The following is a 57,346-nucleotide window of genomic DNA, read 5'->3' on the forward strand; positions in this document are numbered from 1 at the left end:
ATTTAAATGGATTTTTTATTTTTTACCTGGATAAAAGGTTAAAAATCGTAAAAATAGCCATTTCCTACCTTTCAGCGTTCTGCGTGCTCGCAACCTCGTGGCCTGTTGGGCGCAGAAGCTGCTCGCCTATATCTGCCTAAGGTCTGAGCCCTCATACGAGGGCGAGCCTCCGCGCCGCAGCACCCCCCGGCTGTCCTCTCATAGGTGCCAGCACAGCCTCTGCTCTCGCTGGTGTCACCTAAAGTTCCTCACCAACCTTACCCAAAGCTATTCACTCATTTTTCTGCTCACCTGCAACCTGGCTTCGCCCAGCAGCTCGTCGAGGCTCCTGTCAGGGTCTCGTCGCATGTAGCACTGAATGACAAGCGTGAGAGGCGAGATGCCCATCACTTTGGCTAAGGAGTCGATTGTCTCAAGCGTGGGGGAGCGAAGGCCCCTTTCGAGCAGACTCACATACTCGCGGCTGACATCAGGGGGGAAATCGTTCTGTGCCAGGTCGGCACGCATCCTCAGCTCTTTCAAAGCTAGCGCAAATGCTTCTTTCAGGTCGCCCACGTGCGCTCTCCGGAAAAAGTGAGCATATAGGCACATTGAGCTTTCCGTTTCAGCGTACTATAGTACGCAAAAGGGTAAGAGGCATATAATATGTTCGAAACCAATGATGTTGGTCGCTTGGATGAGAGCCCGTTTTTCCCTCCTCAACCTGGGGCGCATCGATGGGCGTACGTTGCAATGACAGCCTCCCACGAATGGTTCTTCGTAACGTACGAGGTCGTGCAGGACGACGCGGTGCATGCGCAGCAGCTGCTGATACCAGGAGCTAGCTACTTTTTGTCTTTGGCTTCGAGAAGCAGCTCCGATGAAGTCATAAGAGAAGTTCAATTGGTATCACCTCCCTGGCTAAACCAGAGCGCGAACTGGAAGATGGAGCCGTTGAGGCGCCTTCATATCGTTGGGCGGCGTTTCTGCTATGAACTTCGTAATAATGGCTTCTATCCATCCGAACTGGCCGGTCAGTCATCGAAAGTAATGTGGCAGTACGAGGGTTAACGTCTTGGATCGCATTAATGAAAAAATCCTATTAGACCACCATCGTAAGTTGCTATTCGGACTCAAGGGGGCTGATGATCTGTTTGGCTTCGAATGTAATGATGGTTGGGTTTCGCTAATTGATGGAATGCTCTCTCTAATTGGGCGTTACAGCGCAGAGCATGCCTTGGACGTCCGGGTTGAGCAGGTAAAAGAGAAATTTGGGTTGCTGCGAACATACATTCGAGGGGGCGATGTAGTAACTAACCGAATATTGGATGTGGCTGAGTTGGTATCTGGGTGCGTATGCGAGAAGTGCGGTATGACAGGGAAGTACTTCGAGGCTAACGGTTTTCTCCAAGTTCGCTGTCTTCAACATCAGTTACCGAATCAGTCTGATGTGACAGTGTGCGAGTATAGTGAAGTTTATTCGGTGAGTTTTGCGAAAGCGGTTTCCTTGGTGTTGTGGTTCTTCAGGGATCAATATGCGAATTGGCTAAAAGAGGAGTGTTTGGCTCTAGGGCGGGTGCGCCCAGTAGAAGCCCTAACTACTGTTGAAGGCTGCCATGCAGTTTATGACCTTTTGAAAAGAATCGAATATGGAGTCAATGTATAATTGAGAAGCTTAGCGTCGTTCATAATGTATATGGTTGACCACCCTGGTCTAGAAGCTGTGCTTCGAAAAATTTTGGAAGAGGAGTTCGCCAGTGGAGCGGTTGATCTTGCGGCTCTACGCGATCTCGTTTCCTCACCGCGACTGATGTCGTATGGCGTGAGGGCGTTCAATCATTCTAAGTTGGTTATGGCTGGTGATACGTTTTTAGATGCGCATACCATGCTTGCTGACGGGGTACAGAAAACCTATGCCATTTCGTTTGATGAGTGGGAGATGATTAAAGGGGAAGTTGAATATGTAGATCGCTGTGATTTTCGTGACGATTCCGTAATGCAGATTCAAGTGTGGTCCACTGATCCGCTTATCTTGGATGAGTTTGCAATGATTATTGCTGTGGCGTTGAGTTATAAAAAATCCGAGCTTTTGGCAGAATCAAGGATCTCATCAGCGTTGCATGAGCTGACGTCGCCTTGGGGGTATTACACTGATGGTTTCTAGCTAGATTTTTAAAGGCTTCAATCTGATATTTCAGGGGTGATGGTTTTGGAGGCTAATTAATGATGTCAGATCGGGTCCTTGCTTCAATAAATTCAAGTGTGCTCATTACTTGAAGCAAGAAAGATCATTTGAATAGAGTGAACGAAGTTTTAGGAAGCTTAACTCTAGTTATCAAGAGTTGATTATTGATTTATTTTTCTTTTTGCTTCTTAAGCAATCGGTGCGGCGATCTCGGAGTGTCAAATTTTTGCCGCCCTGATTTATGACGCTTTATATATAAAATGTGGGGCTTATGCTTGACTAGGTCGATTCCGTCATATATTTTGCCTTGATGGTTTAGGGTATCTATGCGACGTTTTGGCAATGCAATCGCAAGCTGAATAGCTAATAAATAGTTTCTAGAAATTTCTATTGCTTATGTCAGTCTATCAAGGATAGAGAATGCTGCGAGAGATCAACGATGTAGAAGCGCTCTACTATTGCTCGGAAGATGAAGGAGACTTCTTCGACCGTAAAGCTTTTGAAATAAAGCCAGCTGGGCTTCAAAAGATTGTTGTGGCATTCGCGAACTCTGACGGAGGCGTGGTGCTTGTCGGGATTTCCGATGAGAAAGAAGAATCGGAGCCACTAAAACGCTGGGTAGGGCGTGATTCCCGTGAAGCTTACAATCAGCATTTGGAAGCCCTAGTCAGCCTAAATCCGACAGTTGATTTTAAGTACGTTTTTTTGAAAAGACAGACTATGTCTTTGACCTATGTACTCAAGATCACAGTCAGCAAGGGGCTGCAAGTACACGAAACGGCAGATAAGTCCGTCTACATCAGAAGAGGCGCTCAGTCATTATCTGTAAAAGGGCCGGCCAAGCTAATGGAGCTTGCTTACGCTAAGGGTGTGATGTCGGCTGAAGATAGAGAGGTCGATATCGCTAAAATTGATAGCATTGAGAAAAGTTCTGCCTTGGCGCACTATCTCGATCAACTCCCTATTACAAATAAAGATCCCGTTGACTTCTTGCTTCAGGAACATCTGGTTAATTCCGATAGTTGGGTTCCGAAAGTATCTTCTATATTGCTTTTTGCAGATAACCCTTCGTCTGTGATGCCTTCGCAGTGCGCGATCCGGATCGTCAGATATGATACGAAGAAGGATGAGTTGGATCGCGATGCTCTGACCTCTGATAACTTCAGCATTGAAGCACCTTTATATCTTCAAGTAACGCAGGCAGCAGAAAAAATAAAAGAAATGCTTGCGAAATGCTTTGCCTGGACACCTGCCGGATATCAGTCAATTTCGTTCCCAGAAGAAACACTCTGGGAGATCTTGGTGAATTCGGTAATTCACCGAGACTACTCCATTTCAGATAACGTGCTTGTCAGTGTTTATAACAATAGAATTGAAGTTAAAAGCCCAGGGCGCTTACCGGGTCTCGTTACAGTCGAGAATATCCTAGATAATCGTGCGTCACGCAACCCTAAACTTGTTCGGCTCCTATCAAAATATAGCTCTATGCCAAACAGGGATCTAGGCGAGGGCATGAATACTGCCTTTCAGCGCATGCGTGATTATGGTCTGATAGATCCTGTTATTAAACAAGCTGATAACTATGTGACGGTCACGCTGCATTATCAATCCAATAAAGATCCCGAGAGCTTAGTTCTGGAATTTATCGATGCGCACGGCTACATAAGCAATGCTCAGCTTAGAGATTTGACCGGCGTGCTTTCCCCTGAGCAAGCGACGTCGGTTTTTGCAGTAATGCGGGACAAGGGTTTGATCAGAAAGCTCGATGATTCAACAGGAACAAAGGTTCGATGGGTCAGGTAGTGCCTTCGTATCTCTGCTGATTTAATCTGTCTGAAAACTATTACCTTTTAATATTTTAAAGCGGGTGTGGCCGAGTTGCAGCTGATGTCTGATTTCGATCTATGTTGCATGTAAGCGCTTTTGTTGTAGGGCTGTACATAAATATCAGGAAGTCTTTAAAATATAATCGTGCTTGATTGGCAGTGACCGATAATTAATGGCGGCCTTGGGGGCGAAGAGATTATTGGTAAAGATTTTAACAAATGGCCCATTCTTCACTCGCCGTGCTGCGTTAATCAAGTCATATGCCATAAAATATGAATGGCTGCGTTCGTGAGAAGTCTTTAATCAATTTCTATAGACTGCGTTAGCGAACTAGATTTTTAGTTGTATGGCAGTTTTCAATTTTCATTGAGTTGGGATGATATACATACCATGGACCTACCACCTCAAAAGCTCTACAAATATATTCCGCCTGCTAGAATTGACATATTGCAAAATTTGAAAATACGATTTACTCAGCCTTCGGCATTAAATGATCCATTCGAGTTTAATTTGCTGTTCAGTGAAATAGTGTCAACTCAGCAGCTTCGAGATCACTACGAAAAGGCCGACAAGCAAGAATTGATACTGGAGGCAATTAAAGAGCTTCCAGACGATCAAAGGGCTTTATTTGCCTTGGTTTCGAAAGAGCAACTGTTTCAAATGTTTGAACAATTTATTTCAAATATGTTCAATGCAGGTAAAGTCAACGATATCCATAGGGATTATATAGCGCCGCTAACGCCAAAGCTAAAGGAAGGAATGTATGAGGGCCTTAACAAAATAATTGGTATTTTAAGTTTGAGCGCGACGCCTATCTCCCCACCTATGTGGGCAAATTACGCGGAAAACTCAACAGGGTTCGTGTTGGAATTTGACACTACACACTCTTTCTTCAATGGTCGCCGATCAGAAAAAGATGAGTTCTATCACTTGCGTCAAGTCATTTACGATGATAGACAGCCAAGTGCAACAATGATGGATATGCCGTTCGACACTTTCGTGCTAAAAAGCAAAAGTTGGGAGTATGAGCAAGAGTGGCGCATGCTGTTGCCATTAGATCTAGCATCAAAAAAATTTATCACTGATTTTGGTGATGAAGTATCCTTGTTCGATGTTCCGGCCAGTTGCATAACGAAAATAATAATTGGATTAAATGCTAGAGAGACAAAGATAAATGAGTTGTTAGAAGTTTTAGTCGCTAGCTCCCATTTTGATCACATCGATTTAGAAAGAATTCATAAAGGTCCCACTGGCTTTAAGTTGGAGCGATTTAAAAAAGAGTAGGTTGTTCTGATCGATGGATTTTCAGCATGATGGATCGAATTGCCTTAGTCAATCCGACCCTTTAGCAAGCATTGAATATTAATGCGCTAAGTCTGGAGGCTGTCCACGAGCACTGCGTGAGCACATGATGTTGGCTTTGGGTCGAGGATAGCGCTAAGTCGGGTGTGAATCACAATACGGTTTGACGCAGTACTTGATGTGGATTTCGGTGCGTCGGTTTTTTTATTAAGTCGTAAGAACTTACAAGGATGATGCGAAATGCGGCCAGTCACGTTTTTTGATATTTGGGAGCCTTGGCGAGAGTCTATTATTGATCAACACGGCTTCTATGTTGATCAAGGAAAAAATAAGCTTCTTTCTCAGTTCAACAATATGGAGCAAGAGTCTGATGAGGCTGCTGAACGCTGGTTAGCCAAGCAGTCTCAGAATTTCGATCCAGACCGGGACGATCCTGGAAGTATCGAGGAAAACGCCTATCATGAAGGCTTAGAATATTATCGCTTACTTAGTGAGCTACGAGACCAAACCAGACTTAGCATCGTCGCTGGAATGTATCATTCTTGGGATAAAGAATTGCGTCGGTGGCTTCTGAAGGAAATTGATCATTGGCACCGAGGGCCTAACGTTACTGATAAAGTGTGGAAGGCAACTTTTGATGAAATTGTCGATTTACTAGATTTGATGGGGCTCGCCAAGCGCACCGCAGGATACATTCAGAAGCTCAGCGCTTGTCGATACGTAGTGAATGTTTACAAGCATGGTGAAGGCCTCTCGCTCGATAAGTTAAAGTCTCTTCACTCTGAGTATTTGAATTCCTCCTGCAATAATGGAAGTATCATGATACCGAGCAGAATTGACCATACCCATCTTTCAGTTACTGACAAGCAGCTTGATGAGTTTTCTGGCGCTGTTGTGGGTTTTTGGCGTGCGATCCCATCTAGAGTATCTAGCGATACACTGAATGTTCCGTCATGGTTCGAGAAGGCTATGCAAGCCGACCATAAAATTACAAAGCCTTAATTGCGCTAAGTCGGTGTCTTGAGCTTGTTAGGCTAATTGATTTACTTGCGACTTTCCACCTCGGAGTAATCGAAAGTAAGTCCACGCTGTTAATCAACGGGAAAAGTAAAATTTATTTTAGCTCAACCAGGACTCTACGGTGTCGGAGCCGTATTTGGATTTCCACTCTTTCAATACCTTGTGATTGCCACCTTTAGTTTCAATAACTTCACCACTATTGGGATTTATGTAGCGCTTCACCTGGCGGGTCTTTCTGCTGCCTTTAGCGTCGACGGGCGCGCGCGAGGGAGTGGCCTTCGGCTCTAGGATTGCGATGATATTTCGCAAGCTATAGCCGTACTCGGCCATCAGCTCATGGAGTTTTTGTTCAAATTGAATCTCGCGCTTCAGAGCATCATCATTTTTGAGCGACTCAAGCTCTGCAAGCTGGGCTGCCAATTGCTGCTCAAGGGCTCGGAATTCTGCAAGACGAGACATCTTATGCTCCTGTTCGGGTGTATGGGCATTATCTGGTCAGGAACCGAGAAATGTCTAGCTTCTGGAGTCTTCCCGGCAACTGAGCGGTTGGAAGCAAAAAGGGGGCCAGCTGGGCTGCTGACCATCGCGTCAGGTATCTATTGGCGTTCCGAATGCTCAATGACATTATCAGCGTGTTCAGCCCGTGGCGCGCAGTGCTTAGCTCGCCTATGCTTTCTCTCGCCAACAGAGATGGCGCAAAGCCACTTAGCACTTAGGAGTCTGGCTGTGATCACGGAATTGAACATAGATGGCGTCGCTAGTTACAAATCAAAATCTACATTCTCACTTACCAATAAAACATCACTTATCTACGGGCTGAACGGTGCAGGAAAGAGCACTATTTCTGATTTTCTCTACAATCAGACTGACCCGCGATTCATAAAATGCAGTCTGAAAATTAGCCAGTCATGTGAGATTTTGGTGTATAACCAAAGTTTCCTTAATGACTATTTTTACGAGGAAGATAAGCTAAAGGGGATTTTTACTTTATCAAAAGAGAATAAAGTTGCGCTCCAGCAAATCGAAGCGGAAACAAAGGAGCTTGAAAAGCACCTAGCTGCTCAACAAGAGAACTCTAAGCGGGCCACGGACAACGCCATCAAGCTTGATCAAGTGAAGACAAAGGCAAGTGGAAAGGTCTGGGAAATCAAGACGAATTTCTCGGGCGGAGATCGCGTTCTGGAGTTTTGCCTAGACGGCCTTAAAAGGACAGAGCTTCTTTTCCAGCATATTGTTGGACTACCTCTGCCAGAAAATGCACCTAGCTACACCGTAGATGGCTTGAAAGCGGAGGCGTCGTCCATTGAGGGCGAGGGTGCTGCGCCATTCACGAAAATTTCAACCCTTTCGGCTGGTTGGCTGACTATTGAAGGGGATTCTCTCTGGTCCAAAATTATTGTCGGCAGCCAAGAAGGTTCAGTTGCAGAGTTCATCGCCAAAACCCGTAATTCCGACTGGGTGAAGCAAGGGCTCCAATACATATCAGACGACAAGGATCCTCAAACCTGCCCTTTCTGTCAGCAGGAAACAATCACTAAAAATATCATCAATTCCATCCGTCAGGTATTCGACGAAGCCTACGAACAGGATGTCAAGAGTTTAGAGTTAGCCAAGACCCGCTACGAGGTTTTAACTGGCAGCTTGAATTTTCAAGATATCTCAACCTCTCCGCTTGCCACTAAAGAGCTTGTGGATGCCTGGAATATTGCTTGCGAGGCGTTGAAAGCATCAATTCGCGAAAATACTTTGCATATTGGCAATAAAATTAAAAGTCCAAGCACGCCGGTTGTTCTCACTGATACCCAGTCTGCCGTCGACATGATTAACGATTTAATCGGCGGTCTGAACGAGCTGATTGAGGCACATAATGCCAAGCTGGCAAACAAGAGGAGAACTCGGGATGACATAAAGTCACGATTCTGGACGCTGATGCGCTGGGATTACGATCAGACGATTTCCGCCTATGCGCAATCAGCTTCAGATCTCAAAGACGAGGCTGGCGAAATAAACGAGGAAACCACCAAGATCGATACTGCTGTCGCAACCTCTAGCGGCAAGCTTGCAGCGCTAAGAAAGCAGACAGTCAACATCGAAGAGTCGATTGAGAATATCAATGCTGGGCTGGTAGAGATTGGCGTCGATGGATTTTCTGTGGTGCCGTATGGTGATAATTTCTACCGGGTCTCCAGGGCGACCGATCAAGCGAATGCATTTCATTCGCTGAGCGAGGGCGAGAAAACTGTTATTAGTTTTCTTTATTTTATGGAACTGTGCAAAGGGCAGAAAACCGCTACTGCGGTGCCTCAGGCCAAAGTGGTTGTGATTGACGATCCAATCTCCAGTCTTTCCCATCTCTACGTTTTCAACATCGGACAGCTGATCAAGAAGTATTTAATTAATGATAAGCTGTATGCGCAAGTGCTTGTTCTCACCCATAGCCTGTATTTTTTCTACGAGCTGACGCACACTAGCAAAGAGAAACGGGCCGAGACACAACACCTGTTCAGGGTTTTCAAAAACACAAGCGGAAGCTCTGTGGTTCAAATGAAATATGAGGAAATTCAGAATGACTACCAGTCCTATTGGTCAATCATAAAGGATCACGCCGCCCCACCTGCGCTGATTGCCAACTGCATGCGAAACATTGTTGAGTATTTCTTCAATTTTGTTCAGAAGAAGGATTTTAATAATGTATTCCAGAAGCCAGTCCTGTCGACTGATAAGTTTGCAACGTTCTACAGGTATATGAATCGAGAGTCACATTCCTTGGGTCAAAATATTTTTGACATAAAGGAGTTCGATCATGATGTGTTCAAAGATGGTTTGAGGCTGATTTTCGAAGAGTGTGGGTATGCAGAGCACTACCAGGCCATGAGCAAGTAAATCTGACATGAGGCGGGCATTCGTGATGTGGCGAATGCTCCGTTTCATAGGCCATTTACGTGAGTTGGTATGCCTTGGAGTCCGTCAGGTATAACCCTCGCAAAGTGAGGGCTAGCGCATGGCATGGAGGTTTGGAGTCGAGGTGTGCGTTGGCACAATCGCCAACGGTTTACGGACGCAGTAGTTGACCCAGGACCAGGCGAGAGGGCTTGGCGATAGCGAATGGCATGGCGACGAAGCGACTCCGTTAACCTCCGGTGAGGGTTCGCTAATTTGCATCGTCACCAAATGCCTCGTACTCACTATAGGCCCGCATCCTTTAGCAGTTCAGGGGGCTTCCAGCCGATCGCCGCTGCAATCCTCAGAATGTTCAGGAACGACACGTTTCTCTCAGTGCAGCGGAAAGTGGCCTAACGAGCGCGCCGTGACTAACCTGCTGATCCGGTGGTAGCGGCCTGTCTTGCATGGTGCGGGCCTCACCACTTGCTGAGATTTCAGTATCAGTTGGTCCAGTATGGCTCACGGCTCTGCTAGGATTTGGCAAACTCCGCTTGGAAGGCTCCACATGTACGATATTCACCAGCATAAGCACAGTTATGCCGTCTGGACTGCTTCCCGTGCCTGGAACCGTAGGCTTAAAGGAGGGACACTCGATCTTGCACGGCGGTTGATCAAGGTTGCTGGATTGGAAGAAGTTCGAGAACCGGATGATATTGGTGCGGATGTCGATGCATGGCTGCTGGAGAAAATGCGAACAATAGTCACGTTTGCTGGCAACAATAAAATCACTGGGATCAACTATGGTCGAGCCCAAAAGCTGGTCAATATTTACTTGAAAACCAAGCTGATTTGCGGTGGGTCAGAAGCCCATCCAAAGGTTTGTCTGTTGCATCCCCCTCTCGACGGTGAACTGTTCAAGGGGTTGCGTCAGGTATTTGCTGAACAAAAACGCTCCGACGCAGCGGTTGCGTTTTATGAGGCGCAAAGGGCTTGTAGATCCTGGACGAACTTTGAACTCTCAGACTATTTGGCGCACATCAATGCGATCAAGCTTTACATGGGCAGTAAGCCTCTTTGGATGGTCGAAGAACACTGGCGCTAGCCCAGAACTGGCCGCTGCACAAGCATCAGCTAATATCGGATGGGTGAGCAGCGACGGATGAAGACCTCTAGTCAATCCAGCTGAGCCTCGTCTAAGAAGTGCTCAACCAGCTCTGAGCCGTCGCCAACCTCGCTACTCCAGGCTACCTTAAAAGCATGTTTCTCGATTTCGCTCGGGGCGTTGGTCCAGTGGACTTGGAGTATACCCTTGTGGTCGTGTACCCGTGATACGCGAGGTGCTAATCGGCCCGCCCCGTTAACGGCCATCATTGCCGCCACATAGCCCAGCACCTGATGGAGCCGTGTAGCGCGCCTTTGGTCGGAGTCGTAGTAAGTGGTTTCGATATCACCCATGTCGCGGTCTATCGGCTGATTTGTCATCAACGGTCCCCTTTGGTCGATTTTGCCTGAGTATACCGTGTGGTCGATAAGCGCAGCATTGCCATAAGTGGAGGCGTCGGACGGTAGCCTTCACCGCTGGTGCAGAGCAGTCAAGCACTTCTACGGTACTACCTGATTAGCCTCGATCAGGCACAGCTCCTCGCGGGTCTGCTTACGCTTGTTGGCGTACTCGGCGTCGGCGAAGGTCGTTTATGTCATCGGGAAATTCGGGCCGTATTACTCCAGAAATGAGAGGCGCTCTTCAGAAGGCATCTAACTCACAAGCGTTTCATCTCAGCCTCGGCAGTTGCAATCTGTAATCCCCCTGTAATGGTTTATGAATCGCTGCGATGCGCCCACGCAAAGTATCATGGCGCCAGCCATGCGCTCGATCATAAATAATGGGGCTCGATAGTTGCCTGCGCCCTCAGCGTTCAATCTAATTTCAAGCTCCTCTCGGGTAAACTCCTTCATTCCTGAATAATTAACAAAGCTCTTTTTTGTCAAAAAAGAAAGCGTTTTATCGTAGTGTCTTGGTTCTAGGATGCAGGACTCATCAACTCTTTTAGTCTGCGTTCCTTGTGAAGAAGGCATGCTAGTGATGCTGGCAGTGATGTATTTACCCTTATGCTCACTGGTTAACACAAACCAGTAGTGAGCTATTCCACTACCCTCATCCCATTTGAAAATCCTGCCTCTTAGAGATTCACGCTGGGGGGCGCTACGATTTAAAGACAACGTCCTTGAAGTATTTGATGCTTGCTGCATGTGAATTAGCTTCTTCCGAACTATACCCAAGTTTGTGGAGGATCGTTTCGAGCGAAATAGTCCTGCGACTGCCGTCTGGCCATTCCCATTCTGGGCAAATGCTAGGGTTGTGGGCGTATTGAACAATTGCGTCATCATCCATGGCCCCAAACTTTGCAAAAATTGCTTCAGCTATTTCACGATCTTGGAGTGAAAATAAGTCAAAATCCACATTGTCAATGTCGCTAATGCAGCTTCCAGTGTTCTTTAGTGAGACGTTTTTTAAATTGAAATTCTGAGGGCTCTTACCTGGAGTGGCTTCATTGAAAATGCTTTGATATTGTGGATTGCTATATTTGTCAATAATATTTTTTGCTCCACTTAGAATGGGGCCGCGATTCATTGAAAAATAATCATCATACGTAAGGGGGTAGCCAGTTTTTTCTAGGGATAGACGGTCAGTGAAATAAAGTAGCTTCATGAGCTTAACGTCGGAGATTGTTCCTCCGTTTTTCTCAGTAAAAAAATGCATCAATTGTATGGTTTTTTCAGTATGCATGCTGTCACCTCTATCTGGATATTAGCAGAAATCTACGCGCTGGTAAATTGGTGAGTATTGAATTTTGATTCTTCACGTAAAAATTTTTATGTGTAGTGCTAATAAATTTTGGCTATTGGCGATGTGTGCGTGGGATGGTTGGTGATTATGCACTTAGAGAGTAACTTCAAAGGGTCTAAGGATTTTCGGTTCGGATTACACGCTTGGTATGATATTGATTCTCCTCACGTGGCACCTGAGAGTTTTAGTTAACTTGGTTCGGCTGTCTGCTGTGTGCTATATGGTTGACTTTGTACCCACCAAGGACGCTACTTTTTCCTGCTTCATCCCTGATTGAAGATGCCTATTGGGCAATGGTTTGGTCATAGCGTTGCGTTCAGACGGTCTCATGTCAATGTTAGCCTCTACGCATGGACTACAATGCACTCTGGAATTGCTTCGAGATGATCATCTTCACTGTCTTCAATTTCTACGTTGATGAGATCGTCCGCTTCGAGATCTTCACCTTCACTAGTCGCTCCGTAGCCGTCGGACCTATACCTTCTGGGCACAGGCGTTTGTTCGTCCTCCATTGGCGAGTAAAATCCTTTGCTAATTTTCCTCATGTAGCCTTTCGCGTAGAGCGTACCCATCGCGTTAGCGAAAATCTTTCTCCAGTCAGTTGAAGAAATTGACGCCAGTCCGTTGAATCGTCCATAGATTTCATCCGCAAGAAAATTTACATCCATGATAGCTCCTGGGCTGGAGGTAGCAATTCTCACCTGTGCAAATATGAAGGCAATTAGATAGAGTCTGCGGCCTGTGGGTAGTTGAACTTTTAGTGCGTTCGAGCGTTTTTTGTTTCGTTCGGCGCGGAATAAAGAGGCGGCTGCGGCTATATTTAATGGTAGACGAGGCTGGAGTTCACGGATACGGTCTTTGTCCAACTCTCCTGAGATCAGGCTATCCATGATGCGGATGGCATCTATGATGGTTATGTCCGGATAAGAAGTCCTGCCTTTCTCTGTTTCACACAGTATACAGTTGGCTTTGATGATGTCAGTGTGTGGCGTTAAGTCTACGCATTTTTGGCAAGGGTAGAAAACTAAGCTCTGAGCTGAGTACGAGTCCGGGGAGTCTACGTCTTCTGTAAATGATGAATTGATTTTGGCATAATGGAATCTGGTAGTTGAGTTTTTCGGCCAGAAAAAAATCGGTTGCGGCAGCTTGTGTGCTAAGTAAGCGATCCACATTTTTGCCAGTGACTGATCATCATCTGCTTCTATGAGCCAAACTTTCCACGATTCCGCCCAAGAAATATTAAGGCTGGCGAGGTTCAGAGTTGTTCGCTCTGTGGATCGAGCTACTATGTTGTCGATGCGGAGCTTGTATTTTTCTTCTTGCAATATCGCTTGGTGATTGGGGAGGCTGATAAGTCTCGATCTAAATGCTTCCTGTCTAGACCAGCTGTAGCTACCAGCATTGTAAATGGCGATGCACTTTGATGTAGCTCTGGAGTAGGCACTGAATAACTCAGCAGTGTCAAGCAGCTCTGCCCCAAGAATCAAGATAATAGGCGCTTCCAGTCCACGGAATTTCGTAATGGTTTCACAGCGTGGCTGTTCTCTTATTAAATATTCAACATACTGCCTGGGAATGAATCTGGCGATCAGGATTACCATATCTTCAGGCAGGACGCCGCTATCAATGAGGTTTTGCCTGATCTGAGATGCCTCCTTGCATGGATCTGCGCTAATCATTTCGACGGCGGTGTCATGCTCCAATGTTCTCGGGGTTGAGTGTTGGAGTTTTGGTGGCACGACCTCTTCAAGGATGCTCGTCACCGCCTTTGGCATCCGCATGATGATAGTGAGTGGAAATGGATCTACGCCAAGTAGTTCGCTAAGGTCCTTTAGGGAGATGTTCCCACGTTCGTATGGGAATACTTGCGTCTCGTCGCAGAAGAACGCCTTGGGCTTGTCATGGAACCAGCTGGAGAGGGTTTCGCACCAGGAAGGGAGGAGCGCTTGAGACTCGTCGACAAGCAAGGCGCTGTAGCCGCTCAGGCGTCCTTGATCAATGGCGTCTTTCAGATCATGCACGCATTGCAACTTGTACCACTCATCTTCTTTGCCGGGCTCACTGGTGCGGCCTAAGACGTTGCGCGCCTGCCCACATAGACCATGCCAAGTAACCACGTCGCAGGTTTTTGAGTCGACAAGCTGGGTGCGAACATACTCTGTGAGTTTGTTGTTGAACGAAACCACCAGCACCTTCTTTTTCTGAGAGGCCAGTCTTCGAGCTGTTTCGATCACAATCAGCGTTTTGCCGGTGCCAGGCCATCCGGTTACGAGTGAGGTCTGGTTCTTCAGAACCCTCATAACTACGATGCTCTGTTCCTCGGTTAGCTGGAGCCATTCCTTGTTGTCGAAGAGGATGCGACTGGCCCAGCCGCGTCTGCCGTCGATTTCTGGGGTCAGAAATTCAATGAGGCGAGCGACACGGGCTTCGCCCAAGTCGAAGTTACCCAGGGTGGTTTTCCAGTAGTCCATGAGTGCCACGACGCGCTCTGTAACGTTCGGCATCTCTCGATGGTCGACGTAGAGCGGCTGTGCGGGAACGGAGGTCGTGTCGTACATGCCAGGGGTTGTTGGCTTGCCTGCAAAATCGGAGTCGGGGAACACAAATCCGTAGCCAATACGGAGTCGGAGCAACGGGTTAGAGCCTAACCACCTGGCTATCCCGTGAACGTTTTTGCGCGTCTGACCAACGGGATCAATGGAGTACAGCTTGTGACGGTGAAAAAACTCGTTATTTTTTACACCGTATTCGCCGCTCTTCACCTCGAGCACGAGTAGCCCTTTTTCCGGATGGATGATCAGAAAGTCGATCTCTCCGGTCGGCTTGGCTTGAGGGTCAACCTTTTTCACGGCGGCGCTGAGCCAGGGAAGGCTATGGATGACGGTATAGTCGTCTGGTAGCTCAGCTTTGAAGATGGTGTAAAGATCTCGCTCACCCTTGCTGTCGGTGCCACGAGGTCCGCTGTCAGGGATCATCCTTGCCATCGGTGAAACGCCTTCTACTAGTTTGTGCTCAAGTGGGGTGATTGCATTCCAGTCGGTGCTCCGTTTTTATCGGCAGTGTAACAGGCACCTGAATGCTTCCTCCGGTATAGATCGAGCGAAACACGCTGGTCGCGTGGGTATCTAACCAAGCGGCGAGCCGTAGTCCGTCCTATAGGTTGGGTGTTGTATTCTCTCGGGCCAGCAAGTGAAGGCGGAAACATTGTGCGCTTTGATTTTTCATTCTCGTCAGGAGTGTTGCATAGCAGCACTATTTTTTTCGTTTTGCCGAAGCCAAAAGCTTCGCTTTGTAGTCAACTTCCATGTTGCAAAGATATATTGTTACGTTTCTGGATTTGTTTAAGAATCCATATGTCTCTCTAGGTTCGATGTATGTGAATGTTAGGTGGTTTTCACTGCATTCGTGTTTTTGACATCTAATGTTTTTTTTCAGTGAGTATTTATCAACGGCGGCTTCGATGTGCTGCGCTATGGCACCGAATTCCCTGTCGAACGAAAAAATCACTAGGTAGAGGTCTATCGGGGAGCCTTCGTTTATAACATCGTTTTCGCTATATCGCTTGAATAGTTGATGTAGGCCTTCATATATTCTTTGGGAAAAATTTTCTGTTGCAAGTTTAGATTCGATTAGCCCTATGGTTTTCCCAAGGTTTGTTATTTTTATGTCTGCGCGTCCTGACCCTATGTAAGCTTCACGTTGAATTGATATTTTGCTGTTTTTAAAGTAGGCTGCTCTTAGCAGGCTGGCAAGAACGGCGGTTAGGTTTTCCTCTTTAAATGTGTTTTGAGAAGAGCTGTCGGAGTTCTTTAGCCTGTACAAGCCGTCATTTCTTTTTATTTCAAGTAGAGAAGCGCGTATGTGTTCACTCAGGTTAAGCTCATTCACCCATGAATCCCACATTCCAGACAATAGGGTGTGGACTGTTCTAAGAGTATTTTCTTGCTTTTTAAAAGGGGCGGCGTGATTATTAAATATTCGGTCATTAGCGACCTCAATATATTTCCTGGTCAGTTTTAGCTCTTCTAGAAAAAGATGTCCTTGGGCTCTGCTGTATTCTTGGAGTCCCTCTCTGAGTTTAATGAGTTTTTCAAGGCATGAACTATATTCGCTAATATCCTTCGCCTCTGTGGAGCAATTGGAATTAAGTTTTTCCGAAGCGGTGCGTATTCGATTGATGCAGTACTGGATAGGGTTGGACAGTATGATTTGATCGAAGTAACCTCTTTCATTTCTGATGGCTAACGAGCTTACGTTGCCTTGAGTTGCTATTTCGAAAGGTATACTGAATTCATTATCTGTGGTGACTATAAGATGGAAGTTGTCTCTTCCAGGCTTTGCAGTATAGTCACTCCATGATCTCACTATGTATAGTATAATGCTGGGGTGATGGAATATTACTGCAAGGTTTTCTCCTTGGCTAGCAAATGCATAACTAAATGTGGAGTACTGCTTTAGAGAAAGCTCTATCGATTCTTTGATTTGATCGTTTGTCAGGTTGTTTAAGAATATTTGTCTTTGAATATGTTGCGCTGTGTTTTTTATAATGTCGAGTGTTGAGCCGTGCGACATATAGAGCTTTCCTCTTATGTCTTGCAGGTAAGTCCAGAAATTAATCAGGTACTCATGCTCTACTTTGCCTAATATGTTTTCTGGGTGACGGTAGTTGTGGATGTCGCCTTTGTATTTTAAGAAGCTTTGAATCCTAAGTAATTTATGTCGTTCTGGGGCCGTGTTGAAGGTGCTTATAAGCTCATCGAGTACGTCAAGAAAAACCCCAATGCTTTTAAGGCTTCCATCATAAAGCGCCATTCTCATATCGATATTTTTCTCGGTGGTTTTGTTTCGGGATAAATGGTCGAGATGAGTGATCATTTGATTTGCCTTTTTGCTTTTAGGGATTGTGCTTGGCTTGACATTGATGGGTTCAGTGGAAGTGGTGGTTTAGGTTGTCTCAAGTTTTGTATCGGTTCTTTCGCTTGAGCTAGGTGCGCTGTTGAAATTATTCGCTCAATTACGATGGGGTATTCGCGCTATTTAACTTATGTATCACAGCTGCCCGAAAACTTGCATAAAGTCGAAAAAGTCTTCGGAGACGAAGCCGACGCTACAGTTGGCGTCAAACCGCTCGTTGATTCTGATGAGGGTCATCCGCTGGGCTTCGTGGGGAGAGGTTGGAAAAAACGCTCCACCAGGCTCGCTGTGCATGAAGAAGTCGCCGAGCTTGGTCCCGCAGTGCTCGCAGTGATTCATCCAGTATCGGGTGCCAGCAGTTTTGCTGTGGGCCAGTTTGAACTTGCTGGTAAAGCGGTGAATCTGCTTCGTGACCAGGGGGGAGAGGCTGTCGACGTTGGAAACGGTCCCCCGATATCCATGGCACTGCCATTCGCCCAGGTTGCTGGTGAGCGTGAAATCCTCGTCTTCATCCTCGTGGTAATCGAATTCTTCGTGTGTCTCCGGCAACTTGAACGAATACACACGAGTCAAGCTGGAGCAGCCCCAGCAGTCGGAGACCGACTCCAGGATGTAGTAGTACGGCGCCCTGACGCAAAATTCTGGTCCGTGCTCCAGGTCGTCGTGCTGTGTCACCGGCAGCCACTGAGCCAAGGGGCCAATCTCGACTCCCTCTGGGGTGTACCAGGTCTTCTGGCTAGGGTCCCATTTGGCACCGAGGGATTTTGCTTCGTCTTTCTCTGCGAAGGGGACTTTCAGATCAATCCTTGCCATTCCTGTTTCCTTACTTTTGCGCACCATAAGGCGCCCGAGCCCATACTAGAGCCTTTCTGTGTTGCCTGAAGGCTCAGTATCCCAGAAAATCGCGGCGTCAGCAGAGGGCGTCGTTGCTCTACAAAAAATGGATGGGCAATCACCTTAGGCAAGCCTGCTGCTCAGATTTTCAACCAGATCTGATCGTGCGCTGTCGTCGAGGTTGAGCATGTGGCCGAGATGCCAATGAGCTAACTAGAGCGCCTGGTTGCAGGCCAGGACGGCGCAAGTCGTCAACACGCTTCCCTGATGTGAACCTAAGTCCCGCTCCAGCGTGGAGCGGATCCCGAACCGTCACCAGACATGCCGGAGTTGTAGCCGTGGCGAGCAGCCAATCCAACGAAGCAACCAAACTGCTGGATTACTACCTTGATGATTCTGTTGATACAGAATACGCCGTCATGCTTTCCGCGCCGTGGGGGGCTGGCAAGACCCACTTCATCAAGAAGTATCTGAACGACCGGTCGACGCGTGTGCCCGAAGACAAAGGGCCTTACTACCTGTACGCGAGCCTTTTTGGCGTCACGGCCATTTCGACAATCAAGGATCAATTCTTCGCACAGATCCACCCTCAGCTCACTTCGAAAGGTTTTCAGCTTTTCGGAAATCTTGCTTCCGGGTTCGTGGAAAAGGTTTCTGGGGCTAAAGGTGCCTCTGGCATGGTGAAGGACCTGCTCGTGAATCTTGATGGCAAGGTCTTGGTCATCGACGACTTGGAGCGTTGCTCGATGAAGATCTCGGATGTTATGGGCTTCATCAACACGCTCGTCGAGCATGAGAAGCTCAAGGTGATCATCCTGGCTAATGAGAGCGAGATCCCGAAGGATCAGCGTGATGACTACGGCAGGCAGAAAGAGAAACTTGTGGGCAAGACCATTGAGGTCAAGGCTGATCCTGCTGAAGTTTTGGACAAGCTGACGGGCGACCTAAAGCCAAGCATAGCCAAAGACATCATTTCAGCTGAGAAGGCCGCGTTGCTGGCCACCTTCAACGCCTCTAAGAGGCCAAACTACCGTAACCTGCGCGCCGTACTCGCGGATTACGAGCGTTTGGTGGGCGTGGTGGACGAGCGCTTGAGCGCTGCACCACATGCCCTTAAACAGCTGTTGTTGTACATGATTGCGACAGGGGGAGAAGCCCGCAGTGCAGAGTTGGGCGAGGCTATGCTTCGGCAGCTTCCAACTACGGCATTCTCAATGGGACGGCTGTTCGCGAAATCAGAAAAGACCCCAACTGAGCAAGCCTTTGAGGCGCTCAAAAACCGCTACCCTGAGGTCTGCTGGACGGATCCTATCGTCAGTCCAAAGCATTTGGCCGACCTGTTCTTCAGCGGAAAAATCGCTGTGGATGCCATCAATGAGGGATTAGCACGTCACCCGGATGTCGTCGGGCACGCTCAAATCCCTGCTTGGCGTCTGCTCTGGGATTGGTCCCACTTGAGTAAATCGGAGTACGAAAAGGCCAGGAAGAAGCTTTTGGCGGAACTGGCTGAAACTAAGCTGACTCATCCTGGTGTGATTCTGCATGTGGCTGGTATAGCCATTACCCTTCGTGGTTATGGTGACCAACTGATTGAGGGGGAGCAGGGCTTACTGGCGTATTTCACTGAGTACGTGTCACGGTTGGTAGATGCTGGTACGTTGACGCCGAGCAAGGGTGTTTATGGTTTCGACAGCATGAGTGCTGTTGGGCTCGGATATTCGTCATACACCACCCCAGAATTCAGCTCGATCTACACGATGGTGAAGGGCGCCAGTGCGGAGGCGCTACGCAGGCAGTTGAAGGTAAAAGCACAGAGCTATGTGGCGCGTCTGGCGACTGGGCCAGACAGCTATGCGTCACTGTATGAATACGGTCTTGATGACGAAAACTATGGCGGTGTAGCATTTTTACACCATGCAGATATTGGAGAACTAGCAGGTCTTCTGATTGTCGGCTCTCGCTCGAACGACCAGCTTTTCGCTTCGCTCACAAAGCGATACGAGCATAATTTCCAAACCGGCCAATCCCTAAGGGATGAGTACGAGTGGGTTGAGAGATTGAAGACACACTTGCTCGCAGTGGCTGATGGTGACACGGCACCATTTGCACAAGCGCTACGTGAACGAGTGACTTATTACTTCGACAAGATTGGAGAGGGAATCAGTCTGCCAGCGCCCTCCGTATAAGCACCCTGACCCAGTTCGGGCGGATGTCCTATCCGTCCGATTTCTCCAGGTTAACATAGCTGAGCTTCTCGTAGCCATCGTGCACTGATCTTCCAACAAGATACCCTGCGCCTAAGTTGTAAGAGGATCAAAGTCCTCTGTATTGTGCCATTGTATGTAAGTGCATGTTTTGCCGGGGTTGTAATCGTCTATGAATGTTAGCTGGAGTTATTTTTTTGTTCTGTTTGGAGTTGGTAGTGCTTTCATCAGCTCATCTTTCGATATTTTGTGTTGGGCAGAGTTGTAAATCATTCGGTGGAGCATGTCGTGCAGCATGCTATTTTGGTATTCGAGTGATGCGACGTTTTTTTCAAGAGTCTGAATTTTCTGCATGGCCACGGTCATGTTTTTGGGGCGGTTTGGTGCTTTTTGGGCTTTGGCGTTTAGCTCTTCTTTTTTCGCCCTGTATTCAAAGATCAGAATGCTTTTTGTCGAGAGTGACTGTCTCGTTGGGATGTAATCCAGGTGCAGCTTGGCCGCTTGACATATCGCGTCCCAAGTGAGTTTTATGTCGGCTGGCCATGAACGAATGTCTTTGGCGATCTTCTTGATAATTTTGTCAGGAATGGGGGCTGGCATTGTTTTCGTCCATCATAAATTTCATGTATTCCAGGACTTCATTGCTCAGGTTGGACGTATCCAGTTGCTCTGGGCGCGAATTAGGAGTGCTGGAGACTTTCTCCACAATCCGCTGCTCAAGACTGAAGTCCAAGCCGATGTTCTTTATCACCGCCCCGTCTGCGATTGCGGGGTCAGTCATGACGTTGAGCAATGCAAGATACCCTTGATAGCGCATAAAATGCGTATCATACCAGCGATCCGCTGGGCGGTTCCCTTTATTCATGTCAGCCAACGCAGCATCTAAATTTTCTTTAATCGCATCTCGCTCGAATTCAATGGCTTCGATTGAGCGTTTGTGGCCTTTGCACAGCAGCAGTTCTGAACAGTTCAAGCAGTCTTTGAATTTGTTGCAGTAGCTGACGGTGTAATCGTGGGAGCATACGCCGAAAGCGTTGACAATATTAGGGCCTTTGGGGCGTGAAGCGCGATACTCCTCATGAGTGATCGGATTGTGCGCAATTTGAACAGCAGGAATGCGGTTTTCCGCAATTTTCTTTGCTGTTCGTGCAGGGTCCTCGTGCATGTAGGTAACGGTTTGTTGTTGCGAAGCACGTGCACTCCACTCTGTAATCATTTCGATTGAGATGCCCGCCTCCTTAGCAATTGTATTCAGTAGGTGGCGAAACTGGTGCGAGTTGACCGAGATATCTCCAAAGTTATGCTTATGGAAAAAGCTCATGCTAATTTCTTTGTTTCCGCGCATCATGCGCTTGCTAGTCATTCTCTTTGAGTAGTAGTCTCTATTATATGGCACCAAAAAAACTGGGCTGCTTGATAAGGTACTCGACAGTTGGTTGTATCGAAGGCACATCAAGGCCTCAGACATCTTCAAGCGGTGAGCGCCTTTTTCATAAGGTAGCTGGTAAGGGAAGTCAGGATTTAATTTCATGTTGTGTTTTTTTACAATTTGCCACAATGAGTTTAGAGTGAATCCGGTGAGGCTATAGCTTTTTGTGTATTTAAGTAGAAATGTCTCTGCGGAGCCGACAGTCTTGAGTCCTAACGCTTCAGCTACTTGTTGAGGTGTTAGAGGCGCATCGTCATCGACATCTGGGCAGGAGGCGTGGCGATAAAATTTGTCGCTTCCGCTTTCGAGGTAGTGGGCAAGCTTTCTTCCCTCGGCGGTAATGGATTGAAGGCGCTTGACGGCTTCTTCTGTAATCGGGGCGATAGTCTCTACTACGGCTTTTGCCATAAATTTATTGGTCTTAGGAGCGAAGCCCTTTAAAATCAGTTCGGGCTCACCGTTTTTGTTATTTTCATACGTGTAGGGGACCGTTCTGAAATATCCCAGTTCGCTAATACGGCAAGGAAATGACAGTAGCAATGCCGTGGTCGAGGTGATGAAGATGTCCTCATCGTCCTGTGGAACAGAGTAACCATTGGCGAAGATTTCAGCCGTTGCCCAAATCGCGTCCGAGCACGGCAGCTTTGCTTCATGCTGCTCGCGGCTAAGATTTTGAGGTGCTCCAGGGTTCGCATTCTTGCCAAAAAACGAATGTGTCCAAAGAATCTGATGGGTTGTCAGCTTGTTGACGGAGATGTGCTTTCCAAGTGCCTCCAAGGCATTGCCCACACCACTTCGATCCATGATGCTCTTCTCCAACAGAAGATCGCTGGCAGCCACAAAATGCCTATCTTGGGCATCACAGACGAAGGCTCGGCCGTCTAGGCGGATCATCGCCGTTTCCAGTAATTGAAGTGCGAGCATACTTCGGGAGACTGTCTGCGTTGGCTTAATGTGCTGGGTATAGCGTATGTAGGCTTTAGCGAAGTCTCCAAACGGGTGAGACATTAGATCACTGGGCTGCGGCGCTCGGGTCTTATGAAGCTGACGGCTCTCAAGATTAAGAAAACGAATTCTTCGGAACGGTGTTTCCCACGTGTGATTGTGCCAGGCAAAGCTGTCGAAATTCGACCACAGTGTGATTTTTGATTTTGCCTGGTCGATATAGTGTGCCAGATTGTTCTCAGCGGTTAGCGTAGCCTTGGGCTTGAATAAGATGATGTTATCCATTTTTCTGGTCCTCCAGCATCAGCTTCCGCATTTCACAACGACGAATCACCTCGATGACCGCTTCCTTTTCACGCTCGTAGTCAACGGTCACCAGTACATTGCGTCCGCTACCGACTGTGGGAATCAGGTTGTGCCTTTTTTCTTTCTCTATGAGCATGTCCAGCACTTGATGGTGAGGTCCGTCGAGCCATGGTTCGAAATGGGGGCAGTGGTAGCACGCAACAGGAATACCGGCTGCACAGAACGTGCGTTCACCACAACCCCCAAGGTTGGTCGACTCGCGTCCATTCAACGAGATACGACTGATCTTTCCGTCATTGCCATATGTTCGATCTTGAACTTCGTCTCGAATCGGCCCTGTGAATGCTCGCACGATAGGGTTCATGTATGGATCTATCGGGCGCAGCATTCTCGCTGTTTCAGCATGATCCTTATAATAAACATGCAAGGCCTTGGATGTTTTGTGGCCCAACCAAAACTGTAGCTGCGCCATCGGAACGCCCGCTCGTGCAAGTTGCCATGTGCGTGTGTAGCGATTCCGGTAAGCATTCTCTAGCAGAATCTCACCCGTTCTCTCCGAGGTAATCTTGGTGCCAAATCCATCTCGGCGAATAGCTTGTGTAGTAGATGAGCCGAAGCAATGTAACAGTCGACTGGAGTAAATAAATTCGAGTGTGCGCTCGTATTTTTTTACCATGGCTACACGACGTTGCAGATTGCCGTAGCTGAAAAGGGGGAGTTCCAGCTCCTGTTCTTTGGTAAAATTAATTCCAGTCAAGGCTGTAAGCTCTGCAATCGTTTTTTTCGCAACTTGCTGGCAGAGGTCCCACAACTCGTTGGCGATTGGATGCACCTCAGGCGCGCCCTCACGGAATGCAACGCCTCTTTCTTTGGCGGCTGGGAATGCAATCCGGCGTCCTTTCACCCCCTGAGTTTCGCCAAGCTCTTGCAGATCCTTGATTTTTAGGCGTGCGAATTGAGCAGGGCGCCTGCCATATTGGGCGGAGAGCAAACACAGCGTAGATTTATCCAATGGGCTGATACCTTTTTCGAGGTCTTGCCAAAGGGTACGAATTAGCAGGTCATGCTCTTCATTGGTATACCAGCCTTCATTTGGGTCATCTGATTGGACCTTACTGCCCGCCGGCCTAAGCGGTGCAGGAGGGCGCAGCAGTCTGAGAAGCTCTATGGCCTCGGGGTCCACGCCAGGGAGGGCCAGGTCATGCCACTGTGTCAAAATTCTTTTAATGTTTTGAAAGAAATTACAATGGGCGTAGTGCGCGTATGATTGAAAGCTATGTACGAAGTCTTCAGTAATCCGTGGGCTGGGAAAACTCATGAGTAACTTGTTTAAGTCGCTGATAGACGCCCAGATGACAGGCGGTGAAAATTTGATTCTTGTGCACATTTTGGTCAGTGTTTGACTAAAGCCACTGAACGCTTCTGCGGACAAATTTTCATAGATCGCCATGGCGGGCGCGTGCCCAACACCGACTACTTCGATGGACTCGTCATGGTAGGTGATAAAAACTGTGTTGTTGGTATTGATGAATGGATTATGCTTTGGTTGGGTTGGCTGGACAGCTTCAGTTGTCGTGATGAGATTGGGTGAAGTAATCATGAGCGCGGCGTTCTCCGGTCGGTAACATAGCTGGCAGCTTTAAGGCCGGTTTCGGCAGCGCCTTCGATAATGTGGCGCTCGTTGTAGAGGTTTGCCATAGGTGAGCCGGGGGTCCAGCCCATTAGATAGCAGCGCTGCGACGCTTCTTCCGTCTCATTCAAACCCAGCTCTTGCGCAGACTTTGAGAATCGATAATTCCAATCGTGCCTCAGTAAATGTGGATGAAGTTCACGCAGAGCAGGATACTTATCACGAATCAGCTTTAGTGCATTGTAAAACGCGCTTGCTTCCAAGGGGCGGCCTTGTGTCGCGTTTGCGCGGTGGTTGATGAAAATAAAATGTTCGTCACCGAATTCCACATAGGGGACTAAGGCTCTGTCGAGCCGCAGGTAGTCTTGAATTTTCTTGGAGAGCTGCTCGGTGATCGGAACAAGACGGCCTAGCGTCTTGGCTACGGGTTGGCGCAGGCGTCGGTCCAGCTCATCATCATGGTTTATATCAATTTGCAAGGTGGCACAGTCCCCACCGCGAGCGGGTGTGAAATTCTTCAGTTTTAGGCTGAGCAACTCGCCAAATCGCATCCCTGTTTCATAGAGAATTTCAAGCATTACTGCGTTACGCGTAGCGGCGTGCTGATTTGCAGGTCGCCGGACATGGGCATGAGGGTTTTGGAACAGTTGGCAAAGCGCGTCCTGCGCGCCCTCAGAAAGGTGCTTGGCAAGGGTGTCGCGCTTACGCTGATGCTCCGAGCCGGTGGGTAGCTGCAACCCGGATAAGGCCTGGATCATCTCGCTAATCGACCGAGCGATATCGCCATTTGCATGGTTAATCAGATAGCCTGCCAGCCATTCGAGGTAATGTTGGATATGTCCGCAGCGGCTGTTGAATTTGGCCGGGCAAATGGCTTGGGTGGTGGATTTTCGATTGACCATCAGAAAGCCCCCTAGTCTGCCAATTTCTGCTGTGGTCAAGGGCAAGCGGCTTGCAAAGCGCTGATCCAGATCCATGCCTTCCATGTGCGCCCACTCGTACACGCGCTGTATCGATGTCAGGGTGTCTCGCTGGGTGGAGTGCCTGCGTTGCCATAGGCTTTGTCCGGCATACAGGGTGGGGTAGAACAACGGTACGCCGCCTTGCTCTCGATCGCAGAGCTGAGAAAAGTGCACGTTCTGCGTTGAGATGTAGTCGAGCACGGCTAGCTGCATGGTTTTTACGTTTTCTTGAGTGAGCAGATGTGTAAACAGGTTTTTACATTTTCTCGGCTTGGTGAGCAAGTGGAGATCTCCGGAAAGACCTGTTATACTTGGTCTTATGGGTGGTTTTGGTAGAAAGGTTTTTACAAATGCTAGATAACAGGATAGTCGTCCTCGATACCGAAACTACCGGCATGCCGGTTGGCGAGGGTCATCGGATCATCGAAATCGGTTGCGTCGAAGTGCTGGGCCGGCGCCTGACCGGGCGCCATTTCCATGTTTATCTGCAGCCTGACCGCGAGAGTGACGAGGGCGCGATTGGCGTCCACGGCATCACCGACGCATTCTTGATCGGCAAGCCGCGCTTCGCTGAAGTGGCTGACGAGTTCTTCGACTTCATTCAGGGCGCGCAGCTGGTCATCCACAACGCGGCGTTCGACGTTGGCTTCATAAACAACGAATTCGCTCTGCTTGGCCAGCATGATCGCGCCGACATTTCCAAACACTGCGGCATCCTCGATACCCTGATGCTGGCGCGTTCGCGCCACCCAGGCCAGCGCAACAGCCTCGACGCCTTGTGCAAACGCTACGGTATCGACAACTCCGGACGTGAGCTGCACGGCGCGTTGCTTGACTCGGAATTGCTGGCGGATGTCTACCTGGCCATGACCGGTGGCCAGACCAGCCTGTCGCTGGCTGGGCATGGTGCTGATGGCGAGAAGGGAAGGGACAGTGACGGCAGTGAGATTCGCCGGATCGTCGGGCGTCAGCCGCAGCCTGTGTTGATGGCTTCTGCTGAAGAGCTGGAGGCGCATGCTCAGCGTCTCGCGGCGGTGGCCAAGTCTGCCGGCGGCCCGGCGCTGTGGCAGAGTCTGAGCGAGGCCTGATCAGGCCTGCATGCGGGCCCTCCGTGGCCTGCTGGTTGCTGCAAGGCTGAATCAGGGAATGCGGATGATCTCGACGCCACTCTGGGTCAGCTCGAAGCGATCTTCACCCAGGTGCCGAACGCGATCGCCAATAGCCAGTCGATAGCTGGTAATCGGTTCACCATGGGCACTGCCGTCGTCCTGAAAGGTCGACTCCTGGAATTCGTGCACGGGGTAGATTCGGCCTTCGGCGTCACGGGCGTGAAATTGGCCGACCAGTACTGCTGCCATTTTGGGGGGAAACCTCTGAAAAATTGGAGAAATGTCTGCAGTCATAGACCAGTGAAACCGCCGGGAAGTTTTCTTGCAATGGGAAAAAAACCTCGGCGGCGAAAAACGGTCATCTATAACTACTAACTCCATCAACCAGCAGAGGTTGTAAAACGCCATGAGCCAGGTGTATTCGGTAGCAGTTGTAGTCGGCAGCTTGCGCAAGGATTCCTACAATCGCAAGGTGGCCAAGGCCCTGGGTGAGCTGGCGTCCTCCAGCCTCAGCTTGAAGATCATCGAGATCGGCGATTTGCCGCTGTACAACGAAGATGTAGAGAGTGCCGGTGCGCCGCAGCCCTGGCAGCGTTTTCGTGACGAGATCAAGCGTAGTGACGCGGTGCTGTTCGTCACACCGGAGTACAACCGCTCGCTGCCCGGTTGCTTGAAGAACGCTATTGACGTTGGCTCGCGGCCTTATGGGCAAAGTGCCTGGGGCGGCAAGCCAACGGCTGTGGTGAGCGTTTCGCCCGGTGCAGTGGGTGGCTTTGGCGCCAACCATGCGGTGCGCCAGTGCCTGGTGTTCCTCGATATGCCATGCATGCAGATGCCCGAGGCATATATCGGCGGGGCGGCGACCCTGTTCGATGATGCCGGCAAGCTCAATGACAAGACTCGGCCGTTCCTGCAGGCATTCATCGACAAGTTTGCAGCCTGGGTGAAGCTCAACCGCGCGGTATAACGCCGCTCCTACGCGGACTGGGGCATTTCGCCTTTGGCCAGGCGCTGGTTGATATCGGCAACGACCTCGGGGAGGTCGTTGATGGTGTCGACCAGGTAGTGCGGTCGCGCGCTTTCAAACAGTGCGTGGATCCGCTGCCGTTCACGCGCGAGTGTGCCCGCATCCAGTGCCTGGTACTCCTCCCAGGTCAGCCCCAAGGCATTCCCTGAGCAGACCAGCGCCACTGTCCACATACCGGCCCGGCGGCCTTCGAGGATACCTGGCACGGTGTCATCAACCTTGACGCAAGCACCGACGTCATCGATGCCCAAGGCAATCACATTGGCCAGCGCCTGCGCCGGCCAAGGGCGGCCATTGGGCGTTTCGTCGGTCGCTACCACATGGTCGGCAACATAGCCGTTGCACTTGGCCAACTCGACCACCTTGTCCATGACTACCTTGGGGTAGCCCGAGCACGAGCCAATCTTCAGGCCATCTGCACGTAGCCCAGTCAGCGTTTGCAGTGCGCCGGGGATCAATGCCGAGTGCACGGCGATCTTGTCGATTTGCAGTGGCATGAAGCGTTGATAAATGGCAGTCACGTCGTCATCGCTTGGCGTGCGGCCAAATACCTTGCGGTAGCGTTCGGCAATTGCCGGCTGATCGCACAAGGTGCGGATATGGTCCCACTTGCCCATCCCCATCGGCCCGCGGGCCTCTTCAATGGACACTTCGACGTCGAACTCGGCGAACGCCTCGACAAAGATCTGCGTGGGCGCGAACGAGCCGAAGTCGACCACGGTACCCGCCCAGTCAAGGATGGCGGCTTGCAGGCGGGTTGGGTTGGTGTAGTTCATGTCACAGAGCCTCGCTCAAGAGTTGACTGCTGGTGTGCACCTGCATTTCCCGCAGCACCTGGGCCACGGCATCGACTGCTGCCTGCATGCCCTGCGCACCGACGGCACCGATGCAGCCAACGCGGAAGGTTTCGACCTGGGTCAGCTTGCCCGGGTAGAGGATGAAGCCTTTGGCCTTGACCCGTTCGTAGAAGTCCTGAAACCGGTAGCGTGGATCAGCCGGTGCATGGAAGGTGACGATGATCGGCGCCTGAATGGCAGCCGGGAGGAAGCTGCGCAGGCCGATCGCCGCCATACCGTCGAGCAACGTCCGGCAGTTGTCGGCGTAGCGCTGGTGTCTGGCCTGCAGGCCGCCTTCTTCGGTGTATTGCTTGAGTGCCTCGTGCAGGGCGGCGACCACGTGGGTAGGCGGGGTAAAACGCCACTGGCCGGTCTTGGCCATGTAGGCATGCTGGTCGTACAGGTCCATGGCCAGCGATTGGCAGTTACCCTCGGCGGCTGCCAAGGCGGCTTTTTCCGCGAACACGAAGCCCATCCCGGGGACGCCCTCAAGGCATTTGCCGGAAGCGGCGATCAGCGCTTGGAACGGCACTTCTCGAGCGTCGATCGGCAATGCGCCAAACGAGCTCATCGCATCGATGATCAGGTGTTTGCCATGGCTATGCACTACATCGGCGATGGCTTTGAGCGGGTTGAGGATGCCGGTGCTGGTCTCGCAGTGGATCAGCGCCACGTGTGTAAGTTCGGCATCTGCTGCCAGCAGCCGTTCGACATCGGCGGCGGTAGTGGGCTGGTCCTCGGCGGTTTCGAAGGTGCTGTAACGACGGCCAAGCACTTTGCAGATTTTGGCCAGGCGCTGACCGTAGGCGCCGTTGATCAGCACCAGCACCTTGCCGTCGCGCGGTACCAGTGTGCCGATGGCCGCTTCTACGGCGAAGGTGCCGCTGCCTTGCAACGGTACGCAGTGATGGCTGGCGCTGGCATCGAGAATGGCTAACAACTGTTCGCAGACGCTGGCGGTGAGTTGGTTGAAATCACGGTCCCAGGAACCCCAGTCCACCAGCATCGCTTGGCGGGTGCGCAGAGAGGTAGTGAGGGGGCCTGGGGTCAGCAGAATCGGGGCATTGCTCATTGCGTGAATCCTCGCAAGCGGTGGGCTGAGACTGCGAGGTCAAGGTTGCAATTGGGCGGGCTATCAATCAAATTGTTTGTTGTTATGCCAGTCATAAGTCAGGCCGATAGCTATGAACCTGTTCCAGTTACGTGCGTTTGATGCTGTTGCCCGTGAAGGCAGCTTTACCCGCGCCGCAGCACGTCTGTTCATCAGCCAGCCGGCGGTGACCGGGCACGTCAAGGCGCTGGAGGAGCACTACCAGATCACCTTGCTGCGGCGTACCGCCAGACGGGTGGAACTGACTGAAGAAGGCACGCGGCTGGCGGCCATTACCCGCGCGATGTTCGGCCTGGCCGAAGAGGCGCAGACTATGCTTGAGGCCAACCGCCAGTTGCTGACCGGGCGCCTGGAGGTGGCCGCCGATGGGCCGCACCGGGTCATGCCAATGCTTGCCCAGTTACGCGCTCGTTATCCCGGTATCACCGTCAACCTGCGCTTGGGCAACGCTCAGGAAACGTTGGCGGCGCTACTTAGCGAACATGCCGATGTCGCAGTGCTTACCGAAGTTGAGCCGCGCAAGGGGCTCTATCTGCGTAGCCTTGGCCAGTCGCAACTATGCGCATTGCTGCCGGTTGCGCACCGATGGGCGGCAGCTTCAGCTGCGCAGGCGCTGCCGCTGGAGGCTCTGGACAAACAGATCATGGTGTTGCGCGAGCCTACTTCAATTACCCGCCGCACGTTTGACCGCGCCTGCGCTCAGGCGGGGCTGCAGCCGCGGGTGCTGCTTGAGCTGGACAGCCGCGAGGCGGTAACCGAGGCAGTTGCGGCGCAACTGGGTATTGGCATCGTCTCGTCGATGGAAGTCGCGCATGATCCGCGGGTGGTGGCTCGGCCGCTGGCCGGCGACGGGTTGCTCAATCAACACATGCTGGGTTGCCTCGAGCGGCGTCGTGAGTTGCGCTTGATCCAGGCCTTTATCGAACTTGCCGTGGCCCCCTGAGAGACCGGCAGGGTCAGTCAGTTACAGCTCAGAGTGGCAATCGACGGTTTTTTTTCCACTGCCGGTCTAAGACGCCAGCAGCCTGTTACGGACAGACAATGAGCGAGAAAGACACTATTTCCATGCAGTTGGTGCGCGAAGCGTTGCTGCAGACCAGCACAGACAAGATCGCCGACCATGCGTTGCTGGCGCGCGCGGGCATCGATGCCAAGCAATTGGGGCAAGCCGAGGCGCGGGTGCCTGCTCAGGCCTATGCACGTCTGTGGCGGCTGTTGGCACGTCGTTGCAATGATGAGTTTTTCGCGATGGATGCGCGTGGGCTGCGCCGTGGCAGTCTCGCTTTTGTCTGCCGAGCGAGCATGTTGCAGCCCACTGTCGGAGCGGGCCTGCACACCGTTCTGGATTTTCTAGCACTGATGCTTGAAGACTTGCGGCCGGCATTGGCTGGCGAGCACGGGTTGGCGGAGATCGTGATCCAGGAGCCGCTGCAGGCGCCTCGCCGCGCTTTTACCTATTTCACCTTGTGGATGATAGTGCATGGCGTAGCGTGCTGGCTGGCCGGGCGCCGTATCCCGATCCTGGCCATAGATTTGCGCTGCAGCGAACCGCCGTTCTGCGACGACTACCGCGTCATGTTCTCGCAGAGCCTGCACTTCGACCGACCGCGCACACGTATGGTGATTTCCAGCGAGTGCCTGCAATGGCCGGTCAAGCGCAGCGCGGATGACCTGCAACGTTTCCTTGGTGAGGCGCCCGGCAATATTCTGGTCAGGTATCGCGATCCGGACAGCCTGGCGCGGCGCATCCGCAGTGACCTGTTGCGGCTGCCGCCAGCTGACTGGCTGGATGCCGACAGCCTGGCGCGGCAACTGCATCTGTCCGCTTCGACCTTGCGTCGACGTCTGGCGGAAGAAGGACAGACATACCAAGGCTTGAAGGACAGTGCGCGGCGCGAGCTGGCAACAGCCTGGCTGACCGATCCGGGCGTCGCGCTGGATGAAGTCGCCGAACGCTTGGGCTTTGCCGATTCCAGCTCTTTTTATAAAGCGTTTCGCAAATGGTTTGGCTGCAATCCGGGACATTACCGGACGCTGATCCTAGGCCGCCACCCCAGTCCCTGATTTCCCCTGCAATTTCGAGGCGCCACGCCCCAGGGTTGCTGGATTCCGACTTCAGGATCCAGTCCCAGGCCGCATGTCATCCTCCCTGCAAAAATCGAACAAGGGACTGATCAGTTCATCGGGACTATCCTTGCGGACTGGCTGAGGCGGGCTTCTTACGAGGGCACTGCTCTGGTCTATCCGGCCGTGCAGGCCACTGGGTCAGGCGTGCAGGTTGTGAGCAGAGACCACGCACGTATCGTCGAGGTTTGCCGTCAGGTCGATGTAGGCAAAGCCTAGCAGACTCATCTGGATGAGGTACTGGACGCACGCGCTGCGTCAGCCCTGGCAGAGGATGCGCAGCCATCGACACTTTGGCGCTGCGGTTGATCCTGGTAGCGCTGGGTGAAGTTGACGGGTCGTGACCTGGGCGCATTGAAAAGGCATGAAGCGTGAGCCCGATAACGCTTCCCGCTGCCTACACAGCATAGTTGGCGCCACCTTGGAGGCCCTCTTGTTCAAGGATCGCCAACCATGCCCCTGACACCGCCCACCCCAGCTGACGTCGCTGAACTGCGCATGGCCAATGCCACCGATGAGTTTATTGGTGACATCCTCCCGATATGGCTCAAGCAGGCCTCTGCCGGCCAGATCAATCGGTTACGCGAACGTTTCAACCGGTATCGGCAAAGCCAGCAGCGATTGCGCGCGGCAACCCTGGACTTGATTCCGCTGCACGCTTTCGCGCAAGCCCAGTTCAGCGCTTTATTGGCCGACAGGCTGCCTGCCGGGACCAAGCTGGAGGAGCTGCAATGGCTGGAGGTCCGCCGTAAATTCGGCCGTGTACCAGGCGCGCTCTGGCCATTCTATGTCCCTGATGTGGTTCGCGAACCGGGGCTTTTGCGTTTGATGCAGAACTTCCATACCGAAGACAGCGTGCTGCAGGGCAGCGGCCTGGTTGCTGTGGGCAGTGAAGCAGTGCTTTCGGGTGATCCAGTGTTACTGGCAGCCGCCTGTCGCACGTTGGATGTGGGCGCTCAGTATCAGCGCCAGTTAGCCAAGGTGTTCAGTGCTTCGACCTGCGACATGTTGGTGGCGGACAAGCGCGCTGGGTTGGCGTTGGCAGCGGAAATCGCTGCGCTGAAGGGCGATGTCAGCGCTGCTGAGCAGATCGCCCTGGAGGAGGTCGCCCGCGGCCATTACGATGCCAATCAGCAGGGGTTGCGCGGTTTCCCCGGGTTGTTGAGCATTCTTGGTTGCACCACAAGCGATGCCGTGGTCATCCAGATGCGCGATAGCTTGGGTGAGGATCAGGGCCTCGTGCTCTATCTTCCCAGTGATCCGGGGCGCGCTCTACAGCGCTTCGAGGACTGGCACGCACTGGCCAGGGAACTGGTCCGTCAGTTGCGCGCGCCGGCCGATCGACAGCGGCTCAGTCAGCTGATTTCGCTCAGCGAGCGACCTGCATTTCTCACCACGCTTGCCAAGCGGCTCGACGACTCGGTGCCTGACCTGACGTTGGAGCGCATCACTCCCCAGCGCAATGTGTTCATCGAACTGGTCGATCTGCAGGTGCAGCGCGTGCACGAGGACGCGCGGCTGCTGTTGGTACCCACTGCAGAAGCAGACCGCGCGGCGCGCGCGCAGCGTCTGCAGAGCTGGCAAGCGGCAGGTCTGGGGCTGGTCAACCTGGCAGGATTGTTCATTCCGGGAGTTGGCGCATTACTGTTGGGACTGTTGGTGGTGCAAACCTTGTCCGAAGTCTATGAGGGGGCGGTCGACTGGCTGCATGGCCACCAGCATGAAGCACTGGATCACATGCTGGGCGTGGCCGAAACCCTGGCGGTAACTGCGGCGATTGCCGGCGGGGCCGCCGTGGTGGCACGCGGGTTTACTCGCAGCGCTTATGTTGGCGCGCTGGAGCCGGTGCGTCTTGGCAACGGAGATATGCGCTTGTGGTGTGCGGATTTGACCAAGTACCGAACGCAGCCGGATGACAGCGGACTCCAGGCCGACGGCCTGTATGGCAACGCAGAACGCCGCTGGATGAGGCACGAGGGGCATTACTACGAGGTGCACCGAGCCACCCCCGAGGGGCCGTGGCGCCTGCGTCATCCACAGCGTGAGGGCGCATATGGCCCGGTGGTCGAGTTCAACGGCGAACGTGGCTGGCGGTTGCGTCTGGAGCGTCCGCTCGAGTGGGACGACAACGCCCTCATGCTTGAGCGGTTGTGGCCGCTGGATCCGCCTGTGGATGGCGTCCAGGCAGCGCGGATCATGCAGGTTGCCAGAGTCGACCAGGATGAGCTGCGTGGCTTGCTGGTGGCCAATCGACCCTTGCCGGTAAACCTGCGTGAAACCCTGCGCCGCTTCGATGCGGATGCTCGCACCCAGCGCTTCTTTGCCAGCCTGGAGGGAGCCACCAGGGTCACAAGCGATGCGCAGGTCCAGGCCTGGTGTTTGGCCCAGCCCGGCTTGGTGGGGCTCGACGCCGACGCCATGCGCGAGGCCTTGCTCAGCCAGCAGGCAACACTGCGTCAACGCCTGTTCGAGCACCTCAGCAGGGTCGAGCTGCCCACCAACGACGGCTTGCTCGATAGGGTACGGCGGGACTTTCCGGGTCTGCCCGGCGCCTATGCACTCACTGCTGCGCAAGACGCCAGCCAGACGCAACGGGAAATCGCGATTCGTGAGGACCGGCTGCCGTTGCAGATCGCCACGCGGGCCCGTGCCTTGCTCGCTCTGGCGCGGATCAACCGGGCCGTAGAGGGGTTGTATCTGGCCAATGGGGTGGTCAGCTACAGTGGGGAGCTGGCCATCGCCCTGCTGCGGCGCACACCTGACTGGCCAGTTGCGGTCAATCTGGAACTGCGCGAGGGAAGCGAGAATGGCCGCCTGCTGGCGATCCTTGACCCACAAGGCGAACCGGCAGCTAGGACGGTGCTGGTGGTGCGCAATGGCCGGGTGCGTCTTTATGACAGCCAAGGGCTGGAACGTGAAGAAGAAGTCAGTGAACCTGCAGGCTTCTTCGAAGCAATAAGCGCATTGCTCTCGGCCGCACAGCTTGAGCGTTTGCCCGATCCGCAGGCAGAACCCACCGAGCGCCTGCGCGCTGCGGCGATTTCACACTTGCCCGCCAGTAACAGCGCCTTGCGCGGCCTGCTTGGCTGGCCGGCCCAGGCGCCGTGGTTCAACCCGGGGCGACGCCTGGCAGATGGGCGTGTCGGCCACCTGCTGAGCGGCCGTGGCCAGGGTCTGCTGCAATCCCCCTCTCAGGTCCTGCGGGCACGCGTGCGGGCGCTGCATCCAGGATTCACGGATGCTGAAATCTCCGAGTACCTGCAGATGCTGCTGCAGTCACCCGTGTCGCCGATGATGCTGCTGCTGCAACAGGAGGAGGCCTATGCGGCACTCGATTCCAGTCTCAATCAGTGGCAAAGCGCCGAACTTGACGAGTCAAGAAGTCGTCTGCGTGGGCAATTTGGCGACAGCCTGCGCCGGGCCTGGCGGCTGGGGGGTGACGCCATGGAGGTGCGCGACAATGCTCAAGCGAACATGCGTCTGGATTTGAGCGGCTTCCCTATCCGCACGCTGCCGGCGTTTCCGTCGGCTGTAGAGTTCAGTCATGTTGCCGAGCTGATAATGACCGATCTACAGGTCGACACAGTGCCGGTGAATTTTCTGCGGGCGTTTCCGCGGCTGCGTAGCCTTGGTTTCAACAGTAATCAGTTGCTGAGTCTGCCACGCGGGTTGGCTTATCTGGTCGATCTGGAAGTGCTGCGTCTTGCCCACAACCGCATTCGTCTGACAGCCGACGACCTGACCGTAATCAGCAGCCTCCCGCGCCTTGCCCACTTGGACCTCAGCTACAACCCCATCGGTTTCCTGCAGTTGCACTTCAATCATATCTCCAATTTGCGCGAACTGCGGCTGCGTCATTGCCGGCTTGGCGTGTGGCCGTTCGGGCTGGGGGTGTGTGGTTCCCTTGAACATGTCGACCTGCGCGACAATCAAGTGCTGGCGTTGCCCGACGATATCATGATGATGCCGTTGTCCTATCGGCGTGCGTTTCTGCTTGACCGCAACCCCATCCCAAGCGAAGAGGTCGTGCGTTTATACAGCGTTCAGGATTATCAGCGCCTGCATGCGATTGCCGAGCCCGAGCAGGAGTTGGCTGAGCCGCAGAGCAGCGGCAGCGCCGCCTGGATCTCGAGCGTGGCAGCAGAGGATCGCGCGGCGCGCCTGGCCCAGTGGAACACCCTGGCCGCCATGCCAGACAGCTCACGTTTGTTCGAGCTGCTGGAACAACTGCGATCGACGTCCGACTTCGCAAACCATCATCAGTACCTCGCAGAACAGGTCTGGACGGTAGTGGCTGCGTTGGAGGGCGACGCGCAGCTGCGCGAAACAATCTTCGCCAACATGCAGGACAGTCAGACCTGCGCCGACGGTATAGCCGAGCGTTTCAGCGATGTGCAATTGCAGATTCTGATTGGTCAGGCAAATCGCGATGGGGCGTTGCATGAGCGTGGCAGCCGCCTGATCGATCTGAATCGGCGATTGTTTCGCCTGGAACGGTTGGATCGTTTTGCTCGTGCCGACATTGCCGAGCGAATCAGATCGCATCGCGGTGTGGACGAGATTGAGGTGCTGCTTTACTACCGCGTTGAACTGGCTGCCGATCTGGATCTGCCCCTGCAACCGCGCAGCATGCAGTACGCCAGGACAGCTGCGGTCGGTCCGGATCAGCTCGCCGCTGCCTTGAGCGTAGTGCGTGCGGCACAAACCCAGGAAGCGCTTGCCCTCAGCCTGAGTCAGCGGGACTTCTGGCAAGCCTACCTGCGGGAGCGCCATGAAACCACATTCGATGCGCTCATCGCCGAATATGCAGCGCAAGGTGAGCAACTGGATCAGGAGCGTGAGCAACTGACCAGCCAGGACTACACCCAGCGCTGGCAGGATTTGCTTGATGCCCGTGAAGCTGCACTGCAGGCGTTGAGCCTTGAACTGACCCGTGAAGCGCTGGAGCAGGACGCGACGCGCCTGAGCAGTACCTCGCCGGCTCAGGAGTGACCGTTCAGACCAGTCAACCGAGTTGACGCTTTTGGCCATTGCCGGCTGGGGATAGCGGCGCGAACATCGTCGGACCGCACATCAACAATAACCAAGCAGTCCGACGATGCGCATTGCCTGCCCGGTCCATACCGGGCTTCTTGCGGTCGAACCAGCAAGGAACCTACCCATGCATGTACAAGGCAAATATTTCATTGTTACCGGTGCAGCCTCCGGGCTCGGCGCTGCCACCGCGCAGTCGCTGGTCCAGGCTGGCGCTCGAGTTATGTTGGTCGACCTCAATGCCGAGGCGGTTTCGGCCAAGGCCACTGAGCTCGGCGACAATGCCCGCTTCACGGTTGCTGATATCTGTGATGAGCAGGCCGCCCAGGCTGCAGTCGCTGCGGCAGTCGCTGCCTTTGGCAGCCTGCACGGGCTGATCAACTGCGCCGGTATCGTCGGCGCTGAAAAAATCCTCGGCAAGCAAGGGCCGCATGGCCTGGCGAGTTTTGCCAAGGTCATCAACGTCAATCTGCTCGGCAGCTTCAATATGCTGCGCCTGGCCGCTGCGGCTATTGCCGATACCGCGGCGGATGTAGATGGCGAGCGCGGTGTGATCATCAATACCGCGTCGGTGGCTGCCTATGATGGGCAAATCGGCCAGGCCGCCTACGCCGCATCCAAGGGGGCGGTTGCCAGCCTGACGCTGCCGGCAGCACGCGAACTGGCACGTTTTGGTATCCGCGTGATGACCATTGCCCCAGGCATCTTTGAAACGCCGATGATGGCCGGCATGACTCAGGAGGTGCGCGACTCGCTGGCCGCCGGTGTGCCGTTCCCACCGCGTTTGGGCCACCCGCAGGAGTACGCCGCGCTGGCCCTGCACATCATTGAAAACAGCATGCTCAACGGTGAGGTGATCCGCCTCGACGGCGCCCTGCGCATGGCTGCCCGCTAAGGAGAAGCACAGATGACCCTCGCCAACGATCCAATTGTCATTGTGAGTGCCGTGCGCACGCCCATGGGCGGCTTGCAGGGCGATCTGAAGAGCCTGACTGCACCGCAACTGGGCGCCGCGGCAATTCGTGCCGCCGTCGAGCGAGCCGGTGTCGAGCCGGCCAGTGTCGACCAGTTGTTGTTTGGTTGCGTACTGCCAGCCGGCCTGGGTCAGGCCCCGGCGCGTCAGGCCGCCTTGGGTGCAGGGCTGGATAAAAGTACCACCTGCACCACGCTGAACAAGATGTGTGGCTCGGGGATGCAGGCCACCATCATGGCCCACGATCTGCTGCTGGCCGGCAGCGCCGATGTGGTGGTGGCTGGCGGCATGGAAAGCATGAGCAATGCGCCGTACCTGCTGGACAAGGCCCGCAGTGGCTACCGCATGGGCCATGGTCGGATGCTCGACCACATGTTCCTCGACGGCCTCGAAGATGCCTACGACAAAGGCCGCCTGATGGGCACCTTCGCCGAAGACTGTGCCCAGGCCGGTGGCTTTAGCCGCGAGGCCCAGGATGCCTTCGCCATCACCTCGCTGACCCGCGCGCAAACAGCGATCAAAGAGGGCCGTTTCGCTGCTGAAATCGTTGCCGTTGAAGTGACCGAAGGCAAACAGACGCGGCTGATCAGCGACGACGAACAGCCGCCCAAGGCGCGTCTGGACAAGATCCCGCAGTTGCGCCCGGCATTTCGCGAGGGCGGCAGCGTGACCGCAGCCAACTCAAGCTCGATCTCCGATGGCGCGGCGGCACTGGTGCTGATGCGTCGCTCGCAGGCAGAGCAACGCGGCCTCACCCCGCTGGCGGTAATCCACGGCCATGCAGCGTTCGCCGATGCACCGGCACTGTTCCCCACTGCCCCCATCGGTGCCATCGACAAGTTGCTCAAGCGCACCGGCTGGAGCTTGGCCGAAGTGGATCTGTTCGAGATCAACGAGGCCTTCGCCGTGGTCACTCTGGCAGCCATGCAGCAACTCGATCTGCCCCATGACAAGGTCAATGTCCACGGCGGCGCCTGCGCGCTCGGCCACCCGATCGGTGCCTCTGGCGCGCGGATTCTGGTGACCCTGCTATCGTCTCTGCGCCAGAACAACCTGCGCCGTGGTGTTGCGGCGATCTGCATTGGCGGTGGCGAAGCGACTGCGATGGCCGTTGAATGTCTGTACTGAGGTGAATCATGCTGGTAACTGACGAGCAACAACAAATTGCCGATGCGGTACGAGATTTCGCCCAGGAACGGCTCAAACCGTTTGCCGAACAGTGGGACAAGGAGCACCGCTTCCCCCGTGAGGCGATTGCCGAGATGGCCGAGCTTGGTCTGTTCGGCATGCTGGTGCCCGAGCAATGGGGCGGCAGCGATACCGGCTACGTCGCCTACGCCATGGCGCTGGAAGAAATCGCCGCCGGCGATGGCGCCTGCTCGACGATCATGAGCGTGCACAACTCGGTGGGCTGCGTGCCAATCCTGAAGTTCGGCAGCGAGCAACAGAAGCAGCAGTTTTTGCAACCGCTGGCCAGCGGCGCCATGCTGGGCGCTTTTGCCCTGACCGAACCGCAGGCCGGCTCTGACGCCAGTAGCCTGAAAACCAGAGCACGGCTGGATGGCGACCACTATGTACTCAACGGCAGCAAGCAGTTCATTACCTCCGGCCAGAATGCCGGGGTGGTGATCGTATTTGCTGTCACCGACCCGGCTGCCGGCAAGCGTGGTATCAGTGCGTTCATCGTGCCTACCGATGCGCCTGGATACCAGGTCACTCGGGTCGAGGAAAAGCTCGGTCAGCATGCCTCCGACACTTGCCAGATCGTCTTCGACGATGTGCGCATACCGCTGGCCAATCGTCTGGGCGAGGAGGGTCAAGGCTACAAGATTGCCCTGGCCAACCTCGAAGGTGGGCGCATCGGTATTGCCTCGCAAGCGGTCGGCATGGCTCGCGCGGCTTTCGAGGTAGCGCGTGACTACGCCCGCGAGCGGCAAAGCTTCGGCAAGCCACTGATCGAGCACCAGGCCGTGGCGTTTCGCCTGGCCGACATGGCCACCCGCGTCGCCGTCGCCCGGCAGATGGTGCTGCACGCCGCAGCGTTGCGCGACGCCGGCCGGCCGGCGTTGCAGGAGGCGTCGATGGCCAAGCTGTTCGCCTCGGAAATGGCCGAAAAGGTCTGCTCGGATGCCTTGCAGACGCTCGGCGGTTATGGCTATCTGAGCGACTTCCCGCTGGAGCGGATCTACCGCGACGTGCGTGTCTGCCAGATTTACGAAGGCACCAGCGACATTCAGCGCATGGTCATTGCGCGCAACCTTTGAAGGAGCAACCTGCATGGCATTCGAAACCATACTGCTGGATATCCACGGCAAGGTCGGCCTGATCACCCTTAACCGGCCGCAGGCACTGAACGCCCTTAACGCGCAGATCATCGCCGAGATCAACCAGGCGCTGGACCAGTTGGAGCAAGACCCACAGATCGGCTGCGTAGTCCTCACCGGTTCAGCCAAGGCCTTTGCTGCCGGTGCCGACATCAAGGAAATGGCCGAACTCAGCTACCCGCAGATCTACCTTGACGATCTGTTCAGCGAGTCCGATCGGATCGCCAACCGGCGCAAGCCGATCATCGCCGCGGTGTCTGGTTTTGCCCTGGGCGGTGGCTGTGAGCTGGCGATGATGTGCGACTTCATTCTCGCCGCCGACAACGCCAAGTTCGGTCAGCCAGAAGTCAACCTCGGCGTGTTGCCGGGCATGGGTGGCACCCAACGCCTGACCCGCGCCGTGGGCAAGGCTAAAGCCATGGAACTGTGTCTGAGCGGTCGCTTGATGGGCGCCGAGGAAGCCGAACGCGCAGGGCTGGTGGCACGCGTCATCCCTCAGGCCGAGTTGCTTGAAGAAGCCTTGAAGGTGGCGGCAAGCATCGCCGCCAAGTCGATCCCGATCAGCATGATGGTCAAGGAGAGCGTCAACCGTGCCTTTGAAGTCACCCTCAGCGAAGGTGTGCGCTTCGAGCGTCGGGTATTCCATGCAGCCTTTGCGACTCACGACCAGAAAGAAGGCATGGCGGCGTTTATCGGCAAGCGCGAGGCGCAGTTCAAGGACGCCTGAAAACGGCGCGCGGTCGCAGGCAGGGCGCATGCCTGCAACCGCTCCCACTCAGTACCAAGGATCCGCCGCCGACCTGCGACCAAGGAAGCACAGCGTTTGGCCCTTCGCATCATTCAAGCAGGCCTTCGCCCTGCCTAGTATCGGCTCATTGCCTGTCGCGCCGACGGGCCATGGACAGTCGAGGCTTTCATGATTTACGCCGCTCCCGGCACCGCCGGAGCCCTGGTGCAGTTCAAGCTGCGCTACGGCAACTACATCAACGGTCAGTTCGTGCCGCCGATCAAGGGCGAGTACTTCACCAACACCTCGCCAGTCAATGGCCAGCCGATTGCCGAATTCCCGCGCTCAGGCGCCGAGGACATCGACGCTGCACTGGATGCAGCGCACGCAGTAGCCGAGTCCTGGGGGCATACGTCGGTACAGGACCGTGCGTTGATTCTGCTGAAGATCGCCGACCGCATCGAAGCGCACCTCGAACAGCTGGCGATCACCGAGAGCTGGGACAACGGCAAGCCAATCCGCGAAACGCTCAACGCCGATGTGCCGTTGGCCGCCGACCATTTCCGCTACTTCGCCGGGTGCATCCGAGCTCAGGAAGGGGGCGCGGCCGAGATCAACCAGAACACCGTGGCCTACCACCTGCATGAGCCGTTGGGGGTGGTCGGGCAGATCATTCCGTGGAACTTCCCGCTGCTGATGGCCGCCTGGAAACTCGCCCCGGCGCTGGCTGCCGGTAACTGCGTAATCCTCAAGCCTGCCGAGCAGACGCCTCAATCGATCACTTTGCTTGCAGAGCTGGTAGGCGATCTGCTGCCCGCCGGTGTGCTCAATATCGTCCACGGCTATGGCCGCGAAGCGGGCGAGGCGCTGGCCACCAGCAAACGCATCGCCAAGATCGCCTTTACCGGTTCCACCCCGGTGGGCTCGCACATCATGAAGTGCGCTGCCGAGAACATCATTCCGTCCACTGTGGAACTGGGTGGCAAGTCGCCGAACATCTTCTTCGAAGATATTCTCCAGGCCGAACCGGCCTTTATCGAAAAAGCCGCCGAAGGGCTGGTGCTGGCGTTCTTCAACCAGGGCGAAGTGTGCACCTGCCCATCGCGGGCGCTGGTGCAGGAATCGATCTATCCGCAGTTCATGCAGGTAGTGCTGGAGAAGATCCGCAAGATCAAGCGTGGCAACCCGCTCGACACCGAGACCATGGTCGGCGCGCAGGCTTCGCAGCAACAGTTTGACCGGATTCTTACCTACCTCGAAGTTGCCGAGCAGGAAGGCGCCGAGCTGCTCACCGGCGGTCAGGTCGAGCGGCTTGAAGGTGATCTGGCTGGCGGTTACTACCTGCAGCCGACCCTGCTCAAGGGCCACAACGGCATGCGCGTGTTCCAGGAGGAAATCTTCGGGCCGGTGGTCAGCGTGACCACCTTCAAGGATGAGGCCGAGGCGCTGGCAATTGCCAACGATACCGAGTTCGGCCTGGGCGCCGGGGTCTGGACGCGTGATATCAACCGCGCCTATCGCATGGGCCGCGGGATCAAGGCTGGGCGAGTCTGGACCAACTGCTACCACCTGTATCCAGCGCATGCGGCGTTCGGTGGCTACAAGAAGTCTGGCGTGGGCCGCGAAACGCACAAGATGATGCTCGACCACTATCAGCAGACCAAGAACCTGCTGGTCAGCTACGACATCAACCCGCTCGGGTTCTTCTGAGCCTGCGGTAACAATCGGTTCTAAAGTAGCAATGGCATTACACCGAAAACGGTGTATCAATAGACGCACCGCAATCCTGTGGTGCCAGAAGAGGATGAACCCATGTGGAAAAAGCCCGCGTTCACTGATCTGCGTATTGGTTTTGAAGTCACGATGTATTTCGCCAACCGCTGAATCTTCTGGGGCCGCTACGCGGCCCTTTCCGCGATAGCAGGCCGCTGCGAGGGCGCGCCGATCCGATTGCAAACCCTTCAGGATGCTTTAGGCTGAGCTTCACCTTCAAAAAGAACAATAGGCGTTGCATGAGCGCGAATCCGAGCCAGTTGCGCAAGTTCGTTTCCCCGGAAATCATTTTTGGTGCCGGCTGCAGGCATCACGTTGCCAACTATGCGCGGACCTTCGGCGCGCGCAAGGTACTGCTGGTCAGTGACCCCGGCGTGCTGGCTGCCGGCTGGGTCGCCGACGTCGAGGCCAGTCTTCAGGGGCAGGGTATCGACTACTGCCTGCTTACCGATGTCTCGCCCAATCCTCGCGTTGAAGAAGTCATGGCCGGCGCCGAGCGCTACCGCAGCGAACAGTGCGACGTGATCGTCGCCGTCGGTGGCGGCAGCCCTATGGACTGCGCCAAGGGCATCGGCATCGTCGTCGCCCATGGCCGGCATATCCTCGAATTCGAAGGGGTCGACACCATTCGCGTGCCGAGCCCGCCGCTTATTTTGATTCCTACAACAGCAGGCACCTCAGCGGATGTGTCGCAGTTCGTGATCATTTCCAACCAGCAGCAACGGATGAAGTTTTCCATCGTCAGCAAGGCCGTGGTGCCAGACGTGTCGCTGATCGATCCGGAAACAACCCTGAGCATGGACCCGTTTTTATCCGCCTGCACCGGCATTGACGCCCTGGTGCATGCCATCGAGGCGTTCGTGTCGACCGGCCATGGCCCGCTGACCGACCCACATGCGCTGGAGGCGATGCGCCTGATCAACGGCAATCTGGTACAGATGATCGCCAGCCCCAACGATATTGTCCTGCGCGAAAAGGTCATGCTCGGCAGCATGCAGGCGGGGCTGGCGTTTTCCAATGCCATTCTTGGCGCCGTGCACGCCATGTCGCACAGCCTTGGCGGGTTTCTCGACCTGCCCCATGGGTTATGCAATGCGGTGCTGGTCGAGCATGTGGTGGCGTTCAATTACAGTGCGGCGCCAGAGCGCTTCAAGGTGATTGCGCAGACGCTGGGGATTGATTGTCGTGGGCTCAATCATGAACAGGTGCGCAAGCGTCTGGTCGATCACCTGATCGCGTTGAAGCATGCGGTGGGGTTTCACGAAACCCTTGGCCTGCATGGCGTCGGCAGCAGCGATATCCCGTTCCTGTCGCGCCATGCGATGGGCGATCCGTGCATTCTGACCAACCCGCGCAGCTCGAGCCTGCGAGATGTCGAGGTGGTCTATGGCGAGGCCCTCTGAGCCTGGCGCCGATGCCCTGGCCGGATTATTGGGGTTGTCCAACCACACGGTGCGCAAGAGCCACTACCCTGAGCTGGCGGTGCGCCTGGAAGAGCTCGAGGCGGAGCGCAATCGCTACACCTGGCTGTTCGAGCACGCCGTGCACGGCATCTTTCAGGCCAGCCTGGAAGACGGCATGCGCGCAGCCAATCCGGCGCTGGCGCGCATGCTCGGCTACGACCACGCGCAGGCGTTGCTGTTCTCGCGCAGCGATCTGGCCAGCTTGCTGTTCGATCGGGGCACCGATGAGTTGGCCGAGATCGTCGCCACCCTCCAGCGCGAGCGCGCTTTGCTGGCCTATGAGACCCGCCTGCGCCGCCGTGATGGCAGCAGCGTCGATGTGCTGATGAACCTGCTGTCGCGTCCGGACGAACCCGGCGTGGTCGAAGGTTTCGTGGCGGATATCACCGAGCGCAAGCAGGCTCAGGCACGCCTGCAGCAGCTCAATGACCAGCTTGAACAGCGGGTTGCCGAGCGCACCAATGAGCTGATCGAGGCGCGCGACGCGGCGCAGGCTGCCAACCTGAGCAAGGACAAGTACCTTGCTGCGGCCAGCCACGATTTGTTGCAGCCGTTGAATGCCGCCAGGTTGTTGATTTCGACCTTGCGCGAACGCGACCTGGCCGCAGCCGAAGGCCTGCTGGTCGAGCGTGCGCACCAGGCACTGGAAGGCGCTGAAGACTTGCTCAGCGACCTGCTGGATATCTCCCGCCTGGATCACGCGACCATCCAGCCCGATTTCGACTGTTATCGACTTGATGATCTGCTGTTACCGCTGGAGTCGGAGTTTCAGCCGGTTGCCGAGGCTGCCGGGCTGTCGCTGCGGGTGCGTGGTGGTCCGCCGGTGATACGCACCGATTTGCGCCTGCTGACGCGGATACTGCGCAACTTTCTCAGCAATGCCTGCCGTTACACCGAGCAGGGGCGGGTGCTGCTGGGCTGGCGGCGGCGTGGTGACAAGCTGAGCATCGAAGTCTGGGACAGCGGCCGTGGCATCGCCGCCGAGCGCTTGCAGTCAATCTTTCTCGAGTTCAACCAGCTGGATGTCGGCCGGGCTGCCGACCGCAAAGGTGTCGGGCTGGGGCTGGCAATCGTCGAGCGGATCGCACGTATCCTTGAATGCAAGATCGGCGTACGTTCTTGGCCGGACCGCGGTTCGGTGTTCAGCATCGAGGTGCCTATCTCCAGTCAGGAGCCGGCGCCAGCGAGCCTGCCGATTACGCAGGCCAGTGTCGGCGACCCTTTGCCTGGACGGCGCCTGCTGGTGCTGGACAACGAGCTGAGTATCCGCCAGAGCATGGCGGCACTGCTCGGCCAGTGGGGCTGCGAGGTGTTGACCGCAGGGGATCTGCATGAATCGCTGCAAGTCCTGCAGGGGCGGCCACCGGAACTGGTGCTGGCGGATTTTCACCTTGATCATGGCCTGACGGGTTGCCATGTTGTTCGCGACCTCAGGGCGCACTTTGCCTGCACGATTCCGGCGGTGATGATTACGGCTGATCGCAGCGAGCAGAGCCGGAGGGCCATGCAGCGGCTGAAGGCACCGCTGCTTAACAAACCGGTCAAGCCAGGCAAGCTGCGCGCTGTGCTCAGCCAATTGCTGGCGCAGTGACTGTGGCTGGAGCAGGGGATACTAGTGCACCTTGTACATCATTTCAGACAATTGCCCGGTAATCCCTGTTGCCCGTTGCGCCTTGGCGCCTTAGACTGCCGCCCCCTGTAAAAGAGTGCCGGTTGGCGCTTGAAGAATTCTGTTGCGCAGGCACTGGCCTGAGCGACACCCGAATCGCCCAATGCACATTTTTTCATAGAGAAATCGATGACCAAGGAACAGTTGCTGGCCATGTCGGCCGATGACTACATGAACGCTGCTCAGCTGGAGTTCTTCACCCAGCTGCTGCAAGCGATGAAGGTAGAAACCCACGAGCGCATCGAACAGAGCCGCATCACCATCGAGAGCCTGGATACCCCTTCGGATCCTGCCGACGTGGCGTCGGTCGAGGAAGAGCGTCACTGGCTGGTCAACGGTATCGAGCGCGATCAGCGCCTGCTGCCGCAGCTGGAGATGGCCCTCGGTCGTATTGGCGACGGTGATTTTGGCTGGTGCGAAGACAGCGGCGAGGCGATTGGCCTGCAGCGTCTGCTGATCAGCCCGACCACCAAGTACTGCATCGAAGCGCAAGAGCGCCACGAACAGATCGGTCGCCACCAGCGCCAGATCTGATCGATCGCAGCATGCATGGCCCCACGGAGCGATCCCTGGGGCTTTTTGCATTTGTTCTGCGCTACCTTGATTGCGGGGCGCCTTGATGGTTGCTCTGCATCAAGTCTGTGCTCGTTAAACCGAAGGAAGTATAGATAGTGGCGTTATAGTGGCGTTTAATAGGGCAATAATGCCCTAGAGGATGGACCCTCAACATGATGCGTGACGGATCTGTGCCCACCTGTGACATGCCGCAACCCGCAAAACGCCCGGTACTGCCAGGAATTGCCGTGTTGCAGGGGGCAGCGCTGGCTGCCGTGCTGGCCGCCATGGCGTTTGCTCAATTGGCATTCTAATTGGCCCTGCCGCTGGCATTGTTAGTGCTCTGGTTACCGGGCTGGCGCCGCAAGGCAGCCCAGCGAGGAAACGTCGCGCCGTCTTCACCCGCGCACAATGAGCTGACCCAAACCCTGGCGCGCAGCACCAGCAGTAACGCCTTGTCTGCCGCCTCCATGGCTTTTTCGGTACAACAGTTGGCCACTCGGTTGCAGTCACAGCTGGGCGCCGCCGATCAGATCGTTGACAGTGCACAGATCATGATCGGCACCGAGAAAGCCACCTCTCAGCTCAGCCAGCAGGCGTTGCAGGCGGCCCGTTCAGCACATTCCAGCAGCGCGGCAGGGCAGCAGGTACTGGCCGAGTCGATCCAGCGCATGCACCAGTTAAGCGCCCGGGCAACGGCCAGCCGCGAGTTGATCGAAGCCCTGCACCAGCGCAGCGAAGATATCGCTCGGGTCACCTTGGTGATCCAGGCCATCGCCAGCCAGACCAACCTGCTCGCGCTCAACGCGGCGATCGAGGCGGCCAGGGCAGGCGAGCACGGGCGTGGTTTTGCAGTGGTTGCCGATGAAGTGCGCGGCCTGGCCGGGCGAACCGCAGCCGCTACCGGCGAAGTGGGCGCGATGGTCGCCGACATTCAGGCCCGCACCGCTGAGGTGGTCGAGCAGATTCGTAGTCTGGCCGGGGATTTGAGTGCTGACCTGGTTCAGGTCGAGCAAACAGGCGAGCAATTGACCTTGATCGCCAAGCTGGCGGCCTCTGTGGAGATGCAGGTTGACGAGATCGCCGAGGGCACCCAGATCAACCAGCAACAACTGGATAACCTGTTCCAGGCGGTTGGGCAGGTGCGCACTGATCTGGAACTCAGCGATGGGCAAACGCGCAGTCTTGCCCAGGCAGCGGTGCATATGGAACGACAAGCGGAGGCGCTTAGCGAGCGGCTGGCCGAAGTTGGCCTGGATGACTATCACCAGCGCATTTTTGCGCTTGCCGAGCAGGGCGCGCGGAGTATCGCTGCCCGCTTTGAGCAGGATATCGAGCAAGGTCTGATTAGCGAAGAGGCGCTGTTCGATCGGCGCTACCAACCTATCCCGAGCATGCAGCCGCCGCGCTTCACCACCCGCTTTGACCAGTACACCGATGCGGTGCTGCCGCAATTGCAGGAGCCGCTGCTGGCCCAGCATGAGGGGCTGGTCTACGCGATTGCCTGCACTGGCGAGGGCTATGTACCGACGCACAACGCGGCGTTCAACCTGCCCTTGACCGGCGACCCGCTGCATGACACCGCGCACAACCGCAGCAAGCGCAAGTTCGACGACCGCACCGGTATCCGCTGTGGCAACCATCAGCAGCGGTTGCTGTTGCAAACCTACAGCCGCGATACCGGTGAACTCATGCATGACCTGTCGGTGCCGCTGTTCATCAACGGTAGACACTGGGGCGGCCTGCGTCTGGGCTACAAGCCCGAGCCTGATCTGAACTGAGCGGAGTTTATTGCCGCTGATGCAATACAGATGTACCAGGGCCGCGCTGTTTGTGGTTTCGGTTGATGCGTATCATGGCTACATCGTTAGGTTGCTAATTAAATTCCGGAGGGGATGATGAATAGCCAGATCGATGTCGCAGTGATGATCGGCTCCGGTGTGCCGGCAGCATTGCAGGCGCGTGGCCTGCGGGTCTGCTGGGTCGTGCTGGTGAATGGCGAACGTCGTGGTACCGCGTTTGCCAGTCGCCGTGAGGCGCTGGAATGTCAAGCTGCCTGGCAGGCCCGGCTCGGCCGAACACAGGCAGCCTGAAAGCCTTTTCAGCTCTCCAGAAAGCGCGCCAGTTCACACGCATCGCTGTGCCGGCGCCGAAAACCTCTTACCCGGCCGGTAGCGCTGTCGGTTACGTGAAAAAAGGCGATGCCGGCAGCCACGACCCGAAATCGGGGTCGGTCTGCAGCGCTGGTCAGGCAATAAATGTCGCTTGGGCCTCGACGGATTTCAGTATTTTCGTGCATATTTCTCCCGTGTAACGCGCAGAGGGTTGCCTTGGGCCGTCAGGCCTGGGACCTGTCGCTATCTATTGCATGTCTACCGGCAGTGTTGAAGTCAGCATTTACGCCTGCGTTGTGGGAAAATTGCCGAAATGTGATGTGCGGATCTGGCTGGCCCCGCGGGGTTAAAAATCCTGCCTGCTGCGTAGTCGTTATGTACGGGCCGCTCGTGCTCTATTTCATTAGTCTTTCAGCAGCGATCTGAAATGGCTGCGCCGCCGATCAATTCGGGTGTGGCGCTTGTAACCCTGTTTGAGGATTTGAGATTGGCAGTCAGTACTCTTGATACCCATGCGTTATTTGCATTGGGCGACTTGCGTGGCAAGTTGGCCCAGTTGTTTCACGGGCGTTTCGTTTATGTCACCGAGCAAAGCCCCGACGGTTTGTACATGGCCGAAATCGACACCGACAGCTCATTGGTGGTGGATGACAAACAGCGGCTTGAGCTGAAGGTAGGCGATCACTTCCGCGCCGCAGTTCTGCCCAGTCGCGAAGGTGGCAAGCTGGAGCTGCGTTTTCGCGAGATCAAGCTGAATATCTACGGCGGCGACTATGCCTTCGTCAAGGTGGCGGAAGGTGAGGGCATCGTATTTCGTAACGGCCAGGGCGTGATGTTGGTCTTTGCCGCCCAGCAACAAGTGCAGGAAGGCCTGGGCAAGATGCTCAAGGCTGTGACCGGCAAGGTCGCCAAGTGGCGCAAGGGCGAGCTGACCACATTCAAGGCCAGTGAGTGAGTGACGATAGCTTGTCTGCCCAGGGACGGGCGGAGTTTCACCGCCAGTTCGAATCACAGGCGCAGGCGCATGCCGAGCGGCTGCTGGCCCAGCGCGCAGTGATGGGCAGCGCTTGGCTGAGTTGGGTTGCCGGCCAGTTGTATGAGATTACGCCCGCGCCCTTGGCTGCAATGGTCCGGCGCGAACTGCAGCGCTTGAATCGCTAAGCCCAGGCTGGCTTGGCAGGTATCTCAATTGCCCTGGTTATTGCCGCCGCTGATTTCAGCAGGTACGTCTTCGCCTGCCGCACGTTTACGAAACAGCGCTGCGCGGGCCAGTAGCAAGGTGGTAACCGGCACGGTTATCGACAGCAGAATCGGGATCAGCCAGGCATGCACGATTGGCCCCTGCTTCAACCATGAAAAATACAGGATCGATGCCAGGCTCACGCACCATGCGCCGATAGTTGAAGCCAGTGCAGGCGGGTGCATGCGTTGGAAGTAGTCTTTCAGCCGCACCAGGCCGATCGCACCAATCAGCGCGAACAGGCTGCCGATCAGCAGTAATGCTGCGGTCGTGAGTTCGAGCCAGAACGGCAGTTGCAGAGCTTCGGTCATTCTATTACCTCACCGCGCAGGAGGAATTTGGCCAGGGCGAATGAGCCGACGAAGCCGAACAAGGCAATCAGCAGTGCGCCTTCGAAATAGGTATCGCTGGCATAGCGAATGCCCAGTACGAGCATCATCAACATGGCCAGGATGTACAGGTAATCCAGCGCCAGGACCCGGTCCTGAGCGGAAGGGCCGCGGAACAACCTGACCAAGGCCAGCGCCATGGCGATGGTGAAGATGAACAAGCTGGCGAGAATGGCGTTGGCGAGCAGGCCTGTCATTCAAATATCTCCATCAGCGGGCGTTCATAGGTGTGCTTGAAGTGTTCGATGAACTGCGCCTCATCACGCAGATCGAACACGTGCAGCAGCAGCATGCTGCGGTCCAGGGCAAGTTCTGACCAGACTGTGCCGGGCACCACCGTAGTGATCATCGACAGAGCGGCCAGGCCGTGTACATCGCGCAGTGCCAGTGGAATGTGGACGAATGCCGATCGTGGCGGCCGGCGCTTTGCCGACAGTACGCTGCGGGCAACTTGCAGGTTGGAGGTGATGACATCCAGGCCAACACGGCCGATCAGTTTGGCAACCACCCACGGCCGTTTCACGTGCGCATGTTGCGGGCGCAGTGGGGCCAGCAGGATGGGCGCGAGAATCGCCAGCAAGGCGCCGAGCAGAAGATTGCCTGGGCTGACCGAGAGATTCAGCAACAGCCACAACGCGAACAGCGCAATGGACAGCAGCGGAGCGGGTAACAGACGGTTCATGGCTGCACCTCGGTGTTGAAGGAGGTTGGGCCAGGAATCGGCATCGAGCTCATGACTGCCTCGATGTAGGCTTGCGGTGCCTGCAGGCTTGCAGCGGTGTCCTGGGTATAGCGCAGCAGCGGTTCGGCCCTGACGCTTAGGAACAGGCACAGGCCGAGCAGAATAGCGATCGGCAGGCACTCGTAGCGGCGCAGCAGCGGCGAAGGGCGCTCTTCGGGCTTCCAGAAGCGCTGGATGCCAACCCGGCCAAAGGCGATCAGTGACGCCATGCCGGAAAGCACCAATAACGCGACCAGGCACCAGCCGGCGGCCGACAGTGGCTGCTCCGGCGCAACGCCCAAGCCCAGCGGGTTGAACAGCGCGCTGATCAGGCTCAGCTTGCCGATAAAGCCCGACAGCGGCGGCATGCCGATGATCAACAGCGCGCAGGCAATAAAGCTCAAACCCAGGAATGCCATGGTCCACGGAATGATCTGACCGATTACCGCCTTCTGCTGATCGTCCAGGTTGATGCCCTTGGGTGGATGCAGAGACTCCAGCAGAGGCGGCGACAGGCCTTCGTCATCATCCAGCGGCGTCTCGTTGGCCGAGCGCGAGCGCTCGATCAATTCCGCCAGCAGGAACAACGCGCACAGGGCCAGGGTTGAGCTGACCAAATAGAACAGCGCGCTGCCGGTCAGAATTGGCTGGCCGAAACCTATCGCTGCCATCAAGGTGCCGGCTGAAACCAGAATGCTCAGCGCTGCCATGCGCTCCAGGCGCTGTGCGGCCAGAATCGACACGGCGGCGACCGCCAGGGTTGCCAGGCCGCCGTAGACCAGCCATTCGCCGCCAAAGTGCGCCGACGCGCCGGCTTGCCCGGAAAACAGCAACGTCCACAGCCGCAGCACGGCGTACAGGCCGACCTTGGTCATGATTGCGAATAGCGCGGCAACCGGTGCGCTCGCCGAGGAGTAGGCCGGTACCAGCCAGAAATTCAGCGGCCAGATCCCTGCCTTGGCCAGGAAGGCCATCGCCAGAATGGCTGCACCGGCGTGCAGCAGGCCACGATCAGCCTCAGGTATCAGCGGGATCTTCAAGGCCAGGTCGGCCATGTTCAGCGTGCCGGTGACGCCATAGAGCATGGCTGCACCGACCAGAAACAGCGAAGAGGCGAACAGGTTGATGGCGATGTAGTGCAAGCCGGCTTTGACTCGAGCCCGACCTGAACCGTGCAGGAGCAGGCCATACGACGCTGCCAGCAGCACCTCGAAGAAGACGAACAGGTTGAACAGGTCGGCGGTGAGGAATGCGCCGTACAGGCCCATCAGCTGGATCTGGAACAACGCATGAAAACTCGCCCCGGCGCCGTCCCAGCGCGCCCGGGCGAACAGCAGGGCGCTGACGCCGATCACGCCGGTCAGGCTTAGCATCAATGCCGAGAGGTGGTCGACCACCAGTACGATGCCAAATGGGGCTGACCAGTTACCGGGCAAATAGACACCGATCGACTCGGCCTGGCCTTGGCTGCGCACCCAGTTCAGCAGGGTCAGCGCAATCGCCAGGCCGATGATGCTCGACAGCAGGTTGAGGTGGGCCTTGATCCGGCGATGTTTCTCACCCAGCAGCAACATTATCGCCGCTGTCACCAGCGGCAACAGGATTGGTGCGACGATCAATTGATTCATCCAGCTCATTCTTCACGCTCCCGGCCATCGACGTGGTCAGTGCCGGTCAGCCCGCGCGAGGCCAGCAGCACAACCAGGAACAACGCGGTCATGGCAAAGCTGATGACGATCGCGGTCAACACCAATGCTTGTGGCAATGGGTCTGTGTAGTGCAGCAAGTCTTGCGTCACGCCTTCCTTGATGATCGGCTCTTTGCCGATGAACAGGCTGCCCATGCTGAAGATGAACAGGTTGACCCCGTAGGACAGCAGGCACAGCCCCATGATCACCTGATAGGTACGTGGCCGCAGGATCAGCCAGACCCCGGACGCGGCCAAGACACCGATGGCTACTGCAATTACTTCTTCCATCAGGCGGCTCCTGTCTGGCTGGATTTCTGTGCGCTGCCTGGGCGATAGGCGCGCACTGATTGGTGGGCCAAGGCCGTCAGAATCAGCAAGGTCGAACCTACCACCACGCTGTAAACGCCGATGTCGAAGAACAGTGCACTGGCCACGTGCACGTCACCCAGCAACGGCAGGTGCAGGTGCGCGGTATGGGTGGTCAGGAACGGATAACCCAGCAGCATCGCGCCAGCGCCGGTAAGCGTTGCGCAGAGCAGGCCGGTACCCATCCAGCGCAGCGGCCGCAGGCTCATCTGCGCCTCCACCCATTGGGTGCCCGCCACCATGTACTGCAGGATGAACGCCACCGACATCACCAGGCCGGCGACGAAGCCACCCCCAGGTTGGTTGTGACCGCGCATGAACAGGTACATCGACACCATCAGGGCCACCGGCAGCAACAGCCGCACCAACGCCGCGGGCACCATCATGAAGCCCATTGCCGTATCGGTGGCATGCCGCGGATTGATCAGGTCGGTAACCACATCCGGGGCCAGCTGGCGCTGCTGCGCCGGCAGTTGCATGCTTTCCTTGGGGGGGCGGAAGCGGCGCAGCAGGGCGAATACGGTCAACGCCACGGCAACCAGCACGGTGATCTCGCCGAGGGTATCGAAGCCGCGGAAGTCCACCAGCATCACGTTGACCACATTGGTACCGCCGCCCTGGGGCAGTGCACGGCTCAAGTAGAACGAGGAGATATCGTTGGGCGTAGGCCGGGTCAGCATCGAGTAGGACAGCAGAGCCATTCCGCCACCGACCAACACGGCCAACAGCAGATCACGCAGGCGGCGCAAGCGTGCTCGTTCCAGACTGCCGGGCAGAGGTGAGACACCTTCGATACGGCGTGGCAGCCAGCGCAGACCGAGCAGGATCAGTACCGTGGTAACGACTTCAACCGCCAACTGAGTCAGGGCCAGGTCAGGCGCGGAGAACCAGACAAAGGTGATGCAGGTCATCAGGCCGCAGACGCTGACCATGGTCAGTGCCGCCAGACGATGATATTTGGCCTGCCAGGCAGCCCCGATGGCGCAGGCAATAGCAATCAGCCACAAGGCTACAAACACCCCGGAGCCAGGTATCTTGGGTCGGTCACCCCAGCTCAAGCCGCTATACAGCAGCGGCGTCAGGCCAGCGATAAACGCCGCCAGCACGAGCATGAACAGTTGTTTCTGCAAGCGTCGGGTAGTCAGCGCTGCCTCCACGTGACGCGCGATCAGCATCAACCGGACCAGCCCATGTTCGAACAGGCGCTTGCCATTGAAGCGTTCGATCAGTGGCGGATACGGAAACCTGCCCAGGCGCAGTTGCTTGCGCAACAGCAGGTACAGCACCACGCCACCGCACATGGCCACCAGGCTCATGATCAGTGGCGCATTCCAGCCGTGCCAGATGGCCAGACTGTACTCGGGCAGCGTGCCGCCGACCACCGGTAGCGCCGCTGCGGCGAGCAGGGGGCCGACCGATTGGGCCGGGAAGATCCCCACCACCAGGCAGGTCAGCACCAGCAGCTCGACCGGTGCCCGCATCCAGCGCGGTGGCTCGTGGGGGGTATGCGGCAGGTCCTGGGCAGGTGGGCCGAAGAATACGTCTACGGTAAAGCGCAGGGCGTAGGCAACGCTGAAGGTGCCCGCCAGGGTGGCGATGACTGGCAGCGTGGCTTCAACCCAGGCGGTAGAGGAAATGAACACCGTTTCGGCGAAGAACATTTCCTTGGACAAGAAGCCGTTCATCAACGGCACGCCGGCCATCGACGCACTGGCAACCATGGCCAGGGTCGCGGTGTAAGGGATCAGCCGCATCAACCCGCTGAGACGGCGGATATCGCGCGTTCCGCTCTCATGGTCGATGATGCCCGCGGCCATGAACAGCGACGCCTTGAAGGTCGCGTGGTTGAGGATGTGGAACACTGCTGCGACCGCCGCCAGCGGGCTGTTCAGGCCGAGCAGCAAGGTGATCAGGCCCAGGTGACTGATGGTCGAGTAGGCAAGCAGGCCCTTGAGGTCATTTTGAAACATCGCTGCGAAGGCGCCCAGAAGCAGGGTAATGGCACCCGCGCCGCCGACAATCCAGAACCATTCCTCGGTGCCAGCCAGAGTTGGCCACAGCCGAGCCATGAGGAACACGCCTGCCTTGACCATGGTTGCCGAGTGCAGATACGCCGAAACCGGAGTCGGCGCCGCCATGGCGTGGGGCAGCCAGAACTGGAATGGAAACTGCGCACTCTTGCTCAGCGCGCCAATCAGTATCAGCGGCAGCAATACCGGATACAGCGCATGCTGGCGCACGGTTTCCCCGGCAGCGAGCACTTTGTCCAGGTCATAGCTGCCGACCACATGGCCGAGCAGCAGGGCACCCACTAGCAGGCACAGGCCCCCGGCCCCGGTCACCATCAGCGCCATATAAGCGCCGCGGCGTGCATCAGCGCGGTGGTGCCAGTAACCGATCAGCAGGAACGAGAACAGACTGGTCAGTTCCCAGAAGAACACCATCTGGATCAGATTGCCGGAAATCACCAGCCCGAGCATTGCGCCCATGAACGCCAGGAAAAACGCGAAGAAGCGCGGCACCGGGTCTTGCGGCGACATGTAGTAGCGCGCATATAGCGACACCAGCGTGCCTATGCCCAGTACCAGCAGCGAAAACAGCCAGGCGAAGCCGTCCATGCGCAGCACCAGATTCAAGCCCAGGCTTGGCAGCCACAAAAACTCCTCGCGGATTACTCCGCCGTGAGCGATCTGAGGGTAGAGCAGCGCTACCTGAACCGTGCCGATGAGGGCCACCAGCCCGGCGAGAATCGACTCGGCGTTCCTAGCGTTGTGCGGCAGGACGGCCGCCAGGCAACTGCCAACGAAGGGCAGAAGCAATAGCACTATCAATGACATAGCGACCTAATCTGGAGGAGTTTGGTAAGGATAATACGTGCCGAACGGTTGATCACCAACACGCAAGCTGTGCCAGAATCCTACAAATGCGGTGTGACAAGCAGTTTTTTTATAACAGCTTTTTACAAAGCATAGCTGTTCTTTTCTCGATTACTGGCTGGTTTCGCCGTCCACTGGCGCGTTATTTGCCTGCTGAGAACGGTCACTGCGGCGGATCTTCAGTTCGCTGACGACCACGGCGATCACGATCAGCAACCCGCCAAGCAACGCCATCCCGGGCAGACGCTCGCCGGCGAGGCGCCCGACTACGCCCGCCCACACCGGTTCGCCCGCATAGATCAGGGTTGCACGAGTGGGCGATACCGATTTTTGCGCCCAGTTCATGGCCACCTGAATGATTGCGCTCATCAGGCCCAGGCCGAGGGCGCTGGCCAGCAGTAGCCAGGAAAAATCAGGCAATGATTCCCTGGTCGGCAGGATCATCGCAAATGACAGCAGCGAGGCAGTGGCCAATTGCACCACCGTCACCCTGCGTACATCGACCTGGCCGGCATAGCGGCTGATAAGAATGATCTCTGCGGCGATTGCCACGGCGCTGACCAAAGTCAGCAGTTCGCCTTCACTGAAGTGCAGGCCCGCACTGCTGGGGCCGGCGAGCAGCATCAGGCCGACAAATGCCAGGCAAATGCCGATGCTCGGCATCAAACCGGGACGTCTGCCCAGCACCAGCCACTGCAATAATGGTACGAACGGTACGTAGAGCGCGGTGATGAATGCCGACTGGCTGCTGTTGATCGTCTGCAGGCCCATCGTCTGCAAACCGTAACCGAGCATGATGGTGACGCCGATCAAAACGCCGGCCTTGAGTTCGAGCATGGTCAGGCCCGCCAATGCTCTTGCGGAGACCAGGCCCACGAACACGGCTGCCGCAGCGAAGCGCAGGCCGACAAAGAACATCGGGCCGCTGACGCTCATGACGTTGTGCACGATGAGAAAAGTGCCGCCCCACAGCATGGTAATGAACACCAGGACCAGCTCTGCCTTGCTCAGGCGGAAACTGACAGTGGTCTTGGACTGACTGGGGGCTTGGTTCATGGTTGCACGCTCGACAGGGGCGGCGCACAATCGCCGCAAAGTGGGCAGTATACTGCGCAAGGCATACCGATGAGCAATATAGTGCACAAATCCTCGACGCACCGCGCTTCCGTGCTTCAGCACGTCAGTCAGAACATTCGCCAATTGCGTGGCGCGGCGGGTCTCAGCCAGAGTGCCCTGGCCGAGCGCTCCGGAGTCAGTCGGCGCATGCTGGTAGCCATCGAAGGCGGTGAGAAGAACGTCAGCCTGACCACCCTGGACTTGATCGCCGAGGCCTTGGGAGTCGCGTTCAGCCGGTTGATTCAGGCTCCGGAGCAGCGCGATCCGAGCCGTATTGAAGAGCTGGCATGGGCCGGCGAGCATCCCGGCAGCAAAGCCTTGTTACTGGGGAGTAGCCCGGCGCGGCGCGAGGTGGAGTTATGGGAGTGGACGCTGGCCCCTGGCGAATCCTACGCCAGCGAGGCAGATGCCGAAGGCTGGAGCGAGCAGATCTACATCGCCGAGGGTTGCTTGACGCTGATTATCGAAGGTCAGGCCCAGCACTTGGCGACGGGGCAGTTCCACATCTTTGCCAGCAACCGCCGCTATGCCTATCGCAATGACGGCGAGCTGCCCGTGCGGTTCGTGCGCAATGTGGTGATCTGAAGCTCACTGCTGGTAGGTCGCCAGGCATTCTTCAGTGTTTTGCACCGTTGCGTAAGCGAATGCCAGTGAGGCCATGAACGCTGCATGCACCTGAGCGGCTGGCACTTCCTGGCCATTGAATTCCAGCGCTCGTGTGGCGCACGCATCATGGGCGACCGTGACGCTATAGCCAAAATCGGCGGCAGCGCGCACTGCAGCATCGATGCACATGTGGCTCATGCTGCCGACAATCGTCACGGCTTGCACTGCATGCTCA

The 57,346-nt window shown here is 55.4% G+C and carries 50 protein-coding genes (1 of these 50 cut by a window edge); 29 read left to right on the forward strand and 21 right to left on the reverse strand.

Features of this window, described 5'->3' with window-relative positions; all coding sequences use genetic code 11:
* Positions 1-267 precede the first annotated feature (267 nt).
* A complete protein-coding gene (locus tag CXQ80_RS08025; RefSeq protein WP_256585711.1) occupies positions 268-555 on the reverse strand; it encodes a helix-turn-helix domain-containing protein in 288 nt (95 codons plus the stop codon).
* 90 nt (positions 556-645) lie between these two features.
* On the opposite strand from CXQ80_RS08025, the gene CXQ80_RS08030 reads away from it, so the two are divergent.
* The 6 genes from CXQ80_RS08030 to CXQ80_RS08055 all read left to right on the forward strand — a co-directional run bounded on the left by CXQ80_RS08030 (position 646) and on the right by CXQ80_RS08055 (position 6,295).
* Positions 646-1,050 carry a hypothetical protein gene (locus CXQ80_RS08030; protein WP_101318235.1) on the forward strand — a complete coding sequence of 135 codons (405 nt, stop codon included), beginning with the start codon at positions 646-648 and terminating at the stop codon, positions 1,048-1,050.
* A 4-nt stretch (positions 1,051-1,054) separates the two neighbouring features.
* Complete coding sequence (locus CXQ80_RS08035; RefSeq protein ID WP_157831732.1) at positions 1,055-1,645, forward strand: MbcA/ParS/Xre antitoxin family protein; 591 nt, start codon at positions 1,055-1,057, stop codon at positions 1,643-1,645.
* A 24-nt stretch (positions 1,646-1,669) separates the two neighbouring features.
* A complete protein-coding gene (locus CXQ80_RS08040; RefSeq protein ID WP_157831733.1) occupies positions 1,670-2,143 on the forward strand; it encodes a hypothetical protein in 474 nt (157 codons plus the stop codon).
* A gap of 441 nt (positions 2,144-2,584) precedes the next feature.
* Entirely contained in the window at positions 2,585-3,967 is a 1,383-nt protein-coding gene (locus CXQ80_RS08045; RefSeq protein ID WP_101318242.1) for an ATP-binding protein, read from the forward strand.
* A 414-nt stretch (positions 3,968-4,381) separates the two neighbouring features.
* Positions 4,382-5,275, forward strand: a complete 894-nt coding sequence (locus tag CXQ80_RS08050; RefSeq protein ID WP_101318244.1) for a DUF2971 domain-containing protein — start codon at positions 4,382-4,384, stop codon at positions 5,273-5,275.
* A gap of 258 nt (positions 5,276-5,533) precedes the next feature.
* On the forward strand, positions 5,534-6,295 hold the full coding sequence (locus CXQ80_RS08055; RefSeq protein WP_101318246.1) for a hypothetical protein: 762 nt from the start codon (positions 5,534-5,536) through the stop codon (positions 6,293-6,295).
* A 117-nt stretch (positions 6,296-6,412) separates the two neighbouring features.
* On the opposite strand, the gene CXQ80_RS08060 is transcribed toward CXQ80_RS08055, so the two are convergent.
* Positions 6,413-6,772, reverse strand: a complete 360-nt coding sequence (locus tag CXQ80_RS08060) for a histone-like nucleoid-structuring protein, MvaT/MvaU family (RefSeq protein ID WP_101318248.1) — start codon at positions 6,770-6,772, stop codon at positions 6,413-6,415.
* A gap of 3 nt (positions 6,773-6,775) precedes the next feature.
* Here CXQ80_RS08060 and CXQ80_RS08065 point away from each other — a divergent pair, with 3 nt between their 5' ends.
* Both CXQ80_RS08065 and CXQ80_RS08075 read left to right on the forward strand, forming a co-directional pair.
* On the forward strand, positions 6,776-9,196 hold the full coding sequence (locus CXQ80_RS08065; protein WP_101318250.1) for an AAA family ATPase: 2,421 nt from the start codon (positions 6,776-6,778) through the stop codon (positions 9,194-9,196).
* 565 nt (positions 9,197-9,761) lie between these two features.
* On the forward strand, positions 9,762-10,298 hold the full coding sequence (locus tag CXQ80_RS08075) for a hypothetical protein (protein WP_101318252.1): 537 nt from the start codon (positions 9,762-9,764) through the stop codon (positions 10,296-10,298).
* Between the two features lie 1,101 nt (positions 10,299-11,399).
* Here CXQ80_RS08075 and CXQ80_RS08090 read toward each other — a convergent pair.
* The 4 genes from CXQ80_RS08090 to CXQ80_RS08105 form a co-directional block, all read right to left on the reverse strand.
* On the reverse strand, positions 11,400-11,984 hold the full coding sequence (locus CXQ80_RS08090; protein ID WP_101318256.1) for a Panacea domain-containing protein: 585 nt from the start codon (positions 11,982-11,984) through the stop codon (positions 11,400-11,402).
* 404 nt (positions 11,985-12,388) lie between these two features.
* The gene (locus CXQ80_RS08095) at positions 12,389-15,028 is read right to left on the reverse strand and encodes an NERD domain-containing protein (RefSeq protein ID WP_101318258.1); all 2,640 of its coding nucleotides are present in this window, start codon (positions 15,026-15,028) and stop codon (positions 12,389-12,391) included.
* Between the two features lie 268 nt (positions 15,029-15,296).
* Positions 15,297-16,919, reverse strand: a complete 1,623-nt coding sequence (locus tag CXQ80_RS08100) for a hypothetical protein (protein WP_101318260.1) — start codon at positions 16,917-16,919, stop codon at positions 15,297-15,299.
* Between the two features lie 174 nt (positions 16,920-17,093).
* Positions 17,094-17,771, reverse strand: coding sequence for a DUF5710 domain-containing protein (locus CXQ80_RS08105; protein ID WP_101318262.1), 678 nt, complete (start codon positions 17,769-17,771; stop codon positions 17,094-17,096).
* A 359-nt stretch (positions 17,772-18,130) separates the two neighbouring features.
* On the opposite strand from CXQ80_RS08105, the gene CXQ80_RS08110 reads away from it, so the two are divergent.
* A complete protein-coding gene (locus tag CXQ80_RS08110) occupies positions 18,131-19,978 on the forward strand; it encodes a P-loop NTPase fold protein (protein WP_178080757.1) in 1,848 nt (615 codons plus the stop codon).
* Positions 19,979-20,185: 207 nt separating this feature from the next.
* Here CXQ80_RS08110 and CXQ80_RS08115 read toward each other — a convergent pair whose 3' ends face one another.
* Genes CXQ80_RS08115 through CXQ80_RS08130 form a run of 4 tightly spaced genes read right to left on the reverse strand, consistent with a single transcriptional unit; the run spans position 20,186 to position 25,550 of the window.
* A complete protein-coding gene (locus tag CXQ80_RS08115; protein WP_101318266.1) occupies positions 20,186-20,596 on the reverse strand; it encodes a hypothetical protein in 411 nt (136 codons plus the stop codon).
* Positions 20,577-22,655: a hypothetical protein gene (locus CXQ80_RS08120; RefSeq protein ID WP_101318268.1), complete on the reverse strand. Its 2,079-nt coding sequence runs from the start codon at positions 22,653-22,655 to the stop codon at positions 20,577-20,579. Before CXQ80_RS08120 ends, CXQ80_RS08115 begins: the two co-directional genes overlap by 20 nt.
* A complete protein-coding gene (locus CXQ80_RS08125) occupies positions 22,648-24,276 on the reverse strand; it encodes a hypothetical protein (protein ID WP_101318270.1) in 1,629 nt (542 codons plus the stop codon). Before CXQ80_RS08125 ends, CXQ80_RS08120 begins: the two co-directional genes overlap by 8 nt.
* Complete coding sequence (locus CXQ80_RS08130; protein ID WP_157831734.1) at positions 24,273-25,550, reverse strand: tyrosine-type recombinase/integrase; 1,278 nt, start codon at positions 25,548-25,550, stop codon at positions 24,273-24,275. The genes CXQ80_RS08125 and CXQ80_RS08130 overlap by 4 nt, the downstream gene beginning before the upstream one ends.
* A 68-nt stretch (positions 25,551-25,618) precedes the next feature.
* On the opposite strand from CXQ80_RS08130, the gene dnaQ reads away from it, so the two are divergent.
* Complete coding sequence (dnaQ, locus tag CXQ80_RS08135; RefSeq protein WP_101318274.1) at positions 25,619-26,356, forward strand: DNA polymerase III subunit epsilon; 738 nt, start codon at positions 25,619-25,621, stop codon at positions 26,354-26,356.
* Positions 26,357-26,407: 51 nt separating this feature from the next.
* Here the strand turns inward: dnaQ and CXQ80_RS08140 are convergent, their stop codons facing one another.
* Positions 26,408-26,626, reverse strand: coding sequence for a hypothetical protein (locus CXQ80_RS08140; RefSeq protein WP_101318276.1), 219 nt, complete (start codon positions 26,624-26,626; stop codon positions 26,408-26,410).
* Positions 26,627-26,783: 157 nt separating this feature from the next.
* Here CXQ80_RS08140 and CXQ80_RS08145 point away from each other — a divergent pair, with 157 nt between their 5' ends.
* On the forward strand, positions 26,784-27,344 hold the full coding sequence (locus tag CXQ80_RS08145) for an NADPH-dependent FMN reductase (protein WP_101318278.1): 561 nt from the start codon (positions 26,784-26,786) through the stop codon (positions 27,342-27,344).
* Between the two features lie 8 nt (positions 27,345-27,352).
* Here CXQ80_RS08145 and phnX read toward each other — a convergent pair whose 3' ends face one another.
* On the reverse strand, positions 27,353-28,180 hold the full coding sequence (gene phnX, locus CXQ80_RS08150; protein ID WP_101318280.1) for a phosphonoacetaldehyde hydrolase: 828 nt from the start codon (positions 28,178-28,180) through the stop codon (positions 27,353-27,355).
* A gap of 1 nt (position 28,181) precedes the next feature.
* Positions 28,182-29,312, reverse strand: a complete 1,131-nt coding sequence (locus CXQ80_RS08155) for a 2-aminoethylphosphonate--pyruvate transaminase (RefSeq protein ID WP_101318282.1) — start codon at positions 29,310-29,312, stop codon at positions 28,182-28,184.
* A gap of 112 nt (positions 29,313-29,424) precedes the next feature.
* Here CXQ80_RS08155 and CXQ80_RS08160 point away from each other — a divergent pair, with 112 nt between their 5' ends.
* The 17 genes from CXQ80_RS08160 to CXQ80_RS08240 all read left to right on the forward strand — a co-directional run bounded on the left by CXQ80_RS08160 (position 29,425) and on the right by CXQ80_RS08240 (position 49,268).
* A complete protein-coding gene (locus CXQ80_RS08160; RefSeq protein WP_101318284.1) occupies positions 29,425-30,294 on the forward strand; it encodes a LysR substrate-binding domain-containing protein in 870 nt (289 codons plus the stop codon).
* Positions 30,295-30,392: 98 nt separating this feature from the next.
* Positions 30,393-31,415: an AraC family transcriptional regulator gene (locus CXQ80_RS08165; protein ID WP_101318286.1), complete on the forward strand. Its 1,023-nt coding sequence runs from the start codon at positions 30,393-30,395 to the stop codon at positions 31,413-31,415.
* 513 nt (positions 31,416-31,928) lie between these two features.
* Positions 31,929-36,467, forward strand: a complete 4,539-nt coding sequence (locus CXQ80_RS08170; RefSeq protein WP_101318288.1) for an NEL-type E3 ubiquitin ligase domain-containing protein — start codon at positions 31,929-31,931, stop codon at positions 36,465-36,467.
* A gap of 169 nt (positions 36,468-36,636) precedes the next feature.
* Entirely contained in the window at positions 36,637-37,404 is a 768-nt protein-coding gene (locus tag CXQ80_RS08175) for an SDR family NAD(P)-dependent oxidoreductase (protein ID WP_101318290.1), read from the forward strand.
* Between the two features lie 12 nt (positions 37,405-37,416).
* Positions 37,417-38,610: an acetyl-CoA C-acyltransferase gene (locus tag CXQ80_RS08180; protein WP_101318292.1), complete on the forward strand. Its 1,194-nt coding sequence runs from the start codon at positions 37,417-37,419 to the stop codon at positions 38,608-38,610.
* A gap of 8 nt (positions 38,611-38,618) precedes the next feature.
* Complete coding sequence (locus CXQ80_RS08185) at positions 38,619-39,746, forward strand: acyl-CoA dehydrogenase (RefSeq protein ID WP_101318294.1); 1,128 nt, start codon at positions 38,619-38,621, stop codon at positions 39,744-39,746.
* Positions 39,747-39,759: 13 nt separating this feature from the next.
* Positions 39,760-40,533, forward strand: a complete 774-nt coding sequence (locus CXQ80_RS08190) for an enoyl-CoA hydratase (protein ID WP_101318296.1) — start codon at positions 39,760-39,762, stop codon at positions 40,531-40,533.
* 189 nt (positions 40,534-40,722) lie between these two features.
* Positions 40,723-42,243 (forward strand): aldehyde dehydrogenase family protein, encoded by a 1,521-nt coding sequence (locus tag CXQ80_RS08195; protein WP_101318298.1) that lies wholly within the window; start codon positions 40,723-40,725, stop codon positions 42,241-42,243.
* Between the two features lie 102 nt (positions 42,244-42,345).
* Positions 42,346-42,417, forward strand: a complete 72-nt coding sequence (gene pqqA / locus CXQ80_RS08200; RefSeq protein WP_009394664.1) for a pyrroloquinoline quinone precursor peptide PqqA — start codon at positions 42,346-42,348, stop codon at positions 42,415-42,417.
* 128 nt (positions 42,418-42,545) lie between these two features.
* Positions 42,546-43,709: an alcohol dehydrogenase-like regulatory protein ErcA gene (gene ercA / locus CXQ80_RS08205; RefSeq protein ID WP_101318300.1), complete on the forward strand. Its 1,164-nt coding sequence runs from the start codon at positions 42,546-42,548 to the stop codon at positions 43,707-43,709.
* Complete coding sequence (locus CXQ80_RS08210; protein ID WP_101318302.1) at positions 43,693-45,360, forward strand: NahK/ErcS family hybrid sensor histidine kinase/response regulator; 1,668 nt, start codon at positions 43,693-43,695, stop codon at positions 45,358-45,360. Before ercA ends, CXQ80_RS08210 begins: the two co-directional genes overlap by 17 nt.
* A 207-nt stretch (positions 45,361-45,567) precedes the next feature.
* Positions 45,568-45,972 carry a TraR/DksA family transcriptional regulator gene (locus tag CXQ80_RS08215; RefSeq protein ID WP_101318304.1) on the forward strand — a complete coding sequence of 135 codons (405 nt, stop codon included), beginning with the start codon at positions 45,568-45,570 and terminating at the stop codon, positions 45,970-45,972.
* Between the two features lie 194 nt (positions 45,973-46,166).
* Positions 46,167-46,307, forward strand: coding sequence for a hypothetical protein (locus CXQ80_RS25280; RefSeq protein ID WP_371918897.1), 141 nt, complete (start codon positions 46,167-46,169; stop codon positions 46,305-46,307).
* Between the two features lie 240 nt (positions 46,308-46,547).
* Entirely contained in the window at positions 46,548-47,774 is a 1,227-nt protein-coding gene (locus tag CXQ80_RS08220) for a methyl-accepting chemotaxis protein (protein WP_371918922.1), read from the forward strand.
* Positions 47,775-47,891: 117 nt separating this feature from the next.
* Positions 47,892-48,086 carry a hypothetical protein gene (locus CXQ80_RS08225; RefSeq protein ID WP_101318306.1) on the forward strand — a complete coding sequence of 65 codons (195 nt, stop codon included), beginning with the start codon at positions 47,892-47,894 and terminating at the stop codon, positions 48,084-48,086.
* Positions 48,087-48,594: 508 nt separating this feature from the next.
* Positions 48,595-49,062 (forward strand): hypothetical protein, encoded by a 468-nt coding sequence (locus CXQ80_RS08235; protein ID WP_101322977.1) that lies wholly within the window; start codon positions 48,595-48,597, stop codon positions 49,060-49,062.
* Complete coding sequence (locus tag CXQ80_RS08240) at positions 49,059-49,268, forward strand: hypothetical protein (RefSeq protein ID WP_101318310.1); 210 nt, start codon at positions 49,059-49,061, stop codon at positions 49,266-49,268. Before CXQ80_RS08235 ends, CXQ80_RS08240 begins: the two co-directional genes overlap by 4 nt.
* 24 nt (positions 49,269-49,292) lie before the next feature.
* Here the strand turns inward: CXQ80_RS08240 and CXQ80_RS08245 are convergent, their stop codons facing one another.
* From CXQ80_RS08245 to CXQ80_RS08275, 7 genes are all read right to left on the reverse strand, one after another.
* The gene (locus CXQ80_RS08245; protein WP_101318312.1) at positions 49,293-49,658 is read right to left on the reverse strand and encodes a Na+/H+ antiporter subunit G; all 366 of its coding nucleotides are present in this window, start codon (positions 49,656-49,658) and stop codon (positions 49,293-49,295) included.
* Complete coding sequence (locus CXQ80_RS08250) at positions 49,655-49,933, reverse strand: K+/H+ antiporter subunit F (protein WP_101318314.1); 279 nt, start codon at positions 49,931-49,933, stop codon at positions 49,655-49,657. Before CXQ80_RS08250 ends, CXQ80_RS08245 begins: the two co-directional genes overlap by 4 nt.
* Positions 49,930-50,418 (reverse strand): Na+/H+ antiporter subunit E, encoded by a 489-nt coding sequence (locus CXQ80_RS08255; protein WP_101318316.1) that lies wholly within the window; start codon positions 50,416-50,418, stop codon positions 49,930-49,932. Before CXQ80_RS08255 ends, CXQ80_RS08250 begins: the two co-directional genes overlap by 4 nt.
* Positions 50,415-52,094 carry a monovalent cation/H+ antiporter subunit D gene (locus CXQ80_RS08260; protein WP_101318318.1) on the reverse strand — a complete coding sequence of 560 codons (1,680 nt, stop codon included), beginning with the start codon at positions 52,092-52,094 and terminating at the stop codon, positions 50,415-50,417. Before CXQ80_RS08260 ends, CXQ80_RS08255 begins: the two co-directional genes overlap by 4 nt.
* Positions 52,091-52,435, reverse strand: coding sequence for a Na+/H+ antiporter subunit C (locus CXQ80_RS08265; RefSeq protein WP_043213881.1), 345 nt, complete (start codon positions 52,433-52,435; stop codon positions 52,091-52,093). Before CXQ80_RS08265 ends, CXQ80_RS08260 begins: the two co-directional genes overlap by 4 nt.
* Positions 52,435-55,350: a monovalent cation/H+ antiporter subunit A gene (locus CXQ80_RS08270; RefSeq protein ID WP_101318320.1), complete on the reverse strand. Its 2,916-nt coding sequence runs from the start codon at positions 55,348-55,350 to the stop codon at positions 52,435-52,437. Before CXQ80_RS08270 ends, CXQ80_RS08265 begins: the two co-directional genes overlap by 1 nt.
* A gap of 150 nt (positions 55,351-55,500) precedes the next feature.
* A complete protein-coding gene (locus CXQ80_RS08275) occupies positions 55,501-56,445 on the reverse strand; it encodes a DMT family transporter (RefSeq protein WP_101318322.1) in 945 nt (314 codons plus the stop codon).
* Positions 56,446-56,526: 81 nt separating this feature from the next.
* Between CXQ80_RS08275 and CXQ80_RS08280 the strand changes: the two genes are divergently transcribed.
* Entirely contained in the window at positions 56,527-57,090 is a 564-nt protein-coding gene (locus CXQ80_RS08280) for a helix-turn-helix domain-containing protein (RefSeq protein WP_101322978.1), read from the forward strand.
* A gap of 3 nt (positions 57,091-57,093) precedes the next feature.
* Here CXQ80_RS08280 and CXQ80_RS08285 read toward each other — a convergent pair whose 3' ends face one another.
* A protein-coding gene (locus tag CXQ80_RS08285; RefSeq protein WP_101318324.1) for a cysteine hydrolase family protein crosses the window boundary here: on the reverse strand, positions 57,094-57,346 show its 3' portion. 305 nt of this gene lie beyond the right edge of the window; the window shows 253 of its 558 coding nt (coding positions 306-558); the start codon falls outside the window, past its right edge; the stop codon is at positions 57,094-57,096.

Origin of the sequence: Pseudomonas sp. 02C 26, assembly GCF_002843585.1 — a bacterium.
Classification (GTDB): Bacteria; Pseudomonadota; Gammaproteobacteria; order Pseudomonadales; family Pseudomonadaceae; genus Aquipseudomonas; species Aquipseudomonas shirazensis.

What these genes read in the sequence shown, in the direction of transcription:
- CXQ80_RS08030 (WP_101318235.1), top strand. Translation starts at nt 646, where the DNA reads ATGTTCGAAACCAATGATGTTGGTCGCTTGGATGAGAGCCCGTTTTTC.
- CXQ80_RS08040 (WP_157831733.1), top strand. Translation starts at nt 1,670, where the DNA reads ATGTATATGGTTGACCACCCTGGTCTAGAAGCTGTGCTTCGAAAAATT.
- CXQ80_RS08045 (WP_101318242.1), top strand. Translation starts at nt 2,585, where the DNA reads ATGCTGCGAGAGATCAACGATGTAGAAGCGCTCTACTATTGCTCGGAA.
- CXQ80_RS08050 (WP_101318244.1), top strand. Translation starts at nt 4,382, where the DNA reads ATGGACCTACCACCTCAAAAGCTCTACAAATATATTCCGCCTGCTAGA.
- CXQ80_RS08055 (WP_101318246.1), top strand. Translation starts at nt 5,534, where the DNA reads ATGCGGCCAGTCACGTTTTTTGATATTTGGGAGCCTTGGCGAGAGTCT.
- CXQ80_RS08060 (WP_101318248.1), bottom strand. Translation starts at nt 6,772, where the DNA reads ATGTCTCGTCTTGCAGAATTCCGAGCCCTTGAGCAGCAATTGGCAGCC.
- CXQ80_RS08065 (WP_101318250.1), top strand. Translation starts at nt 6,776, where the DNA reads ATGCTCCTGTTCGGGTGTATGGGCATTATCTGGTCAGGAACCGAGAAA.
- CXQ80_RS08075 (WP_101318252.1), top strand. Translation starts at nt 9,762, where the DNA reads ATGTACGATATTCACCAGCATAAGCACAGTTATGCCGTCTGGACTGCT.
- CXQ80_RS08090 (WP_101318256.1), bottom strand. Translation starts at nt 11,984, where the DNA reads ATGCATACTGAAAAAACCATACAATTGATGCATTTTTTTACTGAGAAA.
- CXQ80_RS08095 (WP_101318258.1), bottom strand. Translation starts at nt 15,028, where the DNA reads ATGGCAAGGATGATCCCTGACAGCGGACCTCGTGGCACCGACAGCAAG.
- CXQ80_RS08100 (WP_101318260.1), bottom strand. Translation starts at nt 16,919, where the DNA reads ATGATCACTCATCTCGACCATTTATCCCGAAACAAAACCACCGAGAAA.
- CXQ80_RS08105 (WP_101318262.1), bottom strand. Translation starts at nt 17,771, where the DNA reads ATGGCAAGGATTGATCTGAAAGTCCCCTTCGCAGAGAAAGACGAAGCA.
- CXQ80_RS08115 (WP_101318266.1), bottom strand. Translation starts at nt 20,596, where the DNA reads ATGCCAGCCCCCATTCCTGACAAAATTATCAAGAAGATCGCCAAAGAC.
- CXQ80_RS08120 (WP_101318268.1), bottom strand. Translation starts at nt 22,655, where the DNA reads ATGGATAACATCATCTTATTCAAGCCCAAGGCTACGCTAACCGCTGAG.
- CXQ80_RS08125 (WP_101318270.1), bottom strand. Translation starts at nt 24,276, where the DNA reads ATGATTACTTCACCCAATCTCATCACGACAACTGAAGCTGTCCAGCCA.
- dnaQ (WP_101318274.1), top strand. Translation starts at nt 25,619, where the DNA reads ATGCTAGATAACAGGATAGTCGTCCTCGATACCGAAACTACCGGCATG.
- CXQ80_RS08140 (WP_101318276.1), bottom strand. Translation starts at nt 26,626, where the DNA reads ATGGCAGCAGTACTGGTCGGCCAATTTCACGCCCGTGACGCCGAAGGC.
- CXQ80_RS08145 (WP_101318278.1), top strand. Translation starts at nt 26,784, where the DNA reads ATGAGCCAGGTGTATTCGGTAGCAGTTGTAGTCGGCAGCTTGCGCAAG.
- phnX (WP_101318280.1), bottom strand. Translation starts at nt 28,180, where the DNA reads ATGAACTACACCAACCCAACCCGCCTGCAAGCCGCCATCCTTGACTGG.
- CXQ80_RS08155 (WP_101318282.1), bottom strand. Translation starts at nt 29,312, where the DNA reads ATGAGCAATGCCCCGATTCTGCTGACCCCAGGCCCCCTCACTACCTCT.
- CXQ80_RS08160 (WP_101318284.1), top strand. Translation starts at nt 29,425, where the DNA reads ATGAACCTGTTCCAGTTACGTGCGTTTGATGCTGTTGCCCGTGAAGGC.
- CXQ80_RS08165 (WP_101318286.1), top strand. Translation starts at nt 30,393, where the DNA reads ATGAGCGAGAAAGACACTATTTCCATGCAGTTGGTGCGCGAAGCGTTG.
- CXQ80_RS08170 (WP_101318288.1), top strand. Translation starts at nt 31,929, where the DNA reads ATGCCCCTGACACCGCCCACCCCAGCTGACGTCGCTGAACTGCGCATG.
- CXQ80_RS08175 (WP_101318290.1), top strand. Translation starts at nt 36,637, where the DNA reads ATGCATGTACAAGGCAAATATTTCATTGTTACCGGTGCAGCCTCCGGG.
- CXQ80_RS08180 (WP_101318292.1), top strand. Translation starts at nt 37,417, where the DNA reads ATGACCCTCGCCAACGATCCAATTGTCATTGTGAGTGCCGTGCGCACG.
- CXQ80_RS08185 (WP_101318294.1), top strand. Translation starts at nt 38,619, where the DNA reads ATGCTGGTAACTGACGAGCAACAACAAATTGCCGATGCGGTACGAGAT.
- CXQ80_RS08190 (WP_101318296.1), top strand. Translation starts at nt 39,760, where the DNA reads ATGGCATTCGAAACCATACTGCTGGATATCCACGGCAAGGTCGGCCTG.
- CXQ80_RS08195 (WP_101318298.1), top strand. Translation starts at nt 40,723, where the DNA reads ATGATTTACGCCGCTCCCGGCACCGCCGGAGCCCTGGTGCAGTTCAAG.
- ercA (WP_101318300.1), top strand. Translation starts at nt 42,546, where the DNA reads ATGAGCGCGAATCCGAGCCAGTTGCGCAAGTTCGTTTCCCCGGAAATC.
- CXQ80_RS08210 (WP_101318302.1), top strand. Translation starts at nt 43,693, where the DNA reads ATGGCGAGGCCCTCTGAGCCTGGCGCCGATGCCCTGGCCGGATTATTG.
- CXQ80_RS08215 (WP_101318304.1), top strand. Translation starts at nt 45,568, where the DNA reads ATGACCAAGGAACAGTTGCTGGCCATGTCGGCCGATGACTACATGAAC.
- CXQ80_RS25280 (WP_371918897.1), top strand. Translation starts at nt 46,167, where the DNA reads ATGATGCGTGACGGATCTGTGCCCACCTGTGACATGCCGCAACCCGCA.
- CXQ80_RS08220 (WP_371918922.1), top strand. Translation starts at nt 46,548, where the DNA reads ATGATCGGCACCGAGAAAGCCACCTCTCAGCTCAGCCAGCAGGCGTTG.
- CXQ80_RS08225 (WP_101318306.1), top strand. Translation starts at nt 47,892, where the DNA reads ATGAATAGCCAGATCGATGTCGCAGTGATGATCGGCTCCGGTGTGCCG.
- CXQ80_RS08245 (WP_101318312.1), bottom strand. Translation starts at nt 49,658, where the DNA reads ATGACCGAAGCTCTGCAACTGCCGTTCTGGCTCGAACTCACGACCGCA.
- CXQ80_RS08250 (WP_101318314.1), bottom strand. Translation starts at nt 49,933, where the DNA reads ATGACAGGCCTGCTCGCCAACGCCATTCTCGCCAGCTTGTTCATCTTC.
- CXQ80_RS08255 (WP_101318316.1), bottom strand. Translation starts at nt 50,418, where the DNA reads ATGAACCGTCTGTTACCCGCTCCGCTGCTGTCCATTGCGCTGTTCGCG.
- CXQ80_RS08260 (WP_101318318.1), bottom strand. Translation starts at nt 52,094, where the DNA reads ATGAGCTGGATGAATCAATTGATCGTCGCACCAATCCTGTTGCCGCTG.
- CXQ80_RS08265 (WP_043213881.1), bottom strand. Translation starts at nt 52,435, where the DNA reads ATGGAAGAAGTAATTGCAGTAGCCATCGGTGTCTTGGCCGCGTCCGGG.
- CXQ80_RS08270 (WP_101318320.1), bottom strand. Translation starts at nt 55,350, where the DNA reads ATGTCATTGATAGTGCTATTGCTTCTGCCCTTCGTTGGCAGTTGCCTG.
- CXQ80_RS08275 (WP_101318322.1), bottom strand. Translation starts at nt 56,445, where the DNA reads ATGAACCAAGCCCCCAGTCAGTCCAAGACCACTGTCAGTTTCCGCCTG.